General features: G+C 30.4%; 30 protein-coding genes and 1 pseudogene. 26 read left to right on the plus strand and 5 right to left on the minus strand.

Going from position 1 to position 41698, the window contains the following annotated elements:
* From N4A55_RS01125 to N4A55_RS01155, 7 genes and pseudogenes are all read left to right on the plus strand, one after another.
* On the plus strand, nucleotides 1-661 hold a 661-nt coding region (locus tag N4A55_RS01125), incomplete at its 5' end, for a hypothetical protein (RefSeq protein ID WP_293753561.1).
* Between the two features lie 21 nt (nucleotides 662-682).
* Entirely contained in the window at nucleotides 683-1192 is a 510-nt protein-coding gene (locus N4A55_RS01130) for a hypothetical protein (protein ID WP_293753562.1), read from the plus strand.
* A 298-nt stretch (nucleotides 1193-1490) separates the two neighbouring features.
* Complete coding sequence (locus N4A55_RS01135; RefSeq protein WP_293753563.1) at nucleotides 1491-1907, plus strand: hypothetical protein; 417 nt, start codon at nucleotides 1491-1493, stop codon at nucleotides 1905-1907.
* Nucleotides 1908-2059: 152 nt separating this feature from the next.
* A pseudogene (locus N4A55_RS01140) lies at nucleotides 2060-2491 on the plus strand (transposase); the annotation flags it as partial.
* Between the two features lie 499 nt (nucleotides 2492-2990).
* The gene (locus N4A55_RS01145; RefSeq protein ID WP_293753564.1) at nucleotides 2991-4799 is read left to right on the plus strand and encodes an ABC transporter ATP-binding protein; all 1809 of its coding nucleotides are present in this window, start codon (nucleotides 2991-2993) and stop codon (nucleotides 4797-4799) included.
* On the plus strand, nucleotides 4792-6525 hold the full coding sequence (locus tag N4A55_RS01150) for an ABC transporter ATP-binding protein (RefSeq protein WP_293753565.1): 1734 nt from the start codon (nucleotides 4792-4794) through the stop codon (nucleotides 6523-6525). The genes N4A55_RS01145 and N4A55_RS01150 overlap by 8 nt, the downstream gene beginning before the upstream one ends.
* A 143-nt stretch (nucleotides 6526-6668) precedes the next feature.
* Nucleotides 6669-7325 (plus strand): alpha/beta fold hydrolase, encoded by a 657-nt coding sequence (locus N4A55_RS01155; RefSeq protein ID WP_293753566.1) that lies wholly within the window; start codon nucleotides 6669-6671, stop codon nucleotides 7323-7325.
* Nucleotides 7326-7476: 151 nt separating this feature from the next.
* On the opposite strand, the gene N4A55_RS01160 is transcribed toward N4A55_RS01155, so the two are convergent.
* Nucleotides 7477-9000 (minus strand): sulfatase family protein, encoded by a 1524-nt coding sequence (locus tag N4A55_RS01160; RefSeq protein ID WP_293753567.1) that lies wholly within the window; start codon nucleotides 8998-9000, stop codon nucleotides 7477-7479.
* A gap of 159 nt (nucleotides 9001-9159) precedes the next feature.
* On the opposite strand from N4A55_RS01160, the gene N4A55_RS01165 reads away from it, so the two are divergent.
* Nucleotides 9160-9966, plus strand: a complete 807-nt coding sequence (locus tag N4A55_RS01165) for a helix-turn-helix transcriptional regulator (RefSeq protein WP_293753568.1) — start codon at nucleotides 9160-9162, stop codon at nucleotides 9964-9966.
* 8 nt (nucleotides 9967-9974) lie between these two features.
* Here the strand turns inward: N4A55_RS01165 and N4A55_RS01170 are convergent, their stop codons facing one another.
* Complete coding sequence (locus N4A55_RS01170; protein WP_293753569.1) at nucleotides 9975-11525, minus strand: response regulator; 1551 nt, start codon at nucleotides 11523-11525, stop codon at nucleotides 9975-9977.
* Entirely contained in the window at nucleotides 11512-13191 is a 1680-nt protein-coding gene (locus N4A55_RS01175) for a sensor histidine kinase (protein ID WP_293753570.1), read from the minus strand. Before N4A55_RS01175 ends, N4A55_RS01170 begins: the two co-directional genes overlap by 14 nt.
* Nucleotides 13192-13561: 370 nt before the next feature.
* On the opposite strand from N4A55_RS01175, the gene N4A55_RS01180 reads away from it, so the two are divergent.
* The 6 genes from N4A55_RS01180 to N4A55_RS01205 all read left to right on the plus strand — a co-directional run bounded on the left by N4A55_RS01180 (nucleotide 13562) and on the right by N4A55_RS01205 (nucleotide 21701).
* Nucleotides 13562-14887: an ABC transporter substrate-binding protein gene (locus N4A55_RS01180; protein ID WP_293753572.1), complete on the plus strand. Its 1326-nt coding sequence runs from the start codon at nucleotides 13562-13564 to the stop codon at nucleotides 14885-14887.
* A gap of 115 nt (nucleotides 14888-15002) precedes the next feature.
* Complete coding sequence (locus N4A55_RS01185) at nucleotides 15003-15887, plus strand: carbohydrate ABC transporter permease (RefSeq protein ID WP_293753573.1); 885 nt, start codon at nucleotides 15003-15005, stop codon at nucleotides 15885-15887.
* On the plus strand, nucleotides 15887-16717 hold the full coding sequence (locus N4A55_RS01190) for a carbohydrate ABC transporter permease (RefSeq protein WP_293753574.1): 831 nt from the start codon (nucleotides 15887-15889) through the stop codon (nucleotides 16715-16717). The genes N4A55_RS01185 and N4A55_RS01190 overlap by 1 nt, the downstream gene beginning before the upstream one ends.
* 218 nt (nucleotides 16718-16935) lie before the next feature.
* Nucleotides 16936-18801: a glycoside hydrolase family 97 protein gene (locus N4A55_RS01195; protein WP_293753575.1), complete on the plus strand. Its 1866-nt coding sequence runs from the start codon at nucleotides 16936-16938 to the stop codon at nucleotides 18799-18801.
* Complete coding sequence (locus N4A55_RS01200) at nucleotides 18780-20222, plus strand: sulfatase family protein (protein WP_293753577.1); 1443 nt, start codon at nucleotides 18780-18782, stop codon at nucleotides 20220-20222. Before N4A55_RS01195 ends, N4A55_RS01200 begins: the two co-directional genes overlap by 22 nt.
* 180 nt (nucleotides 20223-20402) lie before the next feature.
* Nucleotides 20403-21701: an arylsulfatase gene (locus N4A55_RS01205; protein ID WP_293753579.1), complete on the plus strand. Its 1299-nt coding sequence runs from the start codon at nucleotides 20403-20405 to the stop codon at nucleotides 21699-21701.
* Nucleotides 21702-21792: 91 nt separating this feature from the next.
* Here the strand turns inward: N4A55_RS01205 and N4A55_RS01210 are convergent, their stop codons facing one another.
* Entirely contained in the window at nucleotides 21793-23154 is a 1362-nt protein-coding gene (locus N4A55_RS01210) for an FAD-dependent oxidoreductase (protein WP_293753580.1), read from the minus strand.
* Between the two features lie 12 nt (nucleotides 23155-23166).
* The gene (locus N4A55_RS01215) at nucleotides 23167-24450 is read right to left on the minus strand and encodes a benzoate/H(+) symporter BenE family transporter (RefSeq protein WP_293753582.1); all 1284 of its coding nucleotides are present in this window, start codon (nucleotides 24448-24450) and stop codon (nucleotides 23167-23169) included.
* Between the two features lie 315 nt (nucleotides 24451-24765).
* Here N4A55_RS01215 and N4A55_RS01220 point away from each other — a divergent pair, with 315 nt between their 5' ends.
* The 12 genes from N4A55_RS01220 (at nucleotide 24766) to N4A55_RS01280 (ending at nucleotide 41503) form a co-directional block, all read left to right on the plus strand.
* Nucleotides 24766-25458, plus strand: coding sequence for a GntR family transcriptional regulator (locus N4A55_RS01220; RefSeq protein ID WP_293753583.1), 693 nt, complete (start codon nucleotides 24766-24768; stop codon nucleotides 25456-25458).
* A 272-nt stretch (nucleotides 25459-25730) separates the two neighbouring features.
* Complete coding sequence (locus tag N4A55_RS01225) at nucleotides 25731-26666, plus strand: DUF5692 family protein (protein ID WP_293753584.1); 936 nt, start codon at nucleotides 25731-25733, stop codon at nucleotides 26664-26666.
* Nucleotides 26667-26770: 104 nt separating this feature from the next.
* Nucleotides 26771-27925 carry an aromatic amino acid transport family protein gene (locus N4A55_RS01230; RefSeq protein WP_293753585.1) on the plus strand — a complete coding sequence of 385 codons (1155 nt, stop codon included), beginning with the start codon at nucleotides 26771-26773 and terminating at the stop codon, nucleotides 27923-27925.
* Between the two features lie 18 nt (nucleotides 27926-27943).
* The gene (locus N4A55_RS01235; RefSeq protein WP_293753586.1) at nucleotides 27944-28960 is read left to right on the plus strand and encodes a metallophosphoesterase; all 1017 of its coding nucleotides are present in this window, start codon (nucleotides 27944-27946) and stop codon (nucleotides 28958-28960) included.
* A 228-nt stretch (nucleotides 28961-29188) separates the two neighbouring features.
* Nucleotides 29189-30172, plus strand: a complete 984-nt coding sequence (locus tag N4A55_RS01240) for a DUF5692 family protein (RefSeq protein ID WP_293753588.1) — start codon at nucleotides 29189-29191, stop codon at nucleotides 30170-30172.
* Between the two features lie 574 nt (nucleotides 30173-30746).
* The gene (locus N4A55_RS01250; protein WP_293753589.1) at nucleotides 30747-34742 is read left to right on the plus strand and encodes an acyl-CoA dehydratase activase; all 3996 of its coding nucleotides are present in this window, start codon (nucleotides 30747-30749) and stop codon (nucleotides 34740-34742) included.
* A 321-nt stretch (nucleotides 34743-35063) separates the two neighbouring features.
* On the plus strand, nucleotides 35064-35189 hold the full coding sequence (locus tag N4A55_RS01255; protein WP_293753590.1) for a hypothetical protein: 126 nt from the start codon (nucleotides 35064-35066) through the stop codon (nucleotides 35187-35189).
* A 312-nt stretch (nucleotides 35190-35501) separates the two neighbouring features.
* Nucleotides 35502-35624, plus strand: coding sequence for a hypothetical protein (locus tag N4A55_RS01260; protein WP_293753591.1), 123 nt, complete (start codon nucleotides 35502-35504; stop codon nucleotides 35622-35624).
* Nucleotides 35625-35849: 225 nt separating this feature from the next.
* Entirely contained in the window at nucleotides 35850-37142 is a 1293-nt protein-coding gene (locus N4A55_RS01265; RefSeq protein ID WP_293753592.1) for a radical SAM/SPASM domain-containing protein, read from the plus strand.
* A 23-nt stretch (nucleotides 37143-37165) separates the two neighbouring features.
* A complete protein-coding gene (locus N4A55_RS01270; RefSeq protein ID WP_293753593.1) occupies nucleotides 37166-38995 on the plus strand; it encodes a YcaO-like family protein in 1830 nt (609 codons plus the stop codon).
* A 28-nt stretch (nucleotides 38996-39023) separates the two neighbouring features.
* Nucleotides 39024-40715 (plus strand): ABC transporter ATP-binding protein, encoded by a 1692-nt coding sequence (locus N4A55_RS01275; protein WP_293753594.1) that lies wholly within the window; start codon nucleotides 39024-39026, stop codon nucleotides 40713-40715.
* 17 nt (nucleotides 40716-40732) lie between these two features.
* Entirely contained in the window at nucleotides 40733-41503 is a 771-nt protein-coding gene (locus N4A55_RS01280; RefSeq protein WP_293753596.1) for a hypothetical protein, read from the plus strand.
* Nucleotides 41504-41698: the final 195 nt, after the last annotated feature.

The raw sequence follows: 41698 nt of genomic DNA on the forward strand, positions 1-41698 counted from the left end.
GAAAATAGATAAGCTTAACTTAAGAAGACGTACTGATGGGACAGAATTTTTATTTTTCAATGTAATTCTAGGTGATGTATATGATGCTGAACTTATTCTAGTAGGCTATGATTTTGAAGAAAACAGATGGATAACAAATAACGAAAAGAAACTTATAGCTGCTTTTGCCTTAATCCCTGGTTCTGCCAATGTAGCGAAAAAAATTGGTGGAGAAGTTATAGAACGTATTGCTAAAAAAGGTGTTGCTGAAGAAATAATAGAAGAAGTATCTAAAGAAACAATGGAAGAGATAATAGAGGAAACCTCTGAAGAAGTAGTTGAAAAAGTTGTAAAAGAAACGACTGGCAATCTTGTGGAGGTTACAGCAGGTAAGAATTTCAAAGACCATTTTATAAGACATAAAGGTCTTTTACAAGAGATTACTGGTAAAAAATATTCTAAGTATAAAACGCATGGACAAGAATTCTTAGATGATATAGGTAAAATAATTAATGATGGTACAGTTAAGTTTGAAGGAATGGGAACTATAAAAAAAGGATTTCCAGCAGATAGAATATATCGAGGTAATGGAGTAACTTTAATATTAAAAGAAAGTGGTGAATTACGTACTATATTAAAATCTGGAGAAGGAATGGATTTGGGAATAAAGATGATAAAATAATATAAGAACTGGAGAAATAAAATGACAAATAACTTGAAGAAATTAGTTAAAAATAATGATATTGAAGATGTATATTTAACTGGATTTGTTGATATTGAAGATAGCATAGCACAGTTTTATCCTGATTTGAGATTTATATATTTTGAAATCAATTCTAAATTTATAGAATTTGAATCAATTAATCAGTATTCTAAACTAAGGATTAAAATAGTAAATGCTGTAAATCATACTTTTGAAATTGATGAGGATATGATGAAAGGTAAATCATCAGTTAGTGAAATTATTTTAACTCAAGATGGTGCAATTGGTAATTGTATAAATATAATTAAATTCTATAATTTAGAAGAAAAAGAAGAAGAGTTGATTTGTGATGCTATTGAAATAAAGTTAAAGAATGAACAAATTATATTTTTAGACCCAACCTTTTATTTTGGAATTAATATAGGTGGGAATGAACAAAAGGAAATATGGAAATTAAATTTAGATACTAATGTAGAAATAAATGAAACATATATAAAAGTATCTGATTGATAGTAATATTGATTAATTATTAAAAGAAAGTGTTGTCTCATAATATAATTTTTATTTTGAGATAACACTTTGAGACTTCCTTTAGACTAAAGGGCTAGAAGGGAATTTTAGTCAATAGTGTATTAACCTAATCCTATGCCTATACCAGTTATGCCCTAAATTTAATGATATAAACTAAACTTTGAACTGATTTGAACGTGTGTAGATAATATTAATTATTTAGACACGTTCAAAGTTATCATAGTATTACGACTAGAAATGTTTAAAAGTTTTTTAAAAGATAAGGGGTGATATCACAATGGATAAAATAATAAATTCATTACAAGAAGAAATTATTAAAAATAATATATTTGAATTCAGAATGTCAAAGTTAAATGAAGATGGCACATTAATTATTATAGGGTGTTTTGATTTATCATATCATCATAGTATCGAAATAAGTATAAAAGAAACAACATATATATCCTGTCCAATAACATTTTCAAATGCAAAATTTAGATTGGCTACGGAAGCTGAAAAAAAGTATCTTAAATCTACTTCAATTAGCGAATGGAATGAGTTGATAATTTGTATTATACTAGATGAGGATATAGACGAGACACCCACTAAACATTTCATATTTGCTGAAGAATTACATTATAAGGTAGGTAATGTATATCATTATGTAAGAGAAAATCTTCAAGAAGGTGAACGAATAGCAGAATGGGTGAAATAGTTGTTTAGAAGGAGAAAGATTATTAACTAATAATCTTATATTAGAACTAAAAGGGGTAGATTCATGTGATTATACTCCTTCATTATAACTTTAATCAAACCTCATTTATTATAGTAATTATTTTATTATTATAGCATCTTTATGCTTCAGAAACATTTATGAATACATGCCGTCAAAACAAGTGGGAATATATAATACGCTATAAAGATGGAAGTATACCAAGTATAGCGAAAGAATATGAAGCAATACCTGAAAAAAAGACAACAAGGAATACGGAGTTTGTGAATGAAATAGATTACAATGGGAAACCAGTGAATATGCTGAAATATCATGAAGAAAACGTAGTTAAAGGTGAAATGAACATTAAGAGATTTCAATGGTTAACAAATCTAAAAGTAACAAAAAGTAATGCAGAGAAGATTGCTAAAACAGGAAGAAAGCGATGGAAAATAGAAAACGAAGGATTTAATCGTCAGAAGAATTGGCAAGGAGATATAACTTATGCATGTAGCTGGAATGAACAAGCACTGAAGAATCATTACTTATTGATGAAGATATCAGATATGATTAAACAATTATATTAATGGTATTACCTTAGAAAGAATGATATTAAAAAAACGCAAAAAGAAATATCTTCTGATTTGTTAGCAAGCTTTGGATGGCAACTAACAAAAGAAGATATATCAATCAGTGATGCACATAGCATACCTGAAACATGAGTTAATTATACCAAAGGAAGTGATGCCTGCCAAGAGTGAGTTTAACTAAATTTATCCACAGAAATAACGATTGTTGATAAACATGCCTAAATATAAGTAGCAAAACAGTCTAATTGTGGATAACTTCAAAAAAAGTAACTCAATATAAATATGAGCAGGCTTAAAATAATTTACCATTTACTTCTGTTCTATTAAAACTATAGTTGAAAAAATTAGAAATTAGGTTTATAATAATTACTAGCTAAATTTACCAAAGAGAAAAATATAACTAACTAATTCAGTTAATATTTTTTTGGGAATTAAGTTAGATATATCTAACAATTTTATTTGAATTAAATTTATAATTAGGAGGATGAATAACAGTATGCCAAAAAATAAGAAAACATTTATTTTGAAAAGGTTTACACCTTATATGGGTAAGAAAAAAGCACTTTTGCCCTTATCATTAGTATTGTCAGGAGTATCAGCAGGACTTAACATTTTACCTTTTGTTCTTGTATGGTTTATAGTACGTGATATACTATCGTCGCCCCAATCCATTGATATGTCAAATGTACGCTTTTATGCGTGGATTGCATTTGCAAGTGCAATAGGAGGAATAATAGTATATTTTTGCGCACTTTTAAGCTCACATCTCGCTGCATTCCGTGTAGAGGTAGGAATGCAAAAAGTCGGTATGGAAAAAATAATATCTATGCCTCTTGGGTTTTTTGATAATTATTCAAGTGGAAAGATACGAAAGATTGTTAATGATGGAGCAGGAACAACTCATACATTCTTAGCACATCAACTTCCAGATATGGCAGGTAGTATCGTTTCACCAATTATTCTTATAGCTTTGATTTTTATAGTGGACTGGAGAATGGGTATTGCTTCTCTAATTCCAATTATTCTAGGTTTTATAACAATGAAATTCATGTCAACTACTATAGGGAAAGAATTTCAGAGAAAATATTATGATTCATTAGAGGAAATGAGTTCAGAATCAGTGGAATATATTAGAGGTATTCCAGTTGTAAAAACCTTCGGACAAAGTATTTTTTCTTTCAAACGATTCTATAACAGCATAATTAAATATAAAGAGATGGTTCATGCTTATACTCTTCTTTGGAGGAGACCTATGTCTTTTTACAGCACAATTATGCAAACAGCAGCATTCTTCTTAGTTCCTATGGCTATATTTTTGATAGGAAGAGGTGAAAATCTTCCACTTGTATTAGCAGACTTTATTTTTTACATTCTTATATCTCCAATATTTACTATGCTATTAATGAAATCCATGTATTTTCAGCAAAATACATTAATTGCCGAACAAGCTATAGATAGAATGGATGCTCTCTTAGGTTATTCTAACATGACTTATTCTAGTGACGTTAAAAATATAAAAGATTACAGCTTAGAGTTTAAAGATGTAGTATTTTCATATGAAGGAAGTGATAAACGTGCTATAGATAAGATTAGCTTCAAATTGAATCAAGGTGAAACTATAGCACTTGTAGGAGCTTCTGGAGGAGGAAAAACGACTATTGCTAGATTAGCAGCTCGTTTTTGGGATGTAGATGAAGGTGAAATATTAGTAGGAGGAATTAATGTCAAAGATATTCCTAAAAAAGAACTTATGGACAATATTTCATTTGTTTTCCAGAGTACTAGGCTTTTCAAAGGTTCATTGAGAGATAACATAATCTTTGGTAAAGAAAATGTAGGAAAAAAAGAAATATATAAAGCGATTGATTTCTCACAATCTAGAGATATTATAGATAATCTAGAGAATGGACTTGATACTATAATAGGCTCAAAAGGAACATATCTATCAGGAGGAGAACAGCAAAGAATTGCACTTGCTAGGGCAATTGTCAAGAATGCTCCTATTGTACTGTTGGATGAAGCTACTGCATTTGCAGATCCAGAAAATGAGCATCTAATTCAAAAAGCGTTAAAAGAGGTTAGTCGTGACAAAACTACTTTAATGATTGCTCATCGTCTTACAAGTGTACAGAATGTAGATAGAATATTGGTTATACAAGATGGTAAAATTGTAGAATCAGGAAACCATGTAGAACTTATTAAGAAAAATGGGACATATAAGAAAATGTGGGATGAATACCAAACCTCTATAGCATGGAAGATTAAAACGGAAAAAGGTGTAAAAGGAGGAAGACGATATGCTTAAATATTTTCAGAATAAATATGCAATGTCTGAAAAAGGTGCAAAAGACCTTCTAAGATCAATAATTTGGACTGTAATAATGGAAATTAGTTTTATGGTTCCTGTAGTCCTAAGTTTCAAATTTTTAGATGAGTACATGAGTACACTTTTGAACTCTTCTAATAGCCAAAAAAATAGCATTCTTTATTATGTTATTATGTCAATAGCATTTTTCATAGTAATGTTTGTTATTGCTTATTTTCAATATGATTCGGCATATACTAAAATATATGAAGAGAGTGCAAGAAGACGTATTAGTCTAGCTGAGACACTAAGGAAATTACCATTAGCTTTCTTTGGCAAAAAAGATATTGCTGATCTAAGTTCAACAATAATGGAAGATGCTACACAGATAGAGACACTGTTCTCTCATTCAGTTCCTCAAATATATGCATCAGTATTAACTGTTCTGATTATGGGAATTATGTTGTTCTTTTATAATTGGAAGCTGTCGATTGCAGTATTTTGGGTAGTTCCAGTTGCAGCTTTGGTTTTCTATCTGTCTAAAAAGTTTCAAGATAAAATGCATTATAAGATCTATAATATAAAAAGAGATATATCAGATAAAATCCAAGAAGGGCTTGACTCAGCTCATGAAATAAAATCCTACAATAGAGAAGAAGCTTTTTCTAATAATTTAAATTCCAAACTAGATAATTATGAAAAATATCTGATAAAAGGAGAGCTTTTGATAGGTGCTTCTATTAACCTGTCTTATGTATTGTTAAAGCTTGGACTTCCCAGTGTTATACTTTATGGAGCTCATCTATTATCAATAGGAGATATAGATATTTTTACATATCTTGTCTTTCTTGTTGTATCTGCACGTATTTATAATCCTATAATGGATGTAATGAATAACTTTGCAGCACTTATCTATTTGAATGTTCGTATTAAACGTATGAAAGAGATGGATGAAATGCCAAGACAGGAAGGAAAAACTAAGTTTTATCCTAAAAACTACGATATTAAATTTAAAAATGTGGATTTCTCTTATCAAGATGGTGTGCAAACATTGAAAAATGTAAGCTTTATGGCTAAGCAGGGAGAGGTGACAGCACTTGTAGGACCTTCAGGCGGAGGTAAAAGTACACTAGCGAAGTTGGCTGCAAGATTCTGGGATATAGATAAAGGTATTATTAGCTTGGGTGGAGAAGATATCTCACAAGTTGATCCGGAAACTCTTTTAGATAATTATTCAATAGTTTTTCAGGATGTAACACTTTTTAATTCAAGTGTCATGGATAATATCCGTATTGGTAAGAAAGATGCCACTGATGTTGAAGTAATTGAGGCAGCTAAGCTTGCTAGGTGTGATGAGTTCATTAATAAGCTTCCAGAAGGATATGATACCTTAATTGGTGAAAATGGAGAGAGGTTATCAGGAGGAGAAAGGCAGCGTATATCAATAGCTAGAGCAATGTTAAAAGATGCTCCTATTATATTGCTTGATGAAGCCACAGCATCTCTTGATACTGAGAATGAGAGTAAAATTCAAAATGCACTAAGTGAGCTTATTAAAAACAAGACAGTTCTGATTATTGCTCACCGTATGAGAACAGTTTCAGGAGCTGATAAAATAGTGGTCATCAAAGAGGGCTCTATTGTGGAAACAGGAACACCTTCACAGTTAAAAGAGCAACAAGGAATATTTGCATCCATGGTAAAGACACAGTATCAAAGTAATTAATAATATATCCCCATACTTTGCTAAAAAGATTATTTAATTCTGCTAGATCTAGATGAAAATAATATTATTACAGTGTATACTATATGTTATAATTAATGAAAAATATTGATAGAAAACATTAGAGAAGTGTAAAGGGGAACAGTATGTTTATAAAAGTTAATGAAGTCACGTTATTTTATCAAAAATATGGTTCAGGAAATCCGTTGATTATGCTTCATGGGAATGGTGAAACACACGAAATTTTTAATAGCTCCATTTCGCTTTTACAAGAATATTTTACTGTATATGCAATTGACTTTAGAGACCATGGTAATAGTTCTAAGGTATCTAAGCTGCATTATGAACACCATGCTAAGGATATCTATGAATTTATTATTCAGCTAAATATAAAAAATCCTGTATACTATGGTTTTAGTGATGGAGGAATTGTAGGGCTTATGATTGCGTCCAAGTATCCAGACTTGTTTTCAAAACTTATTATCAGCGGTCCTAACATTAATCCAAAAGGCTTGATAACTTACTCAAGACTCTTAATGAAGTTAGAATATGCAATTAAAAAATCTCAAAAAGTTAGAATGATGTTAGAAGAGCCGGATATATCTTTATCTGACCTTTCAAAAATAATTATACCTACTTATATAACTGGTGGAAGTTTTGATGTTATAACAAAAAAACATCTTAAATTGATACAAGAGAATATAAAAAATAGTGTATTAAAAATATTTAAGCGTCATACTCATAGTAGTTATATTGTAGATAGTGATATTATTGGAAAATATATCATCCAAGTATGTAAATAAATTGTTTGAATTAAGATTGCCTGAGAAGGGTAGTGTACTTATACATTATTAGATGAGGATTTTCTATATATAAAAAATATTTGTAGATAAATTATAACCATTATATTATTTATCTACAAATATATATATCTACTTAAGTACTATTTTATAACTAAATAAATTCATCAATCCATTCAATCTGTTTCCATCTATCATCGCCAGTATTCAACTGAGGTGCACCTTTTGTACTACGTCCTTCGACAATATACTTGATTAGTAAATTACGAAGTTCATTAACTACTTCAGGATACAGATGACTTACATTGAATCGTTCTCTAACATCTTCATCAAGATCATAAAGTTGAATAGCATTTTCATCAATTTGCCTATTATTAGAGGAATCCCCATTAGGATTATCAACAGGTGTTGATTGAGGGGTAGGAGCACTCCACCCTCCTGAATCAGGACACATTTCTAATTTCCATTTTCCTTTTCTAATTGAAAATGAACCATTGATAGAATGATGAACAAGAGCTTCTCTAACAGGTTCAGCACCATTTTGTTCTAACCATATAGGTAGATTACTTACACTATCCTCTGCCGTATTATCTTCTAATGTATCGCCCATAAGATCAGCAACTGTAGCAAATAAATCACATAGACACACAGGTTCATGAGATTGAATACCGGGACGAATACTATTTGGCCAAGTTACAATAAGAGGAATTCGATGACCACCTTCATATATATCAGCTTTATGACCACGATAAATATAGCTTGGATTATGACCATATTGTGCAAGTTCAGGGAAGTTAGCCATAGGGGAACATCCATTATCACTTGTATAGATTACAATAGTATTATCTGCTATTCCTAATTCATCTAACTTATTTTGTATTTTTCCAACAATATCATCACACATAAGAACAAAATCACCATATTCATTAGTTCCAGATTTTCCCTGGAATTCTTTAGTAGGTAGAATAGGAGTATGTGGTGCCGTTAGTGGAAAATAAATAAAAAATGGGTCATCTTGATACTTCTCTATTTGGTTTAGAACTCTATCTGTAAAGTTAGGAAGGGTTTCTTCATGAACAAAATCAGCACCGGTAGGTCCTTTGCGGAAAAAAGCCTTATTATAAGCTTGACAAGATAGCTCATTAGATGTAAAAGTTTCGCAACCTTCTTCACGATTAGGAAGAGCTGTTACAGAACGATTTTCTACATAAACATAAGGTGGCATATCCAATGAACCAGCAATACCATAGAAATAATCAAACCCATGATCAATAGGAGTATTAATAAGTTCCTTAGTAAAATCAATAGACTCTTTATCAGAAGGATTTTTAAGCATCCATTCAAAACCAAGGTGCCATTTTCCTATACAAGCTGTTTTATATCCTTTATCTTTTAGATAAGATGCTACAGTAGTACGAACATCTTCAATAAGTGGAGTATCATATCCGAATAACACTCCTTCTTTTAAATTGCTTCTCCAGTTATAACGGCCAGTTAAAATGCTATAACGAGAAGGTGTACATACTGAGGAAGATGCATGAGCATCGGTAAAAGAAATACCATTTTCACACATTTTATCAAAATTAGGTGTCTTAAAAGCAGCTTTTTCATTAAAATAGGAAACATCTCCATAGCCCATATCATCTGCTAGTATGTAAATAATATTTGGTCTATCCATATAAAAACCTCCTTAAAAAATTAATTATTATGCACATATAATATATTATTATATTTACATTATTATATTATAACTATATAATACAAGTATATATGAGTTTGTTCAATAAATAGGAATGCAATATAATTTAATTATTATGCAAAGAAGGAAGATGAGATAATGAATAGCTTTATGCCTGAGGTAGTAAGTGCGTTTTATACACAGCATAAAAAACATTATAGTGAAAATCATGTTTTTGATGAGAGGGTTACCAATACTTATGAATTAGTATGTTTTTTAGATGATAGTAACTGTAAAATGTTACTAGATCATAAACAGTATAATATTGTAGGGAATTCCATAGTGTTTCGTAAACCAGAACAGCTCAATCAGTCCTTTATGCCCTATGAGAGTATTTTGATATGTTTTAAGTGGAGCTGGGGAAAAGAAGAGATCAAGTTTGTTAACTCAATTCCTACAGTTAATAAATCTTTAGTACAAATAAACTATAGAGGTGTATTTGAAGAGATTTATCAAGAGTCGTTGTTAAATCGTCCATACGGACGACACTATATGAGTGCAAAAGTAATGGAGATTCTTCATGGACTCTATTATGAAAGAAATAACAATATTTATCATAGACAGAAGATGATTTCCCATTCGGGACTTATTGATATGTTGCATTATATAGATGACAATTTAAGTTATAACTTTACTATTCAAACCATGAGTAAAGCATTAGGTATTAGTCAAAGATCTATATATCAATTGTTTCAAGAACATATCAAAATGACACCTATTCAGTATATTAATGAATGTAGACTTAATTATGCAAAGAAATTATTAAAACATTCCAATATTACTATAGAACAGGTGTCCAATATGAGTGGGTATGTAAATGTAACTTATTTTATAACTTTATTTCGAAAGAAAGAAGGCATGACACCTCTTAAATATAGACAGAAGAACTTAGGGACTATTTCTTGATGGTATATTTAATGTCGATTACGATATTCAGTTGGGGTAATATTATAATATTTTTTGAATAAAGCGTAAAAGTAATTAGTATTATGAATTCCTAACATTTCACTTATTTTTGATGCTTTTAGATTGGTTTCTAAAAGAAGTTGTTTCGCTTTTTCCATTTTTATTGAATTCACATATTCTCCAAATAGACAACCTACTTCCTTGCGAAATTTTTTGCCAAGATAGCTTGGACTAAATGACATTTTAGCAGATAAAGTTTTTAAGGATATTTCTTCATTATAGTGACTATTAATATAATTGATTACACATTGTATTGTTTTGGAGTATTGTTTTTTAGTTAAATTCTCAATATAGGTATTACCATAATTAATTAAGTCAAAAGTCCATTTTTTCAAATCATCAATGGATTTAGCCTGATGGATATAATCTATAATAGAATTAGGAAAAGAATCTATATGGTAGATGGAACCATTAAGGCTGTTGATTATACGGTGGTAAATAAGAAATAGTTCCATAGTAAATATTCTAACTTGGTCAGGTGATGACTGCTTCAATTCTTGTTGATTATATATATCTTGAATATATTGAAGTAAGTCTTCTTTGTTACCTGACTGTATTTTATCCTCAATTATTCTATGGTTTAGCTTTATGAAGTTGGTTTTATTTACATGTTGCATTTTTATATCATTATAATGTATGACTTTAACATTCTTATTAATCATAAAGTAATCAGCAGCTTTTTTTGCATATTTATAAGATTCATGAAGATTTTTATAATGCTCTATGACTGTACCTGTTGCAATATGAATAGGTAAATGAGATTTTTGCGTTGTAATGTTAAGTATATCATGAAGATTATCAATATAATCAACTAAAAATATAATAACTAATTGACCTTCCATATTTGGGAATAAAACATAATGTTCCTGTGGAAGTAACTTAGATAATAATTGACAAATGACTTTATCAAGAATATTAATATCTGGAGTTGTACTAACCTCATAGTTTACATAAATGACAGCAACTTGTAATGAACTATTAATAAGGTCTATATTTAATACTTTTATTCGTTCATTGAAAGTACTTACATTAATTTGATTTCTAATCATTCGATTAAGAATATTATTTCTTATTGCAAGATCATGTTTTTTTGAAATAAGATAAGATTGTTCTTCTTCTAATTCTATTTTATGGATGATTTGATTGATAGTTTGTAGAAGTTCTGTTCTATCAACAGGTTTTAATATGTAGTTTTCTACATCGTATTTAATACCTTTCTTTACGTATTCAAAATCATTATATCCGCTTAGAATTATACATTTTATTGGATATCCTTTTTGTCTAATAGTATAGAGAAGTTCTATTCCATTCATCTTAGGCATTCGGATATCTGTTATTAGAATATGGGGTGTACTTTCTTCTATTAGTACAAGGGCTTCTTCTCCATTTTTACAATATCTAATACTATCAATACCTAATTCTTCCCATGGAATTAAAAGTTTTAGTCCATCTAAAACAGATTGTTCGTCATCTACTAATAGTATATCAATCATCATCATCCTCTTCCTCTCCAGTATAAATTGTACAAGGTATTATAATTGTAATTGTAGTACCTTGTTGATATTTGCTATTTATTGTAAGTCCATTAGATTCACCATATATTAGTTTTAGTCGTTGATTAATATTTCTTAGACCAATATGTTTATTGGTATTGATACTTTCTATATTTATTTGTTTTCTAAGGCGATACAATACGTCTTCTTTAATGCCTAGACCATTATCTGATACTTTTAAGATAATATTATCAAGCTCTTTAAAAGCTTTTATGGTAATTAGACTATCTTGAAGGTTATTTTCTATTCCGTGGTGAATAGCATTTTCAACAAGTGGTTGAAGTGTGAATTTTGGAATAGCATATTTTAATACGTCATCATTAACTTGATAATCAATTGTAATAGTATGTTCATAACGTATATTTTGTAATGTTAGATAACACATAGCATATTCTAATTCATCTTCTATACGTACCATAACTTTTTTGGTTTCAGTACTCCAACGAAATATATTTCCTAGCAATGTAATCATTTCAGAAGTATCATAATCTTGACTTATTAATGATTTTGTACGAATGGCATCTAAAGTGTTATATAAAAAATGAGGATTAATAGTAGCTTGTAGCGCTGTAATAGTAGCATTTTTTCTTTCTAAATCTAGTATATATTCTTTTTGAATATAATTCTTTAAGTTCATACACATTTTATTAAAGGCTTGGGACAACTGCCCAATTTCATCATGATTAGAATCCGTATACTGGATATCAAAGTTACCATTTTCTACAGATTGAATTTGGTTCATAAGTTTACAGATACGTTTATTGTAATGAATAGAAGCTATAACAATAGCTATAATAAGTATAACAAAAATGATAATAATATAGCTAAACACCCTCAAATAAAGTTGCTTTGTAGAGTGGGCTAATTCATTTTGAGGGAGTATATGGCATATAGTCCAGTTTGATTTTTTTAATCGTTTTTTATTTAATAAATAAGTTCCATCAAAATGTATAGATTCATTAGTAGTATCAATAATATTAGTCAACTTATTCATAGAAAATGGGCTATTATTATATAGAATGTTATCATCTTGATAAATGAGTATATGTCCAAGTAGCTTTTTTGACATAATATAGTCCTGATTAAGGAAAATTTCGGGATTAATATTAATAATATAATAGCCAATGGTCTCCGAAGAAGACAAATTATTGATGTTGACTAATAAACCTGTTCCTTGAATAAGAGTTTGGTTAGTTGAATCTATAATATATGGTTGCTGGTAAGATGAATGAAACTGAATTTTATTAGTAAATAGATCTTCTTGATAGGCAATATAATCATTCAAAAAATCATATTCCGCAATAACTGAACGAGTATGAATATTGCTTCCATAAAAAGATAAACCATTACTAGCTTTTATAAGAATAATATCAAATATACCTTGATTATGGGCAGTTATATTATTAATAAATGATTCGATACGGTAATCATTTGCACGAGTTGTTTTATTTTCATAAAGACCTTGTTCGATTATTTCTGATACAGTTTTAGCTTCATATTTTACAGTATGCATATTTACAACAACATCCATAATTTTGTTGTACTGTTCTTCTGTATTAAGTTGGATACTATTTAAGATATCTTGTTGAGTAGCTAGTTGCTCTTTTTCCAAACGATGAATAAAGTTCTGAATAAGGGTACAGTATATAAAGAAAATTGATAAACAGAGTAGGCAAGTAAAAAAAGACATTATCTTAATAATGAATCTATTACGTAGGTTATTGGTTAAGATATGCATAAATTGCTCCCTCTTTTCAAAAACATTAGTAAAAACATATATTGATGACATAAATTTTATCTGTGGTATAGTTAATAATACAATATTTTTATTGGAAATTCAATATTTTTATAGTGCTTGTTTTTATTATTATAGTAAAAAGCTAATAATTATTGTTGAAAGTTGCTACAAGGGGTGAGAAAATATTTACAAGACCAATTCTACATATGGTCTATACTAAAATTATTAGGAGGAAAAGGTAAATATGAAGAAAAAAATAAGTTTGATTTTAATATGTGTTCTATTTATGTTTGTAATTAGTGGATGTGGCAATAAGTCAACAACACAAAATCCAGACACACAAGCTGATAACAAAGATACACAAGCGAATTCAGAGACAGATGAAAACACAGATAAGACTGTAGAGATAAGATGGCTAACATTTGAAACTCCTGGCCTTACAGCTCAACTATATGATGGAATTATTGAAAGATTTGAGGCTGCTAACAAGGGAATTAAAGTTATTAGAGAAGTAAGTCCTCAGGACAGAGATGGTTATTTAAAGACAATGTATGCCACTGAACAGCTACAAGACGTTATTTTAGGAGCTGATGCATTAAGTAATGTAGACGGTGCTTTATTACCTATTGATGAAGAGGTATATTCCTTATTAGAAGATGCAGCAGTATTTAAAAAGGATGACAAAGTTACTACAATACCTCTTAGCAAACAAATCAAAGGAAATGTATTTTATAACAAGAGCCTATTTGAAAAGTATAATTTACAGATTCCAAACACTTGGGATGAATTTGTTAATATATGTAAAGTGTTAAAAGATAATAATGAAGTACCTATAATAGGTGGTGGACCAGATAAAGCATGGTTAACTGGAGTAATGTTATCAGGACCAATGCTAACAAGTGCTCTTAATACAGCTGATCCTAATTGGCCACAAGCATTAAAAGAAGGAAAAATGACGTTCAATGGTCCTGTCGTAAAAGATGTTATAAATAGATGGAAGGACCTTATTGATAAAAAATACTTTCACGAAGGAAGTTTTGACTTTACATATGCACAAATGGTTGATGAATTCTTCAAAGGTACAGCAGCTATGGTTGTAAATGGTGCTTGGATGGCAGCTCAAGCTGATAAAACAGAAAATTCATTTGAAATTGGTTGGTTTGCATTACCAGGTAAAAATGAGACAAAATACGTACCAGTTGACTTTGGAAATCCATTAGCAATTAATAATAGTACAGAACATCCAGAAGAAGCAATGAAATTCGTTAAGTTTTTTATTGAAGATAAAGAAACCTATGGTGCATTCCTTAAAGCAGATGGTTCACAATCAACAACAAAAGAAGTTGTAGAATATGAGATGGGGCCTGTACAAAAAGAATTATTAACTAATTCTAGTAAGCTAACATCTGCTATCCAATATATAAAAGTTAAAGGAAAAGATGCTTTACCATCAGGTATTGTAAAAGTAACAAATGTAGCATGGCAAAATATATTTATTGGTAGTGATGTAGATAAGGAATTAGATAAGGTTGAAGAAAAATATAGAACATTTTTAAAAGATAATAAATAATAAGAAACTATAAAACTATGATAAAGGTACTATTTCACAGACAGGGATATTTTCTCATTTTGAATAATGTGAGATAGTACCTAATTAAAACTTGATATTGAAGGCAGGTAAATATATGAAGAAAAGAAAGATGAATAAAAGAAATGTATCTATGTTATTTTTATTACCTTCTTTAGGACTCTATATATTAGTTAAAATAATACCAATGATACAGGGATTATTTTATAGTCTAACCAATTGGGATGGGATATCTAAAGATTATGATTTCATAGGGCTGAAAAATTTTGGTAAAGCATTTGCGGATGGAGAGTTTTTTAATGCTTTATTAGTAACTTTTAAATTTGTAATTATAGTTGTTGTAGTTGTTAATGTTCTTGCAATAATCTTTGCAGTTTTGCTAAATAATGCAGGTGTATTGACAAAAATATTAAGAAGTACATTCTTTTTACCAATTATTATAAGTAGAGTAGCTATTGCTTATATATGGAAGAATATCTATTCTTACAATGGATTATTGGATTATATACTAGGGGCAGTAGGATTAGGGGCCCTTAAACAAAGATGGTTAAGTGACCCATCTCTTGCTTTATATAGTGTATCTCTAACTGAAATATGGAGGATACTTGGATACCATATTATTATAATATTAGCAACTCTTCAAACAATACCTAAGAATTTATATGAAGCATGTGAAATTGATGGTGGTAGTGTATTTGCTAAGTTTAGATATATAACATTACCTCTTCTAAGACCTGGTATAACAGCTAGTGTTATTATGTGTACTATTGGTTCGCTAAAACAATTTGCGACAATTAAGATATTAACAGATGGTGGTCCTCTTGGAGCAACTGAGACGATATCTTTATATATTCTTGATCAAGCCTTTGAGTTTAATTATAGAGGGTATGCATCTGCATTAGCATTGATCCTTTTTGTTATTATTCTTGTTATTACTGTTACACAGAATCTTGTACTAGGCAAAAAGGAGGTAGAATTATAGTGAATAATAAAAGAGCATCTTTACTTAGAAAAATAGTTATTGTAATTGTTGGACTTATGATGTTTGTTCCTTTATATATATGTATTATTAACTCATTTAAAAGTACAGAAGATATTATAAGAAATCCTTTTTCACCTTTTGTAGATTTAACATTTAATAATATTAGATCAGTATTTGTTAATCCAAATATGAATATGTTTAATATGTATAAGAATTCCTTTGCTCTTGTTATTGTTTCTTTGATTATTATCCTTGTTATTACACCAATGGCAGGATATTATATTGCTAGGTCTTCTAAGAAAAGAGGAAATTTAATATTAACCATTTATTTGGCAGGTATGATGATACCACCTCAAGTTATGTTAATTCCGTTAGTAAAAATATATAGCAATTTAGGGCTTCTTGGAAGTTTTACAGGTATGTATATATTTTACTCAGGTGCTTTTGTATCCGTTGCAGTAATGCTTTTTAGCAAATATATTAAAAGTATACCTTATGAATTAGAGGAGTCAGCTTATATAGATGGAGCTAATCCATTAATGGTTTTTTGGCGTATAATATTTCCATTATTAAAGCCTGTAACAGCTACAGTTGCCATTTTTGTTGGTCGTGCAATTTGGAATGATTTCCTCATGCCTCTTTATCTATTAGGCGGTAAAGGAAGTGAGACAGTTACTACAGGTATTTACAAAGCTATTGGTCCTTATAGCGCTGATTGGGGTACTGTTTTTGCTACAGTATTTGTTTCTGCTATCCCTATGGTTATATTATTCTTGAGTATGCAAAAACACTTTATGGGTGGATTAACAGATGGTGCGGTTAAGTCGTAATCTTGTAGGGCAATTTTCACTATAATGTTTTTTATTTTATGCTGTATATAAAATACACTTACTACCTCAGGTATAAAGCTACTTATTCTCGTCTTCCTCCTTTGCATAATAATAAAATTTAAGGAGATGAAAAGTTTGGGATTAATATTGATAATATAATAGCCAATGGTTTTAGGAGAAGGTAAATAAGGTTTTTTAAATGAACATGGAGGGAAAGAATGATTACAAATAATACATATTTAGCTGAATATAATGATATTAGCAATGTTCAAGTTATCATACAGATAATAGAAAATAATATTTATTACCAAATAAATAAAAATAAGAAAATTATAATCAAGCCATCAAAAATACAAATATACGAAAAGTACAGTATGGTAAAACCTAATTGGAAAATAACGAAAATCGATGAAGAATATTTTGAGGGTAAATGGAAACCTGTATTGGGAAAATGTAAAGAAGTTATTAATAAATACAAAGAAATAAAGATATACTTAGAAGATGATAATAATGTTCAGATGAATTTAATCATACGCCTGTTTAATGATGGAATGGCATTTCGATACCAATGGCCTTTGCAGGATGGCATTACAGATGTTTATCAATTAGAAGAGAAGGTTGAGTATATTTTTGAAGATAATCATATGTGTTGGTATTCCAATGATGGCGAAGATCCTCAGACCATGAATAGAGGAGGAGAACTTATTAATGAATTTTCAACAGGTAATTCTCCAATAACCATTAAGGTCAATGAAAATTGTTATGTAGCATTACATGAAGCAAATCTTAAAAAGTATAATGTAGGTAGATTTATAGGTGGAGAAGCTGAAAATTCATTTACTATGATAAGTGATACTACAAGTACTTTACCACACTATTCACCTTGGCGTACAATTAATATTGTAGAAAAAGCTGAGCAACTTGTTGAATCCAATATGATAGAAAACTTAAATGAACCTTGTGCAATAGAGGATACATCTTGGATCAAGTCTGGTAAGAGTTACTGGGATTGGCGTAACCACGGATCAAAACAAGATGGCTTTACTTACGGGTTAAATAATGAAAGTATGAGACGATATATTGATGGAGCCGCAAAACATAACGTACAATATCTATTAATTGATGGAGGTTGGTACCAAAATCCTAATGTTGATGAGTCAGATCCAGTTGCTTATATAGAAGAAGTAGATATACCTAATCTGTCTAAATATGCTGAGAATAAGGGTGTTGGTTTGTGGTTGTATTTAGACGATAGGGCATTGAAGTTATATGATATGGATAGAACATTTTCAATTTATAAAAAGTGGGGAATCAAGGGTATTAAGCATGGATTTACCAAAAGTAGAGGGCAAGATAGAGTAGAATTTACTATTAAAGTGGCAAAAAAATGTGCAGATTACCAATTAATGTATGTTCCTCATGAACCTGTAAGACCATGGGGATTACATGTAACTTATCCTAATTTTGTTTCCAGTGAATTTGTTAATGCTCAATTTGATGGTCCAACAAGAGAGGCTGCATCACCAACTCATTTATGCATTATACCTTTTACAAACAATCTTGCAGGACCTTTAGATAGAAGCCCGGGTATGTTTGATCTTGATGGTGCAATAAATAGAGATAGAATACGTAGACAGCCTGTTACAACTATAGCTAGTCAGTTAGCACAATGTGTTATAATACATACAGCATTTTTAACATTAGCAGATAATCCTAATTCTTATATGAAGAAAGCAGATATGTTTGAGTTTATTAAAGAATTGCCTGAGATGAATTGGGAAGAAACCAAGTGTATAAAAGGTGATATTGGAAAATATGTAGCAATAGCAAGAAAGAGTAATGAACAATGGTTTGTTGGTTGTCAAAATAATGAAGATGCAAGAAGTCTTTCACTATCAATGGATTTCTTAGAAGAAGGAGTTAAGTATATTGCAAAGATATATGCTGATGGAGAAGACGCACATTATCTAGATAAGCGAGAATCTTATAAAATAATGACTAAGTCCATTACTTACGAAGATAATATTAATGTTAATCTAGCACCTGGAGGAGGTTGTGCTATTTGGATAAAAAAAGAGAAATAAAGTCTCCTAATATATTGTTTGCAATAGCTGATGATGCTTCTCATATGGGAGCATATGGACATAAGTTTGTAAAGACGCCATACTTTGATAGAGTTGCAACAGAGGGAATATTATTTAATAATGCATTTACTACTAACCCAAAATGTGCACCTTCTAGGGCTAGTATATTAACAGGAAAACATACGTGGCAACTAGAAGAAGCTTGTACACATTTTTGTGTTTTTCCTAATAAATATAAACTCTATCCAGACTTATTAGAAGAAGTAGGGTATCATGTGGGATTTACAGGAAAAGGCTGGGATCCAGGAGACTGGAAGCGTAACGGGCTTAAACGTAATCCGGCAGGAAATGACTATAGTGATATTAAATTAACACCTATTGATAATACTAACATATGTAATGTGGATTATTATGAAAACTTCAAAGTATTTATGAGTGAGAGAAAAGAAGATCAACCCTTTTACTTCTGGTATGGTAGTAAAGAACCCCACCGTCCATATATTCAAGGAGAAGGTAGTAGATTAGATACTACACTAGATGAGGTGGATGTTCCATCATATATGCCTAATGAAGAAGTGGTCAAATCCGATTTTCTAGATTATGCATCTGAGATTAATTATTTTGATGAACAGTTAGGTAAGATGCTTGATTATCTTCAAGAAATTGGAGAGTATGATAATACTTTGATAATAGTAACCTCGGATAATGGAGCACCTTTTCCAAGAATAAAAGGTCAGATGTATGAACAGGACTTTAACCTTCCATTAGCTATGTGCTGGAAAGAGGCAGTAAAAGGTGGTAGAGTAGTTGATGATTTAGTTAGTTTTATTGATTTTATGCCAACTTTTTTAGAAATTGCAGGCATACCAATAGATGAAGATTTACCAGGAAAGAGCTTAATGGATATTCTAGAATCTAATAAAGAGGGTATTATTAGTCAAGAACGAAAGCAAGTATATATGGGAAGAGAACGACATGATTTAGGTAGAGAAGATGATAAAGGATATCCAGTAAGATGTATAAGAACAGATAAGTTTTTATATGTTAGGAACTTTGAACCAAAAAGGTGGCCAGTGGGAAATCCAGAAACTAATTTTCCTAATTGTGATAACTCTCCAACAAAGAGTAGAATATTAGCTAATCAGCATGACCCAGATGATTATTATTTTAATATGTGTTTTGGAAAAAGACCTATGGAAGAATTATATAATATTCAAGAAGATGTAGAATGTATTCATAATCTATCCGCTCAAGGAGATTACCAACATATCAAAGAAGAATTATGGAATAATCTAAAGAATGAATTAAAGGAAACAAATGATCCTAGAATATTTGGTAACGGAGATATTTTTGATACATATGAGTATGTAAACGAGGCAAATTGTAAACATTCTTGGAAAAAATATATAGAGTCACAATAAAATTTTGCTACAAGGTATTTGTTTCAGCGATTGTTGAAGTAGGTGCTTTGTAGTAATTTTATAGAAATATGAGATAATAATATAACTTGAAAATACAATTCTCTAAACACAATATGCAGAAGTTATTCCAAAATGCACTATTAAGTTATAGAAATTACAAAAGATAGGAGTGAAAAAAAGATGGAAAAGAAACCCAACATTATTTACATCTTAGCTGACGATTTAGGATATGGCGATCTAGGATGCTACGGACAAAAAAAGATACAAACACCATACATTGATAAGATGGCTGAAGAAGGTATGCAATTTACCCACCAATATGGTGGAGCTCCTGTTTGTGGCCCTTCAAGAGCCTGTTTAATGACAGGTATGCATCAAGGAAGTGGTTATATCAAGGGTAATCCTGTAAAAGGTAATGACATTCCTCTTAGGGAACAAGATATTATAATACCAGAGATACTTAAGAAAAAAGGTTATGAAACAGCGTGTATTGGAAAATGGGGACTAGGTAATAGGGGCACATCTGGTTATCCTACCAATAAAGGATTTGATTATTTCTTTGGATATGATTCTCATAAATCTTGTCATAACTATTATCCTTCATTTTTATTAGAGAATGACCAAGAGTATCCTTTAAAAGAAGGCACATATAGTCATAATGTATTAACAGATAAAGCTTTAGAGTGGATAAAAGGTAGAAAAGATTCACCATTTTTTATGTACTTAGCCTATACACTTCCTCATAGCCCATATAATCCACCTAATAATCAGCCTTATGCTAATGAGAATTGGAACGAGAAATATAAAAATTATGCAACCATGGTTTCTATGCTTGATCAAGATGTAGGGAAGCTTATGAATTACCTAAAAGAACAGAATATGGATGAAGATACTCTAGTAATCTTTGCAAGTGATAATGGACCAGGAAGTAATTATACCAAAGAGGCAAAAGATATGGTGGATTTCTTTAATAGTGCAAGTCATTTTCGAGGTATGAAAAGAGATGTTTATGAAGGAGGAATTAGAGTTCCTTTTATAGCTTGGTGGCCTAGAACAATTTCAAAAGGTACCTCTCATCTAGTAACGGCTTTTCAAGATATATTACCAACTCTATGTGACATAGTAGGGGAAAAAGCACCAGTCAATATTGATGGTATTTCTATACTGCCTACGTTATTAAATGAAGGAGAGCAAGAAAAACACCGTAGGCTTTACTGGGAGTTCATTTATATGGGAGAGCCAACAGGAAGTAGACAATCTTGTTATGATCTAGAATTAGGGTTTAAAGGTGTACGATTTGGTAGTAAAGGTGAGTTAGAGTTATACCATCTTAATGAAGATGAAAAAGAACAATGTAATGTAGCTAATCAATATCCAGATATTGTCCAAGAACTTAAGGAATATCTAGATACTGTTAGAACAGAAAGTTATTATTGGCCATTACCCGAATATGGGTGGATGAGGAATAAGACTTGGTAATAATTACTTTGAAAAACGGTAGTTTTTAAAGAAGGAGCTGTTGCATTAGCAAATGAAATTTACTAGTGCAAAGCTCCTTTTTTATAAATAACTATTCTCCTAAACGTGCATCTTCTTGATTTAATAGTTTTCTTATTTCTTCACCTTTTATATCTCTGAACTTAACATTTTCTTTTACGGATTTATCCGCTGCTAATGCTGCTGCATGACCATAACCAAAACATTGTGAAATTACACGACAACTTGCTAATGCATGATGCTCAGCGCTAAGATTTCTACCTGCAACAATCAGGTTTTCACCAACTGCTGGAACTAAAGCGCCATAAGGAATTTCATAATAATCATTAATCAGCCAGAATAAATATGGCTTTTCTCCATTATGTAATTCAATAGGCCATGGACAAGCTACTATTCCGTCACTTCTTTTTCTAGCATTTTTAACATCTTCATTCAATAATTTATTAATTCCAACAATACTTCTAGTTTGTCTTACTCCAACTTCACAAGATAAATCATTGACAAATGATGCCTCACAGCCAGGTATGTATTCTTTGAAGAATTTTGCATATTCGTTAACTTGTTTACGTGCAACTTGTTCAGCTTCTGTATGGTCATCTGGGTCACATACATTAAGAAGATGTCCATCTCTGCCAGTAAGTAATGTTACATTCATAAATAATTCATTAGGTCTTGTTGTATGGTATACCCAAACCTTAAGTCTAGGAAGCTCAGCTCCTTTTTCGATAGCTTTTTTCATAGCTTCTGTTACTTTATCAGGAGATATTCTATCTTCACCCCAATAATCAAAGAATTTTTCTACATCAACTCCACCAAGACGGAAAATCATAGTTGGGTTTTGAATTACACCGTTATCACCCATAGTATATTCATAACCCGCACGATAGATAATATCAGCATCCCCAGTTGCATCAATCATAACTTTTGCTCTTATCTGAGCTAGACCACTTTTTGTATCAATTACAACACCTTTGAATTCATCAAAATCTTTGATGACACCTACTATTGTTGAATGATATAATATTTGTCCACCTGCTTCTAGAATCATGTCTTCAGCAACTTCCTTGAAGATTTGTGGGTTATGGGGTACTAAAAATGTTTTGCCGTATGGTTGAGGTTCGGTAACACCATTTTTTTCTTTTAATGCTTCATAAAATTTATTAGTCCATCCAAACACTGCTTGCCTTGGTTCTTCTTCTAATGGATTATCGCAACCATAGAACATTCCACAGAATGTACCTGAGTATCCAGCTACAGATGCTCCACCTAAAAAACCAAGTCTTTCTACAAGTAATGTTTTGTTATTATGTCTTGCTGCTGTCTCAGTGGCTGCTATCCCAGCTGGGCCACCACCTGCAACTAGAACATCTACTTCATCATAAACTGGTAAATCACAATTTGAGTCAAATACAATTAAACTTTTATATTTCTTCATAATAATTCCTCATCAATTTCTATTTTTATTATCAATAATTGTTTTTAAGTCTTTAGTTTCTAATACTGCTGCAATAATAATTCCAACCAATAATGCCCAAAACGCTGAACCAATACCTAAAAATGATTTTTGGGATAATGCTATAAAGAATGCGAAGAAAGCTGAAACTTGGAATTTATTAGCTTTGAAAGCTGATTGTAGAGATGATAGAATAACTCCAACCATTGCTAAACCTGCTACTAGATATATTAATTTAAGTGGCATAGTACTTAAGAAAGGTACTAATAAACTAGCAAAGATACCAATGATAGAACACCATATACCACATACAACAGCAGCAGCATAACGATCATCTTTATTGTCCCCTGATTCTTCAGATGCAACGATTGCTGTCATAGGACCTGCAATATTAGCATTATGTCCACCAAATAGAGAAGTTACAACTCCTCCAATACCTGACCATATAGTCATACTCTTAACTGGTGGTTCATAATCTTGGCTTTTTAATACACCAATAGCTTGAGCATTTTCTGCACCAATTACAAGAAGGGCTAATGGAAGAGATACTGATACAAAAACTCCTCCTACGTTTTCAAAAGAATATCCAATAAATTTTGGACCATAGAATTTAATACCTTCTAAAGCTGAGGCATCATATAATCCAAAAGCAAATACACATATAATTACGACTGCAAAAGCAGCTAGAATTGGAGGTATAACCTTAATTACTGGTCTAAGCTTAGTGAAGATTAACCATGCTACAATGGCAAATAAAGCAATTAATAGATACTTACCATAATTAGGTTCACTCATATTGCTTGACCAATTAAAGATATAGTTGACCATATTCGTTACAAATTTGAATAAACAACCTGCAGTCATCCCCATTACAATAGGCATAGGCAAGAATTTCATTACCTTACTGATTAGTCCTGTTACACCTAATATAAGTACTAATATACCTGCTAACAAAAATCCTGTACATAACTGCTGTAAAGAATAACCTGCTCCGGCTCCTGATACGACAATTGCGGCACCTGATATAGACCAAGCTCCAGGTATAGGCTCTTTATACTTCAATGATAAAATGATTCCTAAGATAGGCCCGAATACCCAACATGCAAAGATCCAAGAAGAGGTTTCTTGCATACTCCATCCACAAGCATTACCATTAGCGAATAAAATAAGTGCTGTACACCAGCCAAAAATACCTGCAATTACACCTGAGCTGATTGTCTTAGAATTTAGATGTTTTGGTAGATCTTTAATACCTTGAATAATGCTGTTATTATTCATATTAATCCTCCTTAAAAAATTATGATAGGGCTTAACAACACTAAATAGAAATACATTCCATTGTAAATCTTGTTAATAAAATGTATTTTAATATTATAGTGAAGTTTAGTAGATAAAAATTTAGACTATAATATATTAATAATATGACTGTAATATATTACTGATATATTATAATAATAATTTACCATTTAATAATGAAAAAGTCAATATGTAATGTTATATAATCAGTGAGCTAGAAAAAGAAAAATCTCTTTTTGTATATATGATAAAAATATTAATTATGTTATAATTCAATAGAAGAGGAGGAGAATCAGAATGGAAAAGTACAAGTTTAAACAAAAAAATGTTGATTTTCTTGTTGACGATGCAAGTAAGAAAATAGAAGAAATGATTGTCACAGCAGAGTTAAAGCCAGGAAGTATTGTTTCTGAAAAAGAAATAAGTGAATATCTAGGGATTGGGCGTACTCCTGTTCGTGAAGCATTGAAACGACTAGAACCAACACATTTATTTAAAACTATTCCTCGTAAAGGAATTTTAATACGTATAGTTACTGTTGAAGAATTATTATTACAGATGGAACCTAGAAAAGTATTAGAAGAGTTAGTTGTCAAAAGAGCTGCAAAATATGCATTTTCAGCAGAGAGAGAAAAATTAAGACAATTAGCAAATGAATATAGAAAAGTCACGGAGGAATGGGCACCAGCAATAGAGTCTTTGAGAATTGATGATGAATTTAATAGATTATTATGTAAAGCAAGTAAAAATCCATTTATAGGGCAAATGCTATTACCTCAACATGCCTTAGCCAGGAGACAATACTATCTTAACTATTTTATTGACAAGGAGTTAACTGCAAGAGTTAATTATAGCCATGCAAAACTAATGGATGCTATTGCTGATGGAGATGCTAAAAAAGCATTATTGGAATTAGATGAGTTATTTAAAAATCTAAAGGAATTTAATAGTATTAGTCTTTCTACTTGGATACAATTAGACGATAATTAATAGTCTAAGAAGTAATAATTCATTTATCTATAGACATGTCACTTAATGAAATTTTAAGTCGACATGTTTTTTATTAGAGCTAACCACCAAAATTATTTGACATATACAACAATATAGAGTAAAATTATAATGTTTGTGACATATAATTATGTCTGTAGACAATAAAAAAACTTAATTTACAATATTTTATGTAACAATTTATAGTTGCCTACGAACAAATATGTTAAAATTATATCAATGTTATAATCAATAATTTTAGGAGGCAAGATAATATGGGTATTTTTTATGAAGTAACAAGTTTTTCCGCATGGGCAATTTGGCTTTTTGTTGTATTTGCTTTAATGGCATTTAATGAGCTTGGTCGTTCAACAAAATGGGGTGGAATTGTACTGTTTTTAATTGTTCCGATAGTGTTAACTATCTCCGTTTGGCCAACAACTGCAGCTCCAGGAAATGAATATGGTACTGGTAATTGGTTTAATTGGGTAAAAACATATTCTGCTCTTGCAGGGTGTCTTGGTTTTATGGCTATTCGTTTTATTCCATCACTAGCAAAGAAGAGATGGGCATTATGCTTTCCACCACTTATCTTAGGACTTAATATACTTGAAGCAGCTTTTAGAGATTTTCAGTGTTTTACATATGGAGCATGGAATGGAGAATACATAAACAATCTATGGGTAATGTCAGGGTCATGGAATATCATGAATGGAATAGCAGGTATTCTTAATGTCATAGCTATATGTGGTTGGGTTGGTATTTTTATATCAAAAGATAAAACAAAGGATATGATTTGGCCTGATATGATATGGGCTTGGATCATAGCGTATGATATATGGAATTTCGCTTATACATATAATTGTATTGCAGATCATTCATTCTACTGTGGTTTAGCATTACTAATATCTTGTACAGTTCCTGCTTTCTTTATTAAAAGAGGAGCTTGGTTGCAACATCGTGCTCAGACACTTGCTTTATGGATTATGTTTGTTATGACTGTACCCTCATTTGCTGACCGTATAGCCCCAGTATCAACTACACACAATCCAACTGCATTTTTTATAGTAAGCTTATTAGCTCTAATCACAAATGCTGCACTTGTAATCTATCAATTCAATAAAATACGTAAAAACAGACTTAATCCATTAAAGGATGAGATATATGCAGATACAAAAACATATAAAAAAGTTGTAGCAGAAAACGTATAATAGAGTATCAGTAGAATTATTCAATTTGTCTGCTTTAAGGAGAGATATCAAATTAAATGGGTGGTTTCATTATTGGTGTAGTAATAATACTTGGGGGGTAAAAGATGAAAATACAAAGTGAAGCTAATTTCACTGTGTTTGAAGCAACAAGTATGATTGTTGGACACAGCATTGGTACAGGTATAATCGCAGTACCTTTTTTAGCAACTAAAAACAATCTTAGAGACGTTATATTAATGGTGATATTAGCCTATTTCATAAACGTTATCTTACATTTGATTATTGCAGAATTATCCTATAATAATGGCGGTGTTCAGTTAGTTAAGAGTTTTGAAGGAGAATTATTCAGAGGAAAAGCAAAAAAAATATTTAGTTGGATTATGTTTACAGTTTATGGATTAGCAATAGTTGTTGGTGTCAGTGGTAACATTAATGGTGGTGCTATGATAATATGGAGCTGGCTTGACATACCATTTTCATTAGCTCAGCTCATATATTATATTCTAGCAGGCATAGTAGTATTTATGGGAATGAAGGCTGTAGGTATTGCTCAGAAGTATACGGTATCTTTACTGATAGTAATAGTTATTGCTATCAGCATTGGAACATTTATGAAACCTATGAATGCTATTGGGTCATCAAAAGTACATATTAATAATCTTCTAGGATTATACAGTATGGTCGTTTTTGCAACCTCTGCTAACCAAGCGGTAATTCAATCTGTAAAAGGGTTGAAAGGAAATGTTAAGAAAATCAGGACTTCAATATTTTTAGGTTTTGCTATATCATCTATTTTTATTTTGATTGTAACTATTACGGTTCTGTTGGGTGTGAATAATTCCCTTGATAAAGAATTAGCCTATCTACAACTAGGTGAAAATATTGGCCATTGGGCAGCCGTACTGGCAGGTTTGTTTTCATTATTTGCCCTTTTAACAACGTTTTGGTCAAATACTTTAAGCCTTCGTGATGTAGTACATGAACAGATAGGAATAAATAATAAGGTTTGTTGGTTACTGGCTACAATACCATCATTACTATTTGCTATATTTGGTGTAAATAGTTTTATTATCTTAACAAGGATAATGTCAGGTGTAGTAGTACTTGTGGCTGTCATGCTGGTATTTACTTATAATAGGTCTAGGAAAAAAGCTGGTACTAGTCCTATCTGCGGTCGATTTGGAAAATTGGTATTTCAAGTTATCATGATAATATCAACTATAATCTGTGCAGTTGGTGCTATGATACCTTTAACTTAATTAGGAGGAGAGATAATTATGTATAATGATCCTAATTTCTACAAAGACAAAGACAATCATTTTGCTATAAATATTGGTGATGGACCATATAAAATATTACAATTGACTGACTTACATTTTGGTTTTGGAATATTGTCTAGAAAACAAGATAGATTAGGTATGGATGCAGTAACTAAGTTGGTGGAAAGATCAAAACCAGATTTGATAATACTTACAGGAGACAGTATTTTTCCTTTTATATTTAAATCCGGTACTAGAAATAATATCAAACAAGCTAAGAAATTAGTTGGGTTTATGGATTCATTTGAGATTCCTTATGCATTTTCATTTGGTAATCATGATATTGAAATGGGTTCAAAAGGAAATAAAGATCAGATATCAGATATTATTATGAACGGTAAGAACAGTGTTTTTACTAAAGGGGATAAAGAACTTACTGGTGAAGGTAATTACATAATAAAACTCATTGATAAAAAAGAAAAATTACTTATGGTACTTGTTATATTGGACTCAAATATGTATGGGGAAGGATGGTTCTTCAGTGGATTTGACTGTATACATAAGGAGCAGACGAAGTGGTGTATGGACGAATTATCGAGACTAAAAAAACAAAGTGAAGACCTGAAGGCTTTAGCTTTTTTTCATATGCCATTACCTGAATTCAAAGAAGCTTATGAAAGGATGAAGTTAGGGGATAAAAGTGTTGAATATCATTTCGGTAGTATTGGTGAAAGCAACGATTATTTTGGTATATCAAAAAATAACTATGGGTTTTTTGAAAAAGCAGTAGATAATGGTGTAATCAAAGGTGTTTTTTGTGGTCATGACCATCTTAATACACTTTCACTAACTTATCAGGGTATCGTGATGACATACGGTATGTCAATTGATTTTTTGGCATATAAAAACATTGGAAAGAGATATACACAGAGAGGTGGAACTCTAATTACAATAGATAATGAAGGTTTTTTTAAGGTTAATCCAGTACCTCTAACAACTGTTGTCTCAGACTTTGTTAGAGGTCAAAATAAGTAATATTAGTACAAAAGCATATTTATAAATTATCATTTTGACTAATATATAACTTATGCATAAAATATATTATAAAAGCCATAAATATTGACGACAAAATATTTTAATGTTATAATTTTAACAAAGGCCATACGTATCAATAATGGTATAACCAAGAGACGAATGACGTTTTATAGCCTATGTTTACCACTAATAGTAAACGTAGAGATTGATATAAGGAGAAGCGTTAAAATGTTTACATTTAATTTTGAAGGCGGTGCGTCCGTAATTTCTATTTGGCTTGTCTGGCTACTAGTATTTACTGTATTATTTGCTTTGAACGAAATAACAAGGAGGTCTAAAATAGCTGGATTTACTGGCTTTGTCATTTTGCCTATTATACTTTCTGTTCTTTGGTTTACAATATTAAAAGATACTACATATACAGACTGGTTTCATCTTGTTAAGGTATATTCTTGTACTGCAGGTTGTATTGGTTTTTGGTGTATCAGACATATACATAGAAAAAATAAGAAGACTGGTAAACAATGGCATCTTTACAATAACCGGATAGCTCTTTGTTTTCCACCACTTATTCTTGCAATCAATATTTGTGAAGCAGTAGCACGTGATATTGAAATAGGTATCAATTATGTTAATGGAGGTTTTCTTGCTGATGAAGCAATGTATGTAGTTGGAGGAGCATGGAATTATATGAACGGTGCAGCTGGTATTATTAATATAATTACCATTACGGGTTGGTTCGGAATATGTATCCGTAAGATAACCAAGAAAGATAAAAGTCAAGATATGTTATGGCCGGATATGATGTGGTTTTGGATTGTAGCTTATGATATCTGGAACTTCGCTTATACATACAATTGTTTACCTGGTCATGCTTGGTATTGCGGATTTGCTTTACTACTAGCTCCTACTGTATGTGCATTCACTATTGGAAAAGGCGCTTGGTTACAGCATCGTGCTCAAACATTAGCATTATGGTGTATGTTTGCACAGACTTTCCCTGCATTTATCGATAAAGGTAGATTTGCAGTTTCATCAACATATAATACAACAGCTTTAACTATATGGAGTTTTGCAGCATTGGTAGCCAATGCTTCTGTACTTGCATTCATGATTTATAAGATTGTAAAAACCAAGAGAAATCCATACGCTGGAGAACTATATGTGGATATGAAGGGTTACAAAGTAGTAAAAGCTCTTGCTAAAAATTAATAACAAGAATAAAGCACTACGGAGTTTTGTCTGTAAATTCCTTAAATACTATTGAATAATAATTCTGGGTATTGAATCCAACTGATACAGCTATATCTAAAAGCGATAAATTAGTATTCTTGAGTAGTCAGTACATAAGTCATCCAGATTAATGCATTGTGTATAATTTTCATGTATGTATTGGATGGCTTTTTTTACATGGACATTGAACTTTAAATTACTCATACCTTTACTAAAATTATTATCCGCAATATTCAATATTATAGAAGAAAAAAATTCTAGACAGCTTTTGGGTTTGTAGGGGATATGTTCATTTCCGATTTTTTCACATCTAATAGGACCAATTATATTACTGATTATGTGTAAATGTAAATGAATCACTATAAAAAATCTATAAACAAAGCTGTTGAGAAAGTCTAACAATTTCAGATTCAAGGAAGTTAATACTTTCTATAATTAAAATCCTTATAGTGTATCACTAGATACACTTTTTTTAATGAGATTATGATAAAATTACCTCACCAATGAAAATGAATTGCGTTTTCATAAATTATTTGATACAGGAGGTAATAAATTGTATAGCATAGGAATTGATATAGGATATTCATCAATAAAAATAATATTGATGGATAGCAACTGCGAAATTAAATATAGTAACTATCTGTTACATAAAGGAAAAGTAAAGCAAATCCTAACAAAAACACTTGAAGATATACTAATACAGTATAATAACCATGATATTAAATTAGGAGCTGTTACTGGTAACGGAAGTAAGTTTTTATCCAAAGCAAATAAAGCTTGTTTTGTTAATGAAGTTGCATCAATAGTAGAGGGGAGTACTAAAACAGATGGCAACATTAAATCAATAATAGAGATTGGTGGAGAAAGTGCTAAATATATTACAGGCTTTGAAGGAAAAGATAAATCTAAAATACAAATTGCCATGAACTCCAATTGTTCTGCTGGAACAGGTTCTTTTTTAGAGGAACAAATGTCAAGGCTCAATCTAAAGTTAGAGGATTATTCACTATATGCCAACAGAGCTAAATCAATACCAAGAATAGCAGGTAGGTGCAGTGTGTTTGCTAAAACAGACATTACTCATCATCAACAGGAAGGAGTACCCATTGATGATATTTTACTTGGCTTGGCATATGCAATGATTAAGAACTATAGGGGAACTATTATCAAAAAGTTACCACTTAAAAAACCTATTCTTTTTTCAGGTGGTGTTGCTCATAACCAGGGTATAATTACCGCTATAAAAGATGTACTTAATCTGAATGATGGGGATTTGATTATTCCAGAATATTTTAGTAATATTGGTGCTTATGGAACAGCAATCATAGCTAAAAATGATGAGCTTAGTATTAACCTTCTAGATTTACTTAACTATGTGAAATCTAACGAAGATTATAGCAATGAAGATAATGAGGTTAGACTGCCAAAATTAATTGACTATGGTAATGGGGATAGTTTTGACAAACATATATATAAATCTATAGAAGATAAAACAAAAAGTTTAGATTGCTATTTAGGTATTGACATAGGGTCTACCAGCACTAATCTAGTGCTAATGGATGTAAACAAGGATATAATTTCATATAAATATCTAAAAACTCTAGGGAATCCAATAGAAGCCGTTAGATTGGGATTAAAAGTATTAATGAAAGAATTCGGTGACAAAATTAATGTTATAGGTGTTGGTACTACTGGTTCTGGTAGATACATGATAGGTAAATTCATAGGAGCTGACGTTGTAAAAGATGAGATTACTGCTCAAGCCAAAGCAGCTGTAACAATAGATAAAAGTGTTGATACCATTTTTGAGATTGGAGGGCAAGACTCAAAATATATATCTATAAAGGACGGTGTAGTAACTGACTTTCAGATGAATAAGATATGTGCAGCTGGAACAGGGTCTTTTATTGAAGAGCAAGCTAAGAAATTCAATATTCCTATAAATGAATTTGGTGATATGGCACTTAATGGGGATACCCCTATTAATCTAGGAGAAAGATGTACTGTTTTCATAGAAACCAGTATCGCATCTAATATATCAAGAGGAGCTAAATTGGAGAACATTGCTTCTGGACTTTGCTATTCAATCGTAAAAAATTATATTGGAAGAGTAGTAGGGCAGAAAAATATAGGTAATAAGATATTTTTACAAGGAGGAGTCGCATTTAATCAAGGTATAGTCAATGCTTTTCGAGCATTAACTGGAAAAGATATCGTTGTTCCGCCTTTCTTCAGTGTTACAGGAGCATTTGGGGCTGCTATATTAGCTAAAGAGGGTATGACAAATAAGGAAACTAAATTCAAAGGTTTTGATATTGAAAATAAAGAGTTCCTAGAAAAACATAGAGAGGATAAATTAAAGCAAGATAATACTTCAATATTTAATAACAAAGTTACAGAAATAGTATTTGACGGTTATAAAAATAATGTTGATGATAATAAGAAAACTGTCGGGATACCAAGAGCACTTTTCACATTTGGTATGTTTTCCATGTTTCATGGAATTTTTAAAGACTTAGGTTTCAATGTAGTATTATCTGAACCTACCAATGAGGAGACTATTCGTCTAGGGCAACAATATGCACTTGATGAGACCTGCTATCCTGTAAAATTGATAACTGGTCATGTAGCAGAATTAGTTAAAAAAAATGTGGATTATATATTCTTCCCTGATTTGTTTTCAGTAGATCATCCAGGTTCCAAAAGCAGAGTCAATTATGGTTGTGCTTTCATGCAGTTAGCTTTTAAGGTAATGAATCAAACTATGGAGTTGGATAAAAAGGGAATACAATTATTATCTCCAACTTTTGCTTTTAATCTAGGAAAGAAGTTTATGATGGAGAGTTTTTCTAAGATGGGAAAACAATTGAACAGAAGCAAGGAGCAGATTCAGAAGGCACTAGGTAAAGGTACAGAAGCTTACTATAGATTTGAAGAAAAGATGAAGGAAAATGGTAAGAAAGTTCTTACATCAATAAAACCAGAAGAAAAGGTATTCGTTATGATATCCAAGATATATGGTGTTGCTGACCCAATGTTAAATATGGGAATACCTTCAAAACTTATGGATATGGGATACAAGGTAATTCCATTCTATGATTTGCCAGAAGGGGATATTTCAAAAGAATACCCTAATATGTTCTGGCCTTTTGGTCAACACATATTAGAACCAGCAAAGCTTGTTAAAGAACATCCCAATTTATATGCTATATTGTTAACGCATCATGGCTGTGGACCAGATTCAATCATTTCACACTATTTTAGAGAAGAAATGGATGGTAAACCATATCTTCACATTGAGGTAGATGAACATTCATCTGGTGTAGGAGTAATAACGAGAGTAGAAGCTTTTATTAACAGTCTCAATTCAATAGGTGTAAAAAAAGCAAATCCAGTAGAATTTTATCAAAAAAAGATAGTGCATAAAGAAACAAATATAAAATATTCTTTGAAGGATATAGATGAAGATACAATAGTTTATCTGCCTTATTTATATCCCTATTCAGATATTTTTAAGGAGATTTTGAACTATCATAAAATAGATGCAAGGACATTACCAGAAACAAGCCAAAGCTCTATATACATGGGAAGAAGATTCACAATTACTGAAGAGTACTTTTCTTTGACAGCTTTATTAGGAGATATTTTTTCAGAACTTTCTACCCTAAAAGAAAAGAATAAGAAGGTATCATTCTTAATACCACGTAATGAGGGAACTGAGACAGATGGACAGTATGGTAGATTACTCAGAACGAAACTTGATGAGGAAGGGTATAAGAATGTAGATGTAATTTCTCCGTTCATTGAAGATGCGTTAAATACCCAAGAAAACTATGTAACTTCAATATGTTTAGGTTTGTTGGCTGGTGATATAGTAAGAGCAGCGAGGATAGATTATAGAGATAAATATTTAAAGGATATTCTAAAGTATATTAAGAGCGATAATCTTACAGTTGATAAATTAATTGAGATAGCTAATGACGTAAATGAAAAATCAAAATCCATGAAATATAATAAAAAGATTCTAGCTACTGGAGAAATTTGGATACTATATAACCATATCCTCAATAATGACGTTTTTGGCAAATTAGAAGATAAAGGACATAAAATAGTCTATAGTCCTTTGAGTGAAACAATATGGCTATTATGGAAAGACTTCTTGGGCCAGAATATTGACAAAGTAAGTTTCATTCAGCAACAAAGATTAGATAGATTCAAGGAAATGATTATTCTAATATCGAAAGCTTTATCAAGTCAATCACCATTTGAATATGATATAGACAATCTAGTAACAACAGCAGATAGGACTATAGGTTATTATTCTGGAGCAAATGGAAGATATAGAGAAGCAAAAGTATTAGGTCAGCTTAATGGAATAGATGGAAACATAACTGTTGCATCTATGTATGAAAATACAGGAATCGTACTAGGTATATTGCATAAAGGATTTGAGCAGGGTAACGAGAAACCTATTCTTAATCTTACCTTTGATGGCAATAAAAATGAAAATCAGGAAACCAAAATTGAGTCATTTATGTATTATTTATAAGTTTTATTCCTAGTAGTTAATATGCATAATCCCCATGTGATATTCGGATATTGAAGAGGGGGATTGTTTCCTTGATCTAGGTTGTGGATCAGGAGATAGGCGTATTGTTATTATTGAATGTAAAAATGGACTTAGAATATATAATGTTGAAATGCAATGAAACTCTCGAATTGAATTTCGGGAGTTTTTTGTATTTTAGTATAGATGATTTGAATCTGATTATAACTTAATAATATTTTTTTGTGTAATTATTAAAATATATGTGCATATATATGTTAATGGATTAAAAATCAAAATCATTTATAAAAGGAGGTAAAATGAATGGATAATTTCCAAATAGAATTGGCAATTGTAAAAAAAGAAGAAGAGGAAAAAGAAAAATGTATGTGTATGTGTGTTAATAGTGTAGGTTATGGTTCTGGTGCAGGAATTTTTGAAGAAGAATAATAATAGTCTCACTCATCAACAGATGGGTGAGACTATAGATTAAATGAAAATGGATAACCCTTCCTATAAAATATACAAGGAATAGTGGCTCATAGAGTAATGGTTAGAAGATATATTTTGTTAAACAAATTGTAATAATAGAGTATATATGTGCATATATATATTAATGACTTTAGAATTAAACAAATAATAACATTTTGTTATAATATTAAATAATTATAATTAAATATGTAACTTTATTTAGTTATAAAATGATTCTGAGACATAATTATATTATACATAAATAATCTAAATATGAAAGGGGGTCAATGAATGGACTTTCAAGTTGAATTAGCAAAGCAAGATAAAGAAAAAGAAAAAGATAAGTGCGCTTGTTTATGTGGTTTAAGTTCTGGCGGCGGTTCTGGTGCAGGAATCCTTGAAGACGAGGAGTAATAATTCTTCAGTGGGGTTGCCTTATAATACATTTGTTTTAATGTCAGCTTATCATCTACAATATATGTATTATGAGACAGCCCCAATAGTTTTTGTTGAAAGTAAGACTAGCTTAATTTAAGAGTATATAGCTTTTATAATAAATGATGTTTAAAACTAGTAAACAGGATAACCCTAATATAATTATAGCAAAAGCTAAGTTTATGAGAAAAAGGGAGTTTTTGTATGAAATTAATATATGATGAAAAAATCATTATAGAGAAATACGATGATGAACATTACATAATATATTCTCCATTCAATCACAACTTTCTAAAAGTTAATGAAGCCATGAAAGCTTTGATTGTATATATTATTCATAAGAGGGGGAATGTAGACTTATCGGATATAGTTGATTATTTTAAACAATATGATATGAAGTTGATGGAAGAAGAAGTTAAGAAGCAGATAGATATCTTGGTTGAAGCCAAACTATTTTTTTATAATCGAAGGGATTATATAAAGTCAGAAGTTATAACTCTGGAAGATTATAGATTTCCGCCAGGACAAGAGATAGATATGGTATATATCCATCCAACTCTAAGATGTAATTTTAACTGTTCTTATTGCTACAATAAAGCTCTAGCTGCAACACAACAAGAATTGACGACTATACAATGGATTGGGATAATAAATAAATTGAAAGCACAGGATATTAATTATTTCATTTTCACTGGAGGAGAACCTCTTATGAGAAAAGATCTATTTGATATCATAAAATCAATAAAAGATGATAATACAAGAGTAGAGATATTATCAAATGGTTCTCTACTTATGAAACAAGTGGATAAGCTATTACCATTGGTGGATTCTTTTGTAGTCAGTCTTGATAGTCTTGATATTAAAAAAAATGGTATAAACCGAAGTGAAGTAGGATTTAATAACATAATCAGATTAATAGAATATTTCTCAAAAACAGCACCTAAGAAGCTAAAAATAAGATCCGTAATTACTAAGGAAAATGTGGATACTATACAAGCTTTCAATGATGAAATATACCAAAACTATGGAATAAGATGTATTAATGTAAGATTCATACCTAATAATAAAGAAGAAATATCTTTAATGACTGAACCTCCTATGCCAAAAATTGATACAAACAAAAAGTACAAAATGGATATGGGGATAAAAAAATATCGATGTGGTGCATGTTCTAACATAATAGCCATAAACCCAGAAGGAGATATATATCCTTGTCAAAGTTTGATGTTACCAGAATTCAAGATAGCCAATATACTAGATGAGAATTGGCGTATTCAGTTGGCTGAATCAGAAATAACACAGAAATTTCGAAATATTAAAGTGAATAATATAGATGAATGTAAAGATTGTTCATATAGATATATATGTGGAGGAGGATGTCCAGCCATAGCATACAAAGTATATGGAGATCTGAACCATCACATATCATTCTTTTGTGATTATCTTAAAAAGGAATCTAATCAAAGATTAAGATTAGCTAAATTCGTATCAAGGTAGTAATTAACTTAAGGAGTGGTGATATGTCTGCATTAAGTGCTAATAAATATAAAGAAGATAAACCAGCTAATACTGTAAATGGCATAAAAAATATACTTGACAATATAGGTATTGAATTAGATGAAGGAATACACCTTAATTCTGCTAAAGAATTTCATTCTATACATCTAAGAGTTAAAGGAGCAAATATATTAAATGTAAATGGCAAAGGTACAACTTATGAATATGCACTAGCAAGTGCGTATGGAGAATTCATGGAAAGACTTCAGAATAAAGCATTATATCATTATAAGATAGATTTATGTGATGAGAGTAAAAAGTATCTTGGATTCTATAATTCAACTGATGAAAAATATCTTAGTATTGAAGAGTTTTTATCTAGTGAGAAGGATTTGGTATATAGATTATTCAATACTCATAATAATGATAAGGAGAAAATTGAAGTTCTAAGAGATCTTACATTTATGACTCCAGATGAGTATTCCTGTGATTTTGTATGTATTCCATTTTATAATATAAATACCAACAAATTAAATTATGTACCTCTTAACATAATAGATATTTGTTACTGTTCTAATGGGATGAGTGCAGGTAATACAATAGAAGAGGGATTGGTTCAAGGTCTTTCAGAAATTGTTGAGAGATATGTTAATAAGAAAATTCATCAAGAAAAAATAACCCCTCCTACTATTCCTATGAGTTATCTAAAGAAGTTTCCTTTGCCATATAAGATGATTGAGCGAATAGAGGAGATTGAAAACTATAAGGTAATAATAAAGGATTGTTCCCTTGGTGGAAAATTTCCTGTAGTAGGATTAATCATAATAGATAAGAATACTCAAAAGTATTTTTGCAAATTTGGTTGTCATCCAGTTTTTGAAATAGCCCTGGAAAGAACTTTAACAGAATTATTGCAGGGAAAACGTTTAGAAAACATATTTGATATGGTTAGTTTTTCTTATATAAATAAAAAGATAGAGGTTAAAGAAAACTACGATAGCATATTTATCAATGGGGCAGGTTACTACCCAACAGAATATTTTGGTGATGAATTCAGTTATCCTTTTGTAGGTATAAAAGATAACTCTAAATTGAACAATAAAGAAATGCTTGGATATCTAATTAACCTTATAACCCAAGAGGGGTTTGAGATATTGGTGCGAGATGTTTCATATTTGGATTTTCCTTCATTTAATATTATTGTTCCTGGTATGAGCGAGATTAACGAATTAAACAAAGAGAATATAAATGAAGCTAAAATACATCATAATATTAGACAAAAATTAAAAAATCTTAATAATCTAATAGATGAGGATGTAGAAGAAATAGTCACATATATGAAAAAGAAATACTATACTAATCAAGATACAATAGTCAATCTTTTGAGAGTTCCCCTTGATGATTCTTTTTCTTATAACAATCTAAGAACAGACTTGTTTTATGCTTGTATGCTTTACAAAGTAGAAAGATATGAAGAAGCATATAACGAGTTGAATAAATTTGTAAAGTATCTTAAAAAGAAAACAAACATCAATAAAATGGCTTTGGATTATTATAAATGTTGTAGAGATTATATTGGAGGCAGAGCAAAAGAACAGGATGAAACTCTTGTTAAGAGTATATTGGAAAAATTCTATTCGGAAGATATGGTAGACAAAGTTATAGAAGATTTGTGCAATCCAAAAGATATATTCAAATATCATAGTGTATTAAAATGCTTTGAATGTGATAAGTGTAATCTAAAAGAAAAGTGTTCCTATGACAAAATAATGAGTATTCATAAAAAATTAAAAGAACGACAAATAGCAGCTAATATTAATCAAATGAATTCATTTGTAAAATTACTTGAGTGATAGTCGCTTATAGAAAAGAAGGTGTGATATGAACACGATTATTAATCATATGAAAAGATATAAAAAGTACATAGTATTAACAATCCTATTAATATGTATCCAGACCTTATTAAATTTTATTGGTCCATTAATAATAAGGGAAATACTGACTAATGTAGAAATTGATAAACAAAGTAATATAATATATTATTTTGTTATATTTTTGGCAGCATTAATCACAATATATATATTAAAAATTATATCAAGCTTTATTTATACTAGATTCGCATTAAAATTTAAAGTTGATGAAAGCAAAAATATGTATCATAATCTATTCAAAATAAAATTTTCTTTTATAAGCAAGTTTGAACCATCCTATTTTATTACTCGTATAAAACAAGCTGTAGATAATCTTTTTAATCTGTTGGGAGATAAGGTTTCCAGAGCGGCTATAGCTACTCTGACAATAATTATTTCTTTGTATTTTGTAATGAATGTAAGTATTTATTTAGTTGTCTTATTCGTAATATTATCGATACTTAATTTCTATGGATACAAAGGCATAAATAATAAGTTGAAAGAAGATAGTAGCAAATTACAAAAAACTTGTGCTGAAAATTTTAAGAACATAATTAATGTAGTGCAGAATATTGAACAGATTAAACAAATAGGGGAGTATTCAGGTTTTGTGAATATGACGGGCAGGTATGTTCACAAAATAGAAAAAGAGAACAATAAGCTTTTGCTTAAATCAAATGTAATCAGTGTAGTGCTTGGATTTATAATAGATATAATAAAAAATTCTGTTTTGCTATTATCCATATATCTGTATTTCAAAGAGCAGATTATATTTGCGGATATAATTTTCATCAACATGATATTGAATATATATTTCTCAGCTTTAACTGATTTGAAAAATATAAATATTAGCCTTAGAGATGTCAGAGCATCCATGAAATTCATTAACGAAGAATTATTAGATAATTTGGAAGAACAAAATTCTGTAGTAGAATTAAATACTATTGATGATATAAAATTCAATATTAATGAATTTGGATATGACAATGAAAAAAGCATATTAAAGGATATAGATTTCAAGATAAACAAGAAAGATAAAGTAGCACTTGTTGGTGAATCAGGTAGTGGTAAATCAACATTAATAAAACTATTGTTGAATCTGTATGATTTTAATGATATATATATAAATAATATACCAATAGAAAGATATGAATTAAAGTCTATCAGAAGAAAAATATATGTAATCAGTCAGAATACTTATATGTTTCCAGGAAGCATCAAAGATAATATTGTGGTAGGTATGAATAATTATGAAGAAGATAAATTAGATAAAATACTTGATTATTCATTTTTGGAACCTTTCAAATCATTACCTGAGGGTTTAGATACGCCAATTAGAGAAAAAGGACTTAATTTTTCAGGTGGACAAAAACAAAAAATAGTTATTGCTAGAATGCTCATGTATGATCCTGACGTCATAATTTTTGACGAATCCACTTCGGCTCTTGACAGTAATTCCGAAGATACTATATTTAATGATATTGAGGATTTCCTCAAAAATAAAACAGTAATAAAAGTTTCTCATAGATTATCATCTGTGCAGAATTCAGATTATATAGTTGTTTTAAAGGATGGTAAAGTGGAATCAATAGGTAATCATGATGAGTTATTAGAAAAAAGTAAAGAATATAAACGATTGTTTACGAGACAAATTACAAACTAGACCAAAAGGAGAAGAATATGCCTGATCTACAAAGTTATTTAGACAATGTTTCAAGAATACAATTGGAAATGCAGGCTATACATCCTCTATATAAGAGAAACTATCCTTTAATTATTGTTAAGGATGACGAGGGTTATATTTATGATAAGAAAGATCATGAAAGCTATTGTTTCATAAAAAAATTCAGATTTTCTATCCATGTTTTAGATGATATAGCTGCATGTTTCTGCCTTAATGATTATTATAACAAGTTTTGCTGTTTCATAGGGTATGAATTATTAGATAAAGAGATATTCCCAATACTTTGTCTGCATGAAATGGTTCATTGTTATCAAGGAGTAGAAGCTGAAGAAGAGTTAAAAAAGAAATTAATGATATATGATGAAAATTCGCCTATGTGGGAAGTTGATTATCCATTTAATTATGGTGATAAGAACTTTGTGAAATTATTTGATGAGTATCTGTATTCACTTAGTAATGAGGATATTAGCCAAGTCATAGAGAAAAGAAAAACATTATTAGATAACCTTAATGATGATGATAGGGAATTTATTATATGGCAGGAATGGAAGGAAGGACTAGCTAGATTTTTAGAAAATAGAGCTAGGGAACATATTGGGATAAAAAACAATATTAAAGGAGCCAAGAAACCTTATTCCAGGATTTCTTTTTATAGGTCAGGGGATTTGATTATAAGTTACATTTGCAAACATAAGCCCCAATTAACAAAAGATATAAGAAGATTGTTTGAAGTTTTATACAAAAACAAATCAATTGAATATTGGTAAAGTGCTTTATCAAAGCTATTGGAGTCTATAGATAACATAAAATCTATAGACTCCTTTTAAATTACAGGGGCGTGGTCTAACTCCACCGTCTTTAGACGGTATACGCTTTTAGCCTTATTATTATTGTAAAATGTCCATACTTTAGCTAGAGGTGATAAGTATGGAGAGTTATAACAGAAGTAGTCATGCTATATA

The organism is Vallitalea sp. (assembly GCF_025211055.1).
Taxonomy (GTDB): Bacteria; Bacillota; Clostridia; order Lachnospirales; family Vallitaleaceae; genus Vallitalea.

What these genes read in the sequence shown, in the direction of transcription:
- N4A55_RS01130 (WP_293753562.1), top strand. Translation starts at nt 683, where the DNA reads ATGACAAATAACTTGAAGAAATTAGTTAAAAATAATGATATTGAAGAT.
- N4A55_RS01135 (WP_293753563.1), top strand. Translation starts at nt 1,491, where the DNA reads ATGGATAAAATAATAAATTCATTACAAGAAGAAATTATTAAAAATAAT.
- N4A55_RS01145 (WP_293753564.1), top strand. Translation starts at nt 2,991, where the DNA reads ATGCCAAAAAATAAGAAAACATTTATTTTGAAAAGGTTTACACCTTAT.
- N4A55_RS01150 (WP_293753565.1), top strand. Translation starts at nt 4,792, where the DNA reads ATGCTTAAATATTTTCAGAATAAATATGCAATGTCTGAAAAAGGTGCA.
- N4A55_RS01155 (WP_293753566.1), top strand. Translation starts at nt 6,669, where the DNA reads ATGTTTATAAAAGTTAATGAAGTCACGTTATTTTATCAAAAATATGGT.
- N4A55_RS01160 (WP_293753567.1), bottom strand. Translation starts at nt 9,000, where the DNA reads ATGGATAGACCAAATATTATTTACATACTAGCAGATGATATGGGCTAT.
- N4A55_RS01165 (WP_293753568.1), top strand. Translation starts at nt 9,160, where the DNA reads ATGAATAGCTTTATGCCTGAGGTAGTAAGTGCGTTTTATACACAGCAT.
- N4A55_RS01170 (WP_293753569.1), bottom strand. Translation starts at nt 11,525, where the DNA reads ATGATGATGATTGATATACTATTAGTAGATGACGAACAATCTGTTTTA.
- N4A55_RS01180 (WP_293753572.1), top strand. Translation starts at nt 13,562, where the DNA reads ATGAAGAAAAAAATAAGTTTGATTTTAATATGTGTTCTATTTATGTTT.
- N4A55_RS01185 (WP_293753573.1), top strand. Translation starts at nt 15,003, where the DNA reads ATGAAGAAAAGAAAGATGAATAAAAGAAATGTATCTATGTTATTTTTA.
- N4A55_RS01195 (WP_293753575.1), top strand. Translation starts at nt 16,936, where the DNA reads ATGATTACAAATAATACATATTTAGCTGAATATAATGATATTAGCAAT.
- N4A55_RS01205 (WP_293753579.1), top strand. Translation starts at nt 20,403, where the DNA reads ATGGAAAAGAAACCCAACATTATTTACATCTTAGCTGACGATTTAGGA.
- N4A55_RS01210 (WP_293753580.1), bottom strand. Translation starts at nt 23,154, where the DNA reads ATGAAGAAATATAAAAGTTTAATTGTATTTGACTCAAATTGTGATTTA.
- N4A55_RS01215 (WP_293753582.1), bottom strand. Translation starts at nt 24,450, where the DNA reads ATGAATAATAACAGCATTATTCAAGGTATTAAAGATCTACCAAAACAT.
- N4A55_RS01220 (WP_293753583.1), top strand. Translation starts at nt 24,766, where the DNA reads ATGGAAAAGTACAAGTTTAAACAAAAAAATGTTGATTTTCTTGTTGAC.
- N4A55_RS01225 (WP_293753584.1), top strand. Translation starts at nt 25,731, where the DNA reads ATGGGTATTTTTTATGAAGTAACAAGTTTTTCCGCATGGGCAATTTGG.
- N4A55_RS01230 (WP_293753585.1), top strand. Translation starts at nt 26,771, where the DNA reads ATGAAAATACAAAGTGAAGCTAATTTCACTGTGTTTGAAGCAACAAGT.
- N4A55_RS01235 (WP_293753586.1), top strand. Translation starts at nt 27,944, where the DNA reads ATGTATAATGATCCTAATTTCTACAAAGACAAAGACAATCATTTTGCT.
- N4A55_RS01240 (WP_293753588.1), top strand. Translation starts at nt 29,189, where the DNA reads ATGTTTACATTTAATTTTGAAGGCGGTGCGTCCGTAATTTCTATTTGG.
- N4A55_RS01255 (WP_293753590.1), top strand. Translation starts at nt 35,064, where the DNA reads ATGGATAATTTCCAAATAGAATTGGCAATTGTAAAAAAAGAAGAAGAG.
- N4A55_RS01260 (WP_293753591.1), top strand. Translation starts at nt 35,502, where the DNA reads ATGGACTTTCAAGTTGAATTAGCAAAGCAAGATAAAGAAAAAGAAAAA.
- N4A55_RS01265 (WP_293753592.1), top strand. Translation starts at nt 35,850, where the DNA reads ATGAAATTAATATATGATGAAAAAATCATTATAGAGAAATACGATGAT.
- N4A55_RS01270 (WP_293753593.1), top strand. Translation starts at nt 37,166, where the DNA reads ATGTCTGCATTAAGTGCTAATAAATATAAAGAAGATAAACCAGCTAAT.
- N4A55_RS01275 (WP_293753594.1), top strand. Translation starts at nt 39,024, where the DNA reads ATGAACACGATTATTAATCATATGAAAAGATATAAAAAGTACATAGTA.
- N4A55_RS01280 (WP_293753596.1), top strand. Translation starts at nt 40,733, where the DNA reads ATGCCTGATCTACAAAGTTATTTAGACAATGTTTCAAGAATACAATTG.